The 54,055-nt window shown below is 72.1% G+C and carries 56 protein-coding genes and 5 pseudogenes; 28 read left to right on the plus strand and 33 right to left on the minus strand.

Annotated elements, in window-relative coordinates:
* Positions 1-10: 10 nt before the first annotated feature.
* On the minus strand, positions 11-958 hold the full coding sequence (locus tag AB0E83_RS13085; RefSeq protein WP_362109681.1) for an oxygenase MpaB family protein: 948 nt from the start codon (positions 956-958) through the stop codon (positions 11-13).
* Between the two features lie 137 nt (positions 959-1,095).
* Entirely contained in the window at positions 1,096-1,587 is a 492-nt protein-coding gene (locus AB0E83_RS13090) for a hypothetical protein (RefSeq protein WP_362109683.1), read from the minus strand.
* Between the two features lie 172 nt (positions 1,588-1,759).
* Between AB0E83_RS13090 and sph the strand changes: the two genes are divergently transcribed.
* Positions 1,760-2,740, plus strand: coding sequence for a sphingomyelin phosphodiesterase (gene sph, locus AB0E83_RS13095; protein WP_362109685.1), 981 nt, complete (start codon positions 1,760-1,762; stop codon positions 2,738-2,740).
* 10 nt (positions 2,741-2,750) lie between these two features.
* Here the strand turns inward: sph and AB0E83_RS13100 are convergent, their stop codons facing one another.
* A complete protein-coding gene (locus AB0E83_RS13100; RefSeq protein WP_362109687.1) occupies positions 2,751-3,245 on the minus strand; it encodes a hypothetical protein in 495 nt (164 codons plus the stop codon).
* Positions 3,246-3,338: 93 nt separating this feature from the next.
* Positions 3,339-3,821, minus strand: coding sequence for a macro domain-containing protein (locus tag AB0E83_RS13105; protein WP_362109689.1), 483 nt, complete (start codon positions 3,819-3,821; stop codon positions 3,339-3,341).
* 83 nt (positions 3,822-3,904) lie between these two features.
* Between AB0E83_RS13105 and AB0E83_RS13110 the strand changes: the two genes are divergently transcribed.
* Genes AB0E83_RS13110 through AB0E83_RS13120 form a run of 3 tightly spaced genes read left to right on the plus strand, consistent with a single transcriptional unit; the run spans position 3,905 to position 5,438 of the window.
* Positions 3,905-4,114: a helix-turn-helix domain-containing protein gene (locus AB0E83_RS13110; protein ID WP_043228359.1), complete on the plus strand. Its 210-nt coding sequence runs from the start codon at positions 3,905-3,907 to the stop codon at positions 4,112-4,114.
* Positions 4,114-4,650 carry a Clp protease N-terminal domain-containing protein gene (locus tag AB0E83_RS13115; protein WP_362109691.1) on the plus strand — a complete coding sequence of 179 codons (537 nt, stop codon included), beginning with the start codon at positions 4,114-4,116 and terminating at the stop codon, positions 4,648-4,650. Before AB0E83_RS13110 ends, AB0E83_RS13115 begins: the two co-directional genes overlap by 1 nt.
* Positions 4,651-4,700: 50 nt before the next feature.
* The gene (locus AB0E83_RS13120) at positions 4,701-5,438 is read left to right on the plus strand and encodes a MerR family transcriptional regulator (protein ID WP_362109693.1); all 738 of its coding nucleotides are present in this window, start codon (positions 4,701-4,703) and stop codon (positions 5,436-5,438) included.
* Here AB0E83_RS13120 and AB0E83_RS13125 read toward each other — a convergent pair.
* From AB0E83_RS13125 to AB0E83_RS13140, 4 genes are read right to left on the minus strand one after another with little or no spacing between them, the layout of a single operon-like run.
* Positions 5,425-7,599: a 3-hydroxyacyl-CoA dehydrogenase NAD-binding domain-containing protein gene (locus AB0E83_RS13125; protein WP_362109695.1), complete on the minus strand. Its 2,175-nt coding sequence runs from the start codon at positions 7,597-7,599 to the stop codon at positions 5,425-5,427. The genes AB0E83_RS13120 and AB0E83_RS13125 overlap by 14 nt on opposite strands.
* A gap of 42 nt (positions 7,600-7,641) precedes the next feature.
* On the minus strand, positions 7,642-8,856 hold the full coding sequence (locus tag AB0E83_RS13130) for an acetyl-CoA C-acetyltransferase (RefSeq protein ID WP_362109697.1): 1,215 nt from the start codon (positions 8,854-8,856) through the stop codon (positions 7,642-7,644).
* A gap of 49 nt (positions 8,857-8,905) precedes the next feature.
* Entirely contained in the window at positions 8,906-10,057 is a 1,152-nt protein-coding gene (locus tag AB0E83_RS13135) for an acyl-CoA dehydrogenase family protein (RefSeq protein WP_362109699.1), read from the minus strand.
* Entirely contained in the window at positions 10,054-11,220 is a 1,167-nt protein-coding gene (locus tag AB0E83_RS13140) for a CaiB/BaiF CoA-transferase family protein (RefSeq protein ID WP_362109701.1), read from the minus strand. The genes AB0E83_RS13135 and AB0E83_RS13140 overlap by 4 nt, the downstream gene beginning before the upstream one ends.
* Positions 11,221-11,421: 201 nt before the next feature.
* On the opposite strand from AB0E83_RS13140, the gene AB0E83_RS13145 reads away from it, so the two are divergent.
* The gene (locus AB0E83_RS13145) at positions 11,422-12,639 is read left to right on the plus strand and encodes a saccharopine dehydrogenase NADP-binding domain-containing protein (RefSeq protein ID WP_362109703.1); all 1,218 of its coding nucleotides are present in this window, start codon (positions 11,422-11,424) and stop codon (positions 12,637-12,639) included.
* A 34-nt stretch (positions 12,640-12,673) separates the two neighbouring features.
* On the opposite strand, the gene AB0E83_RS13150 is transcribed toward AB0E83_RS13145, so the two are convergent.
* The 4 genes from AB0E83_RS13150 to AB0E83_RS13165 all read right to left on the minus strand — a co-directional run bounded on the left by AB0E83_RS13150 (position 12,674) and on the right by AB0E83_RS13165 (position 14,561).
* A complete protein-coding gene (locus AB0E83_RS13150) occupies positions 12,674-13,105 on the minus strand; it encodes a RidA family protein (protein ID WP_362109705.1) in 432 nt (143 codons plus the stop codon).
* Between the two features lie 118 nt (positions 13,106-13,223).
* Positions 13,224-13,607 carry a VOC family protein gene (locus AB0E83_RS13155; protein WP_362109707.1) on the minus strand — a complete coding sequence of 128 codons (384 nt, stop codon included), beginning with the start codon at positions 13,605-13,607 and terminating at the stop codon, positions 13,224-13,226.
* The gene (locus AB0E83_RS13160) at positions 13,604-13,744 is read right to left on the minus strand and encodes a hypothetical protein (protein ID WP_362109709.1); all 141 of its coding nucleotides are present in this window, start codon (positions 13,742-13,744) and stop codon (positions 13,604-13,606) included. The genes AB0E83_RS13155 and AB0E83_RS13160 overlap by 4 nt, the downstream gene beginning before the upstream one ends.
* A 124-nt stretch (positions 13,745-13,868) precedes the next feature.
* Positions 13,869-14,561, minus strand: a complete 693-nt coding sequence (locus AB0E83_RS13165; RefSeq protein WP_362109711.1) for an endonuclease V — start codon at positions 14,559-14,561, stop codon at positions 13,869-13,871.
* 206 nt (positions 14,562-14,767) lie between these two features.
* Here AB0E83_RS13165 and AB0E83_RS13170 point away from each other — a divergent pair, with 206 nt between their 5' ends.
* Complete coding sequence (locus AB0E83_RS13170; protein ID WP_362109713.1) at positions 14,768-15,067, plus strand: YciI family protein; 300 nt, start codon at positions 14,768-14,770, stop codon at positions 15,065-15,067.
* Positions 15,068-15,077: 10 nt separating this feature from the next.
* Here the strand turns inward: AB0E83_RS13170 and AB0E83_RS13175 are convergent, their stop codons facing one another.
* Positions 15,078-16,139 (minus strand): oxidoreductase, encoded by a 1,062-nt coding sequence (locus tag AB0E83_RS13175; protein ID WP_362109821.1) that lies wholly within the window; start codon positions 16,137-16,139, stop codon positions 15,078-15,080.
* A 144-nt stretch (positions 16,140-16,283) separates the two neighbouring features.
* On the opposite strand from AB0E83_RS13175, the gene AB0E83_RS13180 reads away from it, so the two are divergent.
* The 3 genes from AB0E83_RS13180 to AB0E83_RS13190 all read left to right on the plus strand — a co-directional run bounded on the left by AB0E83_RS13180 (position 16,284) and on the right by AB0E83_RS13190 (position 19,234).
* Positions 16,284-16,763: a (4Fe-4S)-binding protein gene (locus AB0E83_RS13180; protein WP_362109715.1), complete on the plus strand. Its 480-nt coding sequence runs from the start codon at positions 16,284-16,286 to the stop codon at positions 16,761-16,763.
* Positions 16,764-16,899: 136 nt separating this feature from the next.
* On the plus strand, positions 16,900-17,316 hold the full coding sequence (locus tag AB0E83_RS13185; protein ID WP_362109717.1) for an SsgA family sporulation/cell division regulator: 417 nt from the start codon (positions 16,900-16,902) through the stop codon (positions 17,314-17,316).
* Between the two features lie 277 nt (positions 17,317-17,593).
* Positions 17,594-19,234 (plus strand): ATP-binding cassette domain-containing protein, encoded by a 1,641-nt coding sequence (locus tag AB0E83_RS13190; RefSeq protein ID WP_362109719.1) that lies wholly within the window; start codon positions 17,594-17,596, stop codon positions 19,232-19,234.
* On the opposite strand, the gene AB0E83_RS13195 is transcribed toward AB0E83_RS13190, so the two are convergent.
* A complete protein-coding gene (locus AB0E83_RS13195) occupies positions 19,220-19,696 on the minus strand; it encodes an ATP-binding protein (RefSeq protein WP_362109721.1) in 477 nt (158 codons plus the stop codon). The two genes, AB0E83_RS13190 and AB0E83_RS13195, sit on opposite strands and share 15 nt — an antisense overlap.
* A 194-nt stretch (positions 19,697-19,890) precedes the next feature.
* On the opposite strand from AB0E83_RS13195, the gene AB0E83_RS13200 reads away from it, so the two are divergent.
* From AB0E83_RS13200 to AB0E83_RS13210, 3 genes are all read left to right on the plus strand, one after another.
* Positions 19,891-20,736: a helix-turn-helix transcriptional regulator gene (locus AB0E83_RS13200; protein ID WP_362109723.1), complete on the plus strand. Its 846-nt coding sequence runs from the start codon at positions 19,891-19,893 to the stop codon at positions 20,734-20,736.
* Between the two features lie 14 nt (positions 20,737-20,750).
* The gene (locus tag AB0E83_RS13205; RefSeq protein ID WP_362109725.1) at positions 20,751-20,984 is read left to right on the plus strand and encodes a hypothetical protein; all 234 of its coding nucleotides are present in this window, start codon (positions 20,751-20,753) and stop codon (positions 20,982-20,984) included.
* A gap of 206 nt (positions 20,985-21,190) precedes the next feature.
* Positions 21,191-22,165: an acyl-ACP desaturase gene (locus AB0E83_RS13210; protein WP_362109727.1), complete on the plus strand. Its 975-nt coding sequence runs from the start codon at positions 21,191-21,193 to the stop codon at positions 22,163-22,165.
* A 28-nt stretch (positions 22,166-22,193) separates the two neighbouring features.
* Here the strand turns inward: AB0E83_RS13210 and AB0E83_RS13215 are convergent, their stop codons facing one another.
* Positions 22,194-22,469 carry a WhiB family transcriptional regulator gene (locus tag AB0E83_RS13215; protein ID WP_362109729.1) on the minus strand — a complete coding sequence of 92 codons (276 nt, stop codon included), beginning with the start codon at positions 22,467-22,469 and terminating at the stop codon, positions 22,194-22,196.
* A 512-nt stretch (positions 22,470-22,981) separates the two neighbouring features.
* Positions 22,982-24,175, minus strand: a pseudogene (gltX, locus tag AB0E83_RS13220) (glutamate--tRNA ligase); the annotation flags it as partial.
* A 267-nt stretch (positions 24,176-24,442) separates the two neighbouring features.
* Between gltX and AB0E83_RS13225 the strand changes: the two are divergent.
* Positions 24,443-25,081 carry a class I SAM-dependent methyltransferase gene (locus AB0E83_RS13225; RefSeq protein WP_362109731.1) on the plus strand — a complete coding sequence of 213 codons (639 nt, stop codon included), beginning with the start codon at positions 24,443-24,445 and terminating at the stop codon, positions 25,079-25,081.
* Between the two features lie 95 nt (positions 25,082-25,176).
* Here the strand turns inward: AB0E83_RS13225 and AB0E83_RS13230 are convergent.
* Positions 25,177-25,563, minus strand: a pseudogene (locus AB0E83_RS13230) (LacI family DNA-binding transcriptional regulator); the annotation flags it as partial.
* A 356-nt stretch (positions 25,564-25,919) separates the two neighbouring features.
* Between AB0E83_RS13230 and AB0E83_RS13235 the strand changes: the two are divergent.
* The 3 genes from AB0E83_RS13235 (at position 25,920) to AB0E83_RS13245 (ending at position 30,406) form a co-directional block, all read left to right on the plus strand.
* Positions 25,920-26,885, plus strand: a complete 966-nt coding sequence (locus tag AB0E83_RS13235; RefSeq protein WP_362109733.1) for a glycoside hydrolase family 6 protein — start codon at positions 25,920-25,922, stop codon at positions 26,883-26,885.
* A 451-nt stretch (positions 26,886-27,336) separates the two neighbouring features.
* On the plus strand, positions 27,337-29,490 hold the full coding sequence (locus tag AB0E83_RS13240; protein ID WP_362109735.1) for a glycoside hydrolase family 9 protein: 2,154 nt from the start codon (positions 27,337-27,339) through the stop codon (positions 29,488-29,490).
* Between the two features lie 349 nt (positions 29,491-29,839).
* Complete coding sequence (locus tag AB0E83_RS13245; RefSeq protein WP_362109737.1) at positions 29,840-30,406, plus strand: DUF4291 domain-containing protein; 567 nt, start codon at positions 29,840-29,842, stop codon at positions 30,404-30,406.
* Positions 30,407-30,660: 254 nt separating this feature from the next.
* Here the strand turns inward: AB0E83_RS13245 and AB0E83_RS13250 are convergent, their stop codons facing one another.
* Both AB0E83_RS13250 and AB0E83_RS13255 read right to left on the minus strand, forming a co-directional pair.
* On the minus strand, positions 30,661-31,392 hold the full coding sequence (locus AB0E83_RS13250; protein WP_362109739.1) for a hypothetical protein: 732 nt from the start codon (positions 31,390-31,392) through the stop codon (positions 30,661-30,663).
* A gap of 121 nt (positions 31,393-31,513) precedes the next feature.
* The gene (locus AB0E83_RS13255; protein WP_362109741.1) at positions 31,514-32,302 is read right to left on the minus strand and encodes a class I SAM-dependent methyltransferase; all 789 of its coding nucleotides are present in this window, start codon (positions 32,300-32,302) and stop codon (positions 31,514-31,516) included.
* Positions 32,303-32,474: 172 nt separating this feature from the next.
* On the opposite strand from AB0E83_RS13255, the gene AB0E83_RS13260 reads away from it, so the two are divergent.
* The 3 genes from AB0E83_RS13260 to AB0E83_RS13270 all read left to right on the plus strand — a co-directional run bounded on the left by AB0E83_RS13260 (position 32,475) and on the right by AB0E83_RS13270 (position 35,079).
* Positions 32,475-32,756: a hypothetical protein gene (locus AB0E83_RS13260; RefSeq protein ID WP_362109743.1), complete on the plus strand. Its 282-nt coding sequence runs from the start codon at positions 32,475-32,477 to the stop codon at positions 32,754-32,756.
* A 1,002-nt stretch (positions 32,757-33,758) separates the two neighbouring features.
* Entirely contained in the window at positions 33,759-34,340 is a 582-nt protein-coding gene (locus tag AB0E83_RS13265; RefSeq protein ID WP_362109745.1) for a hypothetical protein, read from the plus strand.
* A 337-nt stretch (positions 34,341-34,677) separates the two neighbouring features.
* Positions 34,678-35,079 carry an Imm10 family immunity protein gene (locus tag AB0E83_RS13270; RefSeq protein ID WP_362109823.1) on the plus strand — a complete coding sequence of 134 codons (402 nt, stop codon included), beginning with the start codon at positions 34,678-34,680 and terminating at the stop codon, positions 35,077-35,079.
* A 15-nt stretch (positions 35,080-35,094) separates the two neighbouring features.
* On the opposite strand, the gene AB0E83_RS13275 is transcribed toward AB0E83_RS13270, so the two are convergent.
* The 4 genes and pseudogenes from AB0E83_RS13275 to AB0E83_RS13290 all read right to left on the minus strand — a co-directional run bounded on the left by AB0E83_RS13275 (position 35,095) and on the right by AB0E83_RS13290 (position 36,517).
* Positions 35,095-35,349, minus strand: a complete 255-nt coding sequence (locus AB0E83_RS13275; protein ID WP_362109825.1) for a transposase — start codon at positions 35,347-35,349, stop codon at positions 35,095-35,097.
* Positions 35,255-35,602, minus strand: a pseudogene (locus AB0E83_RS13280) (transposase); the annotation flags it as partial. The gene AB0E83_RS13275 and the pseudogene AB0E83_RS13280, both read right to left, overlap by 95 nt.
* Entirely contained in the window at positions 35,503-35,892 is a 390-nt protein-coding gene (locus tag AB0E83_RS13285) for a transposase (protein ID WP_362109747.1), read from the minus strand. The gene AB0E83_RS13285 and the pseudogene AB0E83_RS13280, both read right to left, overlap by 100 nt.
* 52 nt (positions 35,893-35,944) lie before the next feature.
* Positions 35,945-36,517: a GNAT family protein gene (locus tag AB0E83_RS13290; RefSeq protein WP_362109749.1), complete on the minus strand. Its 573-nt coding sequence runs from the start codon at positions 36,515-36,517 to the stop codon at positions 35,945-35,947.
* 186 nt (positions 36,518-36,703) lie between these two features.
* Here AB0E83_RS13290 and AB0E83_RS13295 point away from each other — a divergent pair, with 186 nt between their 5' ends.
* Positions 36,704-37,045 carry a DUF5713 family protein gene (locus AB0E83_RS13295; RefSeq protein WP_362109751.1) on the plus strand — a complete coding sequence of 114 codons (342 nt, stop codon included), beginning with the start codon at positions 36,704-36,706 and terminating at the stop codon, positions 37,043-37,045.
* Between the two features lie 23 nt (positions 37,046-37,068).
* Here AB0E83_RS13295 and AB0E83_RS13300 read toward each other — a convergent pair.
* A protein-coding gene (locus tag AB0E83_RS13300) for an IS5 family transposase (protein ID WP_362109753.1) occupies positions 37,069-37,946 on the minus strand; the annotation gives its coding sequence in 2 pieces (ribosomal slippage) (positions 37,069-37,707 and positions 37,710-37,946; 876 coding nt in all).
* Between the two features lie 451 nt (positions 37,947-38,397).
* Between AB0E83_RS13300 and AB0E83_RS13305 the strand changes: the two genes are divergently transcribed.
* Positions 38,398-39,330, plus strand: a complete 933-nt coding sequence (locus tag AB0E83_RS13305) for a hypothetical protein (protein WP_362109755.1) — start codon at positions 38,398-38,400, stop codon at positions 39,328-39,330.
* Positions 39,331-39,475: 145 nt separating this feature from the next.
* On the opposite strand, the gene AB0E83_RS13310 is transcribed toward AB0E83_RS13305, so the two are convergent.
* The 5 genes from AB0E83_RS13310 to AB0E83_RS13330 form a co-directional block, all read right to left on the minus strand.
* Positions 39,476-39,769: a GNAT family N-acetyltransferase gene (locus tag AB0E83_RS13310; protein WP_362109757.1), complete on the minus strand. Its 294-nt coding sequence runs from the start codon at positions 39,767-39,769 to the stop codon at positions 39,476-39,478.
* Between the two features lie 114 nt (positions 39,770-39,883).
* Positions 39,884-40,942 (minus strand): phosphotransferase, encoded by a 1,059-nt coding sequence (locus tag AB0E83_RS13315; RefSeq protein WP_362109759.1) that lies wholly within the window; start codon positions 40,940-40,942, stop codon positions 39,884-39,886.
* A 161-nt stretch (positions 40,943-41,103) separates the two neighbouring features.
* A complete protein-coding gene (locus tag AB0E83_RS13320; RefSeq protein ID WP_362109761.1) occupies positions 41,104-41,844 on the minus strand; it encodes a GNAT family N-acetyltransferase in 741 nt (246 codons plus the stop codon).
* Positions 41,845-42,391: 547 nt separating this feature from the next.
* Positions 42,392-42,868: a DUF1772 domain-containing protein gene (locus tag AB0E83_RS13325; protein ID WP_362109763.1), complete on the minus strand. Its 477-nt coding sequence runs from the start codon at positions 42,866-42,868 to the stop codon at positions 42,392-42,394.
* Positions 42,869-42,979: 111 nt separating this feature from the next.
* Positions 42,980-43,630: a maleylpyruvate isomerase family mycothiol-dependent enzyme gene (locus AB0E83_RS13330; protein WP_362109765.1), complete on the minus strand. Its 651-nt coding sequence runs from the start codon at positions 43,628-43,630 to the stop codon at positions 42,980-42,982.
* A 71-nt stretch (positions 43,631-43,701) separates the two neighbouring features.
* On the opposite strand from AB0E83_RS13330, the gene AB0E83_RS13335 reads away from it, so the two are divergent.
* On the plus strand, positions 43,702-44,685 hold the full coding sequence (locus tag AB0E83_RS13335; protein WP_362109767.1) for a LysR family transcriptional regulator: 984 nt from the start codon (positions 43,702-43,704) through the stop codon (positions 44,683-44,685).
* A gap of 155 nt (positions 44,686-44,840) precedes the next feature.
* Here the strand turns inward: AB0E83_RS13335 and AB0E83_RS13340 are convergent, their stop codons facing one another.
* Positions 44,841-45,791, minus strand: a complete 951-nt coding sequence (locus tag AB0E83_RS13340; RefSeq protein ID WP_362109769.1) for an RNA-binding protein — start codon at positions 45,789-45,791, stop codon at positions 44,841-44,843.
* Between the two features lie 743 nt (positions 45,792-46,534).
* On the opposite strand from AB0E83_RS13340, the gene AB0E83_RS13345 reads away from it, so the two are divergent.
* The gene (locus AB0E83_RS13345) at positions 46,535-47,494 is read left to right on the plus strand and encodes a hypothetical protein (protein WP_362109771.1); all 960 of its coding nucleotides are present in this window, start codon (positions 46,535-46,537) and stop codon (positions 47,492-47,494) included.
* A gap of 273 nt (positions 47,495-47,767) precedes the next feature.
* Here AB0E83_RS13345 and AB0E83_RS13350 read toward each other — a convergent pair whose 3' ends face one another.
* Positions 47,768-48,202, minus strand: a complete 435-nt coding sequence (locus AB0E83_RS13350; RefSeq protein ID WP_362109773.1) for a hypothetical protein — start codon at positions 48,200-48,202, stop codon at positions 47,768-47,770.
* Positions 48,203-48,416: 214 nt separating this feature from the next.
* Here AB0E83_RS13350 and AB0E83_RS13355 point away from each other — a divergent pair, with 214 nt between their 5' ends.
* On the plus strand, positions 48,417-49,583 hold the full coding sequence (locus AB0E83_RS13355; protein ID WP_362109827.1) for an IS110 family transposase: 1,167 nt from the start codon (positions 48,417-48,419) through the stop codon (positions 49,581-49,583).
* A 6-nt stretch (positions 49,584-49,589) separates the two neighbouring features.
* Here AB0E83_RS13355 and AB0E83_RS13360 read toward each other — a convergent pair whose 3' ends face one another.
* Complete coding sequence (locus AB0E83_RS13360; protein ID WP_277744096.1) at positions 49,590-49,925, minus strand: hypothetical protein; 336 nt, start codon at positions 49,923-49,925, stop codon at positions 49,590-49,592.
* Positions 49,926-50,260: 335 nt separating this feature from the next.
* Here AB0E83_RS13360 and AB0E83_RS13365 point away from each other — a divergent pair, with 335 nt between their 5' ends.
* From AB0E83_RS13365 to AB0E83_RS13380, 4 genes and pseudogenes are all read left to right on the plus strand, one after another.
* Entirely contained in the window at positions 50,261-50,995 is a 735-nt protein-coding gene (locus AB0E83_RS13365) for a ParA family protein (RefSeq protein WP_362109775.1), read from the plus strand.
* Complete coding sequence (locus tag AB0E83_RS13370; protein ID WP_362109777.1) at positions 50,995-52,185, plus strand: ParB/RepB/Spo0J family partition protein; 1,191 nt, start codon at positions 50,995-50,997, stop codon at positions 52,183-52,185. The genes AB0E83_RS13365 and AB0E83_RS13370 overlap by 1 nt, the downstream gene beginning before the upstream one ends.
* Positions 52,186-52,371: 186 nt before the next feature.
* Positions 52,372-52,779 (plus strand): annotated as a pseudogene (locus AB0E83_RS13375) (IS5/IS1182 family transposase); the annotation flags it as partial.
* Positions 52,780-52,814: 35 nt separating this feature from the next.
* Positions 52,815-52,980: pseudogene (locus AB0E83_RS13380) on the plus strand (IS982 family transposase); the annotation flags it as partial.
* 20 nt (positions 52,981-53,000) lie between these two features.
* Here the strand turns inward: AB0E83_RS13380 and AB0E83_RS13385 are convergent.
* Positions 53,001-53,387 (minus strand): hypothetical protein, encoded by a 387-nt coding sequence (locus tag AB0E83_RS13385; protein WP_362109779.1) that lies wholly within the window; start codon positions 53,385-53,387, stop codon positions 53,001-53,003.
* Between the last annotated feature and the right edge of the window lie 668 nt (positions 53,388-54,055).

Genomic DNA, 54,055 nt, shown 5'->3' on the forward strand with positions numbered 1-54,055 from the left:
CCGGCGGGTCTCAGCGGCCGGCGGGGCGGGCGGCCCGCCGGGCGCGGCGGGCGAGCGGCAGGTAGCGGAGCCGCTCGGGGAGGACGGGGACGACGGCGCGCACGATCCGCGCGAGGCGGCGCAGCCGGCGGTCCTGCTCGGGCGTCCACTCCAGGCCGATGGCGGCGCGGGCGTCCGGCGGCATCAGGCCCACGGTGAGGAAGGCGCGCACCCGCTGGAAGGGGCGGCGGAGCAGCGGCCAGAGGGGGCGGAGGACGAGCCGGAGGAGCAGCGGGCCCCGGTCGGGCGCGGGGACGGGGGCCTCGGGGTCGAGGAGCTCGCGGACGACGGCGGTCGCCTCCAGCTCCTCGGCGAGGACCCGGCGGTAGTACGGCCAGAACTCCTCGACGGTCTGCGGCATGTCCCGGTCGTGGATGCCGAGGATCCGGCCGACCTGGAGCCATTCGGCGTACAGACGGCGGTCCTGGGCCTCGGTGAGGGGCCGGTGGAGCAGGGCGAGGCCGTGCCGGTAGACGGGGTAGCCGGTGGCGTGGACCCAGGAGTAGAGGGCCGGGGTGAGGGCGTGGTAGCGGCGTCCGTGCGCGTCGGTGCCCTGGATGTCGCGGTGGAGCGCGCGCAGCCGGCGCCCTTCGGCGGCGGCCTCCTCCCCGCCGTACACCCAGAGCTGGACGGAGCGGAGCGAGCGCTCGCCGCGGCCCCAGGGGTCGGTGCGGAAGACGGAGTGGTCGTCGACGCCGGCGCCGATGGCGGGGTGGGCGACCTGCATGGTGAGGGCCGCGGGCAGCATGAGCAGCGCGCGGACGTCTCCGGCGACGCTCCACAGGACGCCGCCGACGGGGGGCGGGACGGGCTCGGCGGCCTTCCGGACGGACCGCGCCGGCCCGGCGGGCCCGACCGGCCCGGGCGGCTCGGGCGCCGGCCCGGTCGGGCTCCCCGGGGCTTCGCTCCTGGTGCTCATACGGGGATCCCCTGCCTCTCGCCTCGGTCGTCGCCCCTCCAGGGTGCACCCCGGGGGCGGGCGGACGGCGTCGGGGCCGTCCCCGTGGGCTCTCGCCCCGGGAACGGCCCCGACGTGGTGGTGTGCGGGTCGCGCGGTCAGCCGCGGTCGGCGCCGACCGGCTCGCCGACGATGCGGTCGGCGAGGGCGCGGGCCCAGGCGTCGACGTCGGCGTTGAGCTCGCGCTCGGCGGCCTCGCGCTCGGCGGTGATCTTCGCGGTGCCGGCGGCGAGGATGGCGTCGCGCTCGGCCTGGCCCTCGGCGCGGGCGGCGGCGATGGCGGCGGAGCCCTCCTCGACGGCCTTGGAGCGGATGCGGGCGGCCTCGTGGCGGGCCTCGGCGAGCTCGGCCTCGTACTGGGCGCGGATGTCCGCGGCCTCGGCGCGCAGGTCGTCGGCGCGCTCGGTGCCGCCGTCGATGGCGTCCTCACGCTGCTCGATCGTGCGCTTGATCTTCGGCAGGATCACCTTGGCCATGAAGAAGAAGGTGACGAAGAACACGACGAAGCCGAGGATGAGCTCGGCCCAGACGGGGTTGAGCGGACCGAGGTCCATGTTGAAGATCTGCGAGTTGGAGGCGAGGGTCGTCATGGCGCGCATTCTACCTGGTCCCGGAAGCGGCGAATCGTACACCCGGTCGATCATTGGCGCGCCCGTACGACGCTGGCAAGATTCCCGGCACCCAGAGGCTACCCGAAGGTAACTACGACTGGTTGTATGGCCCGCGCCGAGTCCAACCCCCCACCCCTCGACGGGAGTTCACGTGTCCCTCAGCGCGTTCCGCCGCATCTCCGGCGCCGCCGTGTCCCTCGCGCTCGCCGCCGCCACCCTGGCCGCGACCGCGCCCGCCGCCTCCGCGGCCCCCTCGGAGGCGCCCCGCTTGAAGGTGCTCACCTACAACGCCTTCCTCTTCTCGAAGACCCTCTACCCGAACTGGGGCCAGGACCACCGGGCCCGGGCGATCCCCGCGGCCCCGTTCTTCCAGGGCCAGGACGTGGTGGTGATCCAGGAGGCGTTCGACAACTCCTCCTCGGACCTCCTCAAGGCGACCGCGGCCGGGGCCTACCCGTACCAGACGCCCGTCATGGGCCGCTCGAAGACCGGCTGGGACGCCACCGGCGGGGCGTACTCCGCGACCACCCCCGAGGACGGCGGGGTGACGATCCTCAGCAAGTGGCCGATCGTCCGCAAGGAGCAGTACGTCTACAAGGACGCCTGCGGCGCCGACTGGTACTCCAACAAGGGCTTCGTCTACACGGTCCTCGACGTGAACGGCAGCCGCGTGCACGTCGTCGGCACCCACGCCCAGTCGACCGACCCGGGCTGCTCGGCGGGCGAGGCGGCGCAGATGCGCAGCCGCCAGTTCAGGGCGATGGACGCCTTCCTCGACGCGAAGAACATCCCGGCGGGCGAGCAGGTGATCGTCGCCGGCGACATGAACGTCGACTCCCGGACCCCCGAGTACGCCACGATGCTCGCCGACGCGGGCCTGGCCGACGCCGACGCGCGCACCGGCCACCCGTACTCCTTCGACACCGAGCTGAACTCGATCGCCTCGGAGCGCTACCCGGACGACCCGCGCGAGGACCTCGATCACGTTCTGTACCGGGCGGGCAACGCGCGCCCGGCGAACTGGACGAACCACGTGGTGCTGGAGTCGAGCGCGCCGTGGACGGTCTCCAGCTGGGGCACCTCGTACACGTACACCAACCTCTCCGACCACTACCCGGTGACCGGCTTCTGATCCTCCGGGGTCAGAGGCCGGGGCCGCCGAAGAGGGTGTACGCCCAGGCGGCGACGGCCACGCCGACCAGCAGCAGCACCACCCAGGAGCCGGCACCCGTGTGCCGGCTCCCGGCCTTCTTCGCCCCCTTGGCCTTCTTCGCCTTCTTCGCCTTCTTCGCGGGGCGTCCGCCCTCCGCGGCGCGCCCGGCGCGCGAGGGCGCGGCCGGCCCGGCCGCCGCGGCGACCTCGGCGAGCATCCGCCGGCAGACGGTGGCCAGCTCGGCGACCGGCGCCGTCAGGTCCACCACCACCTCGGTGCGGGCCGGGGCAGTGGTCCCCCCGTCGAGGAGCCGCCCGGCCCGCAGCAGCGCCCGGTCCTTGCCGCCCGTCGGGGAGAGGCTGATCCAGCGGTCCACGTGCTCCCCCCGGATCACGACGCCGCCGCCCCGCTCCCGGTACACCGTGTGCTCCCGCCACAGGACTCCGGCCAATTCCGTTGCCGTCTCCCTGAGTTGCGCGTACATCCCACTCCCCTGTCCTGCCCGCCGACGCGGACCGGCCGCCGACTCTAACCCCCCGCCGCGCCCTCCCCCGGGCGCACCCCCGCTCCCCGCCCGTTACGCTCCGAAGTCGTACACGGTGACCGGTATCCCCCGCTCCGTCAGCCGCTCCCGCACCAGCGGCTCCACCCGCTCCCACCTCCCACCGGCGAGCCCGCAGCCGATCCGCGGCATGTGCACCGACGCCCTCAGTTCGACGGCCCTGTCCGCGAGTCGCCCCAGGGCCCGGTCGATCGCCTCGTACCGCACGGGGACGCCGGTGCTCCGCCCGGTGCGGATCCCCCGCTGGCCCACCAGGTTCGCCACCCACAGGTACGGCGCCACCTGGACGAACTGCGCCGCGCCGAGGCCGAAGTCGTTGGACGCCCGCTCCCGGTGCCAGCGGCGGTAGGCCGCCTCGGGCTCCGGCCAGCGGCGCGAGACGGCGGTCACGAAGCCCTTGCCCCAGCCGCCCAGGTCGTTGCAGACGTGGGCGATGATCCGGACGCCCTTGCCCCGGGGGGCGGTGGCGTCGCCCCGTACGTACTCGATCTCGGTCATGGGGGCACCGTAGGCGGCGGCACCGACACCGGCCCTTGTCAACCAGGGTTGACACCGTCCGACTGTCAACCTAGATTGACAGCATGACCGATGCGACCGATCTCGCCGCGCGGGCGGGTGACCGGGATCCCCGGGTGGGGCTGCGAGCCGTCTCCGCGCTGCGGCGGCTGTTGGAGCAGTTGGAGGCCGTCCAGGTGCGCAGTGCGCGCCACCAGGGCTGGTCGTGGCAGGAGATCGCCACCGAGCTGGGCGTCAGCCGGCAGGCCGTCCACAAGAAGTACGGGAGGCAGTGATGTTCGAGCGGTTCACGAAGGCGGCGCGGGGCGTGGTGAAGGGGGCGGCCGAGCACGCGGAGCGGTCCGGCGCCGCGAGCGTCACCCCCGAGCACCTGCTGCTGGCGCTGCTCGACCGGGAGGGCACGCGCGCGGCGGAGGCGCTCGGGCGGCTGTGCCCCGCGGAGCACCGGCCCTCGCTGCTCTCCGCGCTCTCCGACGCGCGGCGGCGGGCGGGCCTGTCCCGGGCGGACTCCGAGGCGCTGGCGGACCTGGGGATCGACGTCGGGGCGATCGTCGCCCGGGTCGAGGAGGTCCACGGGGCCGGGGCGCTCTCCGGCGACCGCAGGGACGCCGGGTGGTGGTCGGGCCGCCGCACCTTCTCCCGGGAGGCGAAGACCGTCCTGGAGAAGTCGCTCCGCGTGGCGCTGGCCCGCGAGGACCGGGAGATCGGCGACGAGCACCTGCTGCTGGCCCTCACCACGACCGGCGGCGTCGTCGCGGAGGCCCTGGCCGACCACGGCGTGACCTACGCGGCCGTCGACGCGGCCCTCTGAGCGGTCCGGGGGCTTTTACAGTCCTGGTGAGACAGCAATACTGTTGAACCATGGAGGACGCGAGCGACGAAGGACTGCCGCCCGGGTACACCGTCGACGAACTGGCCGCGCGGGCCGGGGTCACGGTGCGGACCGTGCGGTTCTACGGGACGCGGGGGCTGCTGCCGCCGCCGGTGATCGGCCCCCGGCGGGTCGGGCGGTACGGGAGCGAGCACCTGGCGCGGCTCGCGCTCATCGAGGAGCTCCAGCGGCAGGGCATGACGCTCGCCGCGATCGAACGGTACCTGGAGCAGCTGCCGCCCGACCTGAGCGCGCAGGACCTCGCCGTGCACCGGGCCCTGGTGGCCTCCTGGGCGCCGGAGTCCGCCGAGACGATCACCCGGCGGGAGCTGGAGCGGCGCGCCGGGCGGGAGCTGGCCGACCGGGACGTCGAACGGCTCGCCGCCATGGGCGTGCTGGAGGCCGGCGAGGACCCGGAGGTGTTCCGGCTCGACGGCTCGCTGCTGCGGCTCGGCGTCGAGATGCTCGACGTGCCCATCGAGCACGACACCATCCTGGCCTCGCGGACCGTGCTGCTGGACCACGCGCGGTCCGCCGCCCAGGAGTTGGCCCGCCTCTTCCAGGAGGAGGTGTGGAACCCGTACCGGGAGAGCGGGGAGGACCCGGACCACCTGACCGCCATGAAGTCGCTCTCCGCGCACATGCAGCCGATCGTGGTCCAGGCCCTCGTCACCGCGTTCCAGCGGTCGCTGAGCGAGGAGTTGCGCTCCGCGTTCAGGAGTCCGTGAACGTCTCGCCGCGCTCGGCCTTCGCCACCAGGAGGGCCGGCGGGGCGAAGCGCTCGCCGTAGGTCTCCGCCAGCTCGCGGGCGCGGGCGGTGAAGCCGGCGACGCCGCCCTCGTAGCCGTTGACGTACTGGAGGATGCCGCCGGTCCAGGCGGGGAAGCCGATGCCCATGATGGAGCCGATGTTGGCGTCGGCGACCGAGGTCAGGACGCCCTCCTCCAGGAGCCGGACGGTGTCCAGGGCCTCGGCGAAGAGCATCCGCTCCTGCATGTCGCGGAAGGGGATCTCGTACCCGGGCTTGGTGAAGTGCTCGCGCAGGCCCGGCCAGAGCTTTCCGCGCCTGCCGTCCTCGCCGTACTCGTAGAAGCCGGCGCCGCCGCTGCGGCCGGGGCGGCCGAACTCGTCGACCATGCGGTCGATGACGGCCTCGCCCGGGTGGGTGACCCAGGTGCCGCCCGCCTCCTCGATCGCCTTCTTCGTCTCGTTGCGGATCTTGCGCGGGAGGGTGAGGGTCAGCTCGTCCATCAGGGAGAGGATCTTGGCCGGGTAGCCGGCCTGGGCCGCGGCCTGCTCGATCGAGGCGGGCTCGATGCCCTCGCCGACCATCGCCACGCCCTCGTTGAGGAAGTGGCCGATGACGCGGGAGGTGAAGAAGCCGCGCGAGTCGTTGACGACGATCGGGGTCTTGTTGATCTGGCGGACCAGGTCGAAGGCGCGGGCCAGCGCCTCGTCGCCGGTGCGCTCGCCCTTGATGATCTCGACCAGCGGCATCTTGTCGACCGGCGAGAAGAAGTGCAGGCCGATGAAGTCGGACTGGCGCTCGACGCCCTCGGCGAGGACGGTGATCGGCAGGGTGGAGGTGTTGGAGCAGAGCAGCGCGTCGTCCGCGACGACGTGCTGGATCTCCTGGAAGACCTTGTGCTTGAGGGCGGTGTCCTCGAAGACGGCCTCGATGACCGCGTCGCAGCCGGCCAGCGCCTGCGGGTCGGCGGTCGGGGTGATGCGGGCGAGCAGGGCGTCGGCCTTCTCCTGGGTGGTGCGGCCCCGGGCGACGGCCTTGGCGCAGAGCTTCTCGGAGTAGCCCTTGCCCTTGGCGGCGGCCTCGTCGGTGACGTCCTTGAGGACGACCTCGATGCCGGCGCGGGCGCAGGAGTAGGCGATGCCGGCGCCCATCATGCCCGCGCCGAGCACGGCGACCTTGCGGACCTGGCGCTTCTCGACGCCCTTGGGGCGGCTGGCGCCGGAGTTGACGGCCTGGAGGTCGAAGAAGAACGCCTGGATCATGTTCTTCGCGGTCTGGCCGGTGACCAGCTCGGTGAAGTAGCGGGCCTCGATGACCTGCGCGGTCTCGAAGTCGACCTGGGAGCCCTCGACGGCGGCGGCCATGATGTTGCGCGGGGCCGGGTAGGGGGCGCCGTTCAGCTGCTTGCGCAGGTTGGCCGGGAAGGCCGGCAGGTTGGCGGCGAACTTCGGGTTCGACGGGGTGCCGCCGGGGATCCTGTACCCGGGGACGTCCCAGGGCTGGGCGGACTCCGGGTGGGCGTCGATGAAGGCGATGGCCTTGGCCATCATCTCCTCGGGCGTGGCCGCCAGTTCGTGGACCAGGCCGTTGTCGAGGGCGCGCTTCGGGTTGTACTGGGTGCCCTGGAGGAGGACCTTGAGCAGGGCGTCGGTGATGCCCATGAGCCGGACGGTGCGGGTGACGCCGCCGCCGCCGGGCAGCAGGCCGAGGGTGACCTCGGGCAGGCCGATCTTGGAGCCGGGCGCGTCGAGCGCGATCCGGTGGTGGGAGGCGAGCGCGATCTCGTAACCGCCGCCCAGGGCCGCGCCGTTGATCGCGGCGACGACGGGCTTGCCGAGGGTCTCGATGCGGCGCAGCGCGCGCTTCATGGCCATCGCGGCGTCGAAGATGTCCCGGGCGTGCTCGGGGCCCGCCTGGATCATGTCCTTGAGGTCGCCGCCGGCGAAGAAGGTCTTCTTCGCGGAGGTGTAGATGATGCCGCGGACGGAGTCCTTCTCGGCCTCCAGGCGGTCGGCGACGGCCGTGATCGACGCCCGGAACGCCTGGTTCATGGTGTTGGCCGACTGGTTCGGGTCGTCGAGGACGAGGGTGACGATCCCCGTGGCGTCCTGCTCCCAGCGGATGGTGGTGCTCTCGCTCATGCTGATGCTTCTCCGGTGGCCGGTGTGGGGGTGCGGACGGGGTCAGACGCGCTCGACGACGGTGGCGATGCCCATGCCGCCGCCGACGCAGAGGGTGGCGAGGCCGTAGCGCTTGTCCTGGCGCTCCAGCTCGTCGACGAGGGTGCCGAGGATGATCGCGCCGGTGGCGCCGAGCGGGTGGCCGAGCGCGATGGCGCCGCCGTTGACGTTGACCTTGTCCAGGGAGACGCCCATGTCCTTGACGAAGCGGAGGACGACCGCGGCGAAGGCCTCGTTGATCTCGATGAGGTCGATGTCGTCGATGGTGAGGCCGGCCTTGGCGAGCGCCTTGCGGGCGGCGGGGGCGGGGCCGGTGAGCATGATGGTGGGCTCGGAGCCGGAGACGGCGGCGGAGACGATCCGGGCGCGCGGCGTCAGCCCGTACCGCTCGCCAATCTCCCTGGAGCCGATGGCGACGAGGGAGGCGCCGTCGACGATGCCGGAGGAGTTGCCGGCGTGGTGGACGTGGTCGATCTCCTCGACCCAGTGGTACTTCTGGAGCGCGACCGCGTCGAAGCCGCCGAGCTCGCCGATGTCCTTGAAGGACGGCTTGAGCTTGGCGAGGGAGTCGGCGGTGGTGCCGGGGCGCATGAACTCGTCGTGGTCGAGGACGGTCAGCCCGGCCCGGTCGACGACGGGGACGACCGAGCGGGCGAAGCGGCCCTCCTTCCAGGCGGTCGCGGCGCGCTCCTGGGAGAGGGCGGCGTACTCGTCGACGTCGCGGCGGGAGAAGCCCTCGATGGTGGCGATGAGGTCGGCGCCGATACCCTGGGGGACGAAGTTGGTCTCCAGGTTGGTCATCGGGTCGGCGAACCAGGCGCCGCCGTCGGAGGCCATCGGCACCCGGGACATGGACTCGACGCCGCCGGCGAGGACCAGGTCCTCCCAGCCGGAGCGGATCTTCATCGCGGCCATGTTGACCGCTTCCAGGCCGGAGGCGCAGAAGCGGTTCTCCTGGACGCCGGCGACGGTCTCGGGGAGGCCGGCGGCGATGGCGGCGATGCGGGCGATGTCGGAGCCCTGATCGCCGACCGGGCCGACGACGCCGAGGACGATGTCGTCGATCGCGGCCGGGTCGAGGCCGGGGTTGCGGGTCTGGATCTCGCGGATCAGGCCGGTGACGAGGTCGATGGGCTTGGTGCCGTGCAGGGAGCCGGTGGCCTTGCCGCGTCCGCGCGGGGTGCGGATCGCGTCGTACACGTACGCTTCGGTGCTCACGGGAAGCCTTTCGCGGTGAGGGTTTTCGACAAGCCGGAGGGGTCGGGGGTCAGCCGAGGAGGGAGCGGCCGATGATCTCCTTCATGATCTCCGTCGTACCGCCGTAGATGGTCTGGATGCGGCCGTCGGTGAAGGCACGGGCGACCGGGAATTCGCTCATGTAGCCGTATCCGCCGTGCAGTTGCAGGCAGCGGTCGGCGACCCGCTTCTGGAGTTCGGTCGCCCACCACTTGGCCATGGAGGCGTTGACGGGATCGAGGCCGAGGCCGGTCGGATCGGCGTGCTCGGCGATGCACCGGTCGACGAACGTGCGGGTGACGGCGCACTCGGTGGCCATCTCGGCGATCTCGAAGCGGACGTGCTGGAGCTTGGCGAGCGGCCGGCCGAAGGCCTCGCGCTCCTTGACGTAGCGGGTGGTGAGCTCCAGGAGGTGCTCGGCGCCGGCGATGCCCGCGACGGCGATGGCCAGGCGCTCCTGGGCGAGGTTGGTCATCAGGTGGACGAAGGCGCCGTCGAGCTCGCCCAGGAGGTTCTCCTTGGGGACGCGGACGTCGGTGAAGAAGAGCTCGGCGGTGTCCTGGGCCTTCTGGCCGATCTTGTCGAGGTTCCGGCCGCGCTCGAAGCCCTCCATGCCGCGCTCCACCACGAGCAGGGAGAGGCCGTGGGCACCGCCCTCCGGGGTCGTCTTGGCGACGACGATCACCAGGTCGGCGAGGATGCCGTTGGAGATGAAGGTCTTGGAGCCGTTGAGGAGCCAGTGGTCGCCGCGGTCCTCGGCGGTGGTGCGGATGCCCTGGAGGTCGGAGCCGGCGCCGGGCTCGGTCATCGCGATGGCCGTGATGATCTCGCCCGAGCAGAAGCCGGGCAGCCAGCGGCGCTTCTGCTCGTCGGTGGCGAGCTTGGTGAGGTAGGGGCCGATGATGTCGTTGTGCAGGCCGATGGCGAGGCCGGGGGCGGCCGCCCGGGTGAACTCCTCGGCGAGGACGGAGGCGTACCGGAAGTCGGGGTTCCCGCCGCCGCCGTACTCCTCGTCGACGGCGATGCCGAGGAGGCCCTGCCGGCCGGCGGCGAGCCATGCCTCGCGGGAGACGATGCCGTCCTTCTCCCACTGCGCGTAGTGGGGCAGCACCTCCTTCTCCAGGAAGGTGCGGACGACCGTCCGGAAGGCCTCGTGGTCGTCGGTGTAGAGGGTGCGCTTCATGCGGTCTTCGACTCCTGGGTGGGCGGGACGTCCTGGGTGTGCAGGGCGGGGACGGCCCAGTCGCGGGCGACCTCGGCGGTGTCGGCGCCGGGCAGGGCGGGGCCGGTACGGAGGGTGCCGGGGGTGGCGGAGAAGCGGGGCGCGGGCGCGGGCTGGACCAGTCCGCCGTGCTCGGCGAAGGTGCCGCGGGCCGCGAGGTGCGGGTGGGCGGGGGCCTCGCGGAGCGTCAGGACGGGGGCGACGCAGGCGTCGGTGCCCTCGAAGACCTCGGTCCACTCGGCCCGGGTACGGCTCCGGAAGCGCGCGGCGACGGCCTCGCGCAGCTCGGGCCAGCGGGCGAGGTCGCGGCGGAGGGCCCGGGCCTCCGGCAGGTCGAGCAGGCGGGCGAACTCGTCGTAGAAGCGTTCCTCCAGGGCACCGACGGCCATGTGGCCGCCGTCGGAGGTCGCGTAGACGCCGTAGAAGGGGCAGCCGCCGTCCAGGAGGTTGACCCCGCGCCGGTCCTGCCAGCCGCCGGCCGTGAGCATGGCGTGGATCATGGTGGTGAGGTGGGCGGTGCCGTCGACGATGGCCGCGTCGACGACCTGGCCCTCGCCGTGGGCGCGGGCGTGCTGGAGGGCGGCGAGGACGCCGATGACGAGGTAGAGCGAGCCGCCCGCGTAGTCGCCGACCAGGTTGGCGGGGATGACCGGCGGGCCGTCCGGGTCGGGGCCGATCATGCCGAGGGCGCCGGTGACGGCGATGTAGCCGATGTCGTGGCCGGCGGTGGGGGCGAGCGGGCCGTCCTGGCCCCAGCCGGTCATCCGGCCGTAGACGAGCCGGGGGTTGCGGGCGAGGCAGGCGTCGGGGCCGACGCCGAGGCGCTCGGCGACGCCGGGGCGGTACCCCTCGATCAGGACGTCGGCGCGGGCGACCAGGTCGAGGACGGCGGCCGGGCCGTCCGGGGCCTTGAGGTCGACGAGGACCGAGCGCTTGTTGCGGTTGGTGAGGTCCCGGGCCGGGTCGACGCCGATGCCGGGGCCGCCGGGCCGGTCGACGCGGACCACGTCGGCGCCGAGGTCGGCGAGGAGCATGGCGGCGAAGGGGCCGGGGCCGATGCCGGCGAGCTCCACCACCCGGACCCCGGCGAGCGGGCCCGTCCGCTCGGTCGGTCTCGTCTCCATCGCGCCCCCAGAGTGTGTGACACCAATGATGTAACACCGAAGATGCTAGGAACGTGTTCCACTCGGCACAAGCCCCCGGGCCGAGCAAGCGCTTGGAAATTCGACGGGCCGGGCGGGTCCGCTATCCTCCGCCGACGGCGTCGAGACCTCGACGGCCTCGGCGGCTTCGGCGGCTTCGACGACGGACGGGAGCGGTGCGCGATGGAGACAGCGGCGGTCACGGGGCGGGGATCCGGCCGGGACACGGGGGCGCGGCCGTACGACGTGGTCCTCTACGGGGCGACCGGGTTCGTGGGCGGGCTCACCGCGGAATACCTGGCCGAGCACGCCCCCGCCGGGTTCCGCTGGGCCCTCGCCGGCCGCTCGCACGCGAAGCTGGAGGCGCTGCGGGACCGGCTCGCCGCGGACCGGCCGCACTGCGCCGGCGTGCCGCTGCTGCTCGCCGACTCCGGCGATCCGGCCTCGCTGCGGACGCTCGCCGAATCGGCCCGGGTGGTGGCGACCACCGTCGGCCCCTACGTCTGGTACGGCGACGGCCTGGTCGCGGCCTGCGCCGAGGCCGGCACCGACTACCTGGACCTCACCGGCGAGGCCGAGTTCGTGGACCGGACCTACGTCCGCCACGACGCCCGCGCCCGCGAGACCGGCGCCCGGATCGTCCACGCCTGCGGCTTCGACTCCGTCCCGCACGACCTCGGCGTGCTGTTCACGGTGGAGCAGCTGCCGGAGGGCGTGCCGCTGCGGATAGACGGCTTCGTGCGCGCCGGAGCCGTCTTCTCCGGCGGCACCTTCGCCTCCGCGCTGACCGCCTTCGGGCGCGGCCGGCAGATCCTGCGGGCGGCCCGCGAACGGCGCCTGCACGCGCCCCGGCTGGTCGGCCGGCGGGCCCACGCGCCGCTCGGCGCGCCCCGGTTCAGCACCGAGACGGGCACCTGGGCGCTGCCGCTGCCCACCCTGGACCCGCAGGTGGTGGCCCGGTCGGCCGCCGCCCTCGAACGGTACGGCCCCGACTTCCGCTACCGCCACTACGCCTCGGTGAAGACCCTCCCCATGGCGCTCGGCGGCACGGCGGCGCTCGGCGCGGCCGTCACCGCCGCCCAGGTCCCCGCCGTCCGGCGGTGGATGATGGACCGTTACGAGGCGGGCTCCGGCCCGTCCGCCGAGCGCCGGGCCCGCAGCTGGTTCACGGTCCGCTTCGTCGGCGAGGGCGGCGGCCGCCGGGTCCTCACCGAGGTGGCGGGCGGCGACCCCGGCTACGACGAGACGGCGAAGATGCTCGCCGAGTCGGCGCTCTGCCTCGCCCTGGACCCGCTGCCGGCGACGGCGGGCCAGGTCACGACGGCGGCGGCGATGGGCGACGCGCTCATCGCCCGGCTGCGGGCGGCGGGACTGCGCTTCCGGGTGGCCCACGCGGAATGAGGGCCGCCCGCGCCCGCCCGGGCGGGCGCGGGGGTCACCAGCCGATCATGTCGGGCGCGGTGTGGTCGGTGACGACCGCGTCGATCTCGATCTCGACCAGCCACGCGGGGTCGATGAACCGGGACACCTCGACGAAGGTGCAGGCGGGGCGGACCGCGGCGAACCGCTCGCCGTGGGCGCGGGCCGCCTCGCGCCAGGTGGTGGCGTCGGTGAGCATCACGCGGGTGCGGACGACGTCCTCCAGGCGGGCGCCCGCCTCGCGCAGGGCGGCCTCGGCGATGTCGAGGCAGCGCACGGTCTGGGCGTAGACGTTGCCGGGCGCGGTGGTGGTGCCGTCGGGCGCGATCGGGGCGGTGCCCGCGACGGAGACGTACGGGCCGTGCCGTACCGCGCGGGAGAAGCCGATCTCCGGTTCCAGCGGGGAGCCGGAGGAGACGAGCCGTCGGTGGGTCGCGTACAGGTCCATCCCCCCTTCCTTCCCGCCCCGCGGGGCGGTCGAATCCTGGGACGAGGACGAGGGCGGGGATGGGGGCGAGGACGGGAACGGGGACGGGGCAGGGGCGGGGCGGGCGTGCGGGGTGGGCTCAGGGCCCCATGAGCCGGAAGGGGTGTCCGGCCGGGTCCGCGTAGACCCGCCACAGCGGCTCCCCGTCCGCGCCGCACGGGACGGCTCCGAGGGGTACGGCTCCGAGGGCGAGCACCTCCGCGTGGGCGGCCTCCGGGTCCGGGACCCTGACGTCCAGGAGGAACTGCTGCTCCGGGGCGCCCCAGACGGGCGGCCGGTGGTCGGCGACGTCCTGGAAGGCGAGGACCGGCCCGTGCGCGTCGCGCAGCACGGCGGACCCCTCGCCGACGGCGAGCCCCGGATCGGGCGCCTCGACCTCGCCGCCCAGCAACTCCCGGTAGAACCCGGCGAGTCGGCGGGAGTCGGGGCAGTCGAGCACGACGCAGCGCAGCCGCCCGGTCATCCGGTGGTCCAGTCGGCGAGGACGTACAGGATGGCGCAGGTCCAGGCGAGCGCCGAGAGCGCGGCGACGGCGAGGACGACGGGGAGCGCGCGGTCGGCGGCGGAGCGCCGGGCGGGCGTGGTGACGGGGGTTGTCATGGAGGCCACTGTGCCGTGGGGGTCTGACAACGGGCATCCGTACGGGTACTCAGGCCCGGTACTCAGAGCCGGCGCCCGGCCCCGGTGCCCGACGGTGCTCAGGACGCCCGCCCGGAACGGGCGTTCAGCCGCCGAGCGCCTCCTTGAGCGCGCGGCGGCAGAGTCCGTCGGCGTGCCGGGTGGTCTCGGGGATCCGGTAGCGCGGGGAGAGGGCGAGGACGTGCGCGCAGGCGTTGGCGAGGGAGATCCGGTGCCCGACGGAGACGAAGACCGGCTTGACCCCGTCCTGGGTGCGCAGCGCGCGGCCGACCTCCTCGCCGTCGGCGAGCAGCGGGGCGAAGTCGCCCCGGCGCGGCCCGGGTCGCCCGTACGAGAAGGTGAACGGGTTCTTGGCGACGCCGATCGACACCCGCCCGGTGAGCACGCCGAGGTGGGCGGCGAGCCCGAAGCGGCGCGGGTGGGCGAGCCCGTACCCGTCGCAGACCAGCACCCCGGGGTCGGCGGTGAGCGCGTCCAGGGCGGCGAGCACGGTCGGGACCTCCCGGAAGGCGAGCAGCCCCGGCACGTACGGGAAGGAGACCCGGCCGACGGCCGTCGCCTCCTCCACGACCTCCAGGGTCCCGGCGTCCAGCACCACGGCCGCCGCGGCGACCAGGTCCCGGTCGTCGTCGTAGGCCACGTCGAGCCCGGTGACGTGCCCCTCCCCCGGCGGCGGCCCCTCCTCCCCGAGCACGAGCCGCCCGCGCAGCGCGCGCTGGACGTCCAGCGCCGTCTCCTCGTCGGCGGGCCACCCCGCCGGAACCCCGGTGATCCCCATGGGGCCACCCTAAGGCGGCGGCCGGTGGCCTCCCGCGGGTGACCGCGGGCGACGACCCCGTCCGCCTCTGCCCGCCGCCCGTCGAGCCGCCGCCCGCCGTGGACCGGGCGGCGGCCGAACGCGCCCTCCGCGCACCGCTTCGAGCCCGCCGGCCGGATCCCCGGGGACTGATCACCGCCCCGTCCGCCGCCGGTAGCCTTGCGCGCATGTTCGTACTGGAATTGACCTACACCGCGCCCGTCGAGCGGGCGGACGCCCTGATGGAGCCGCACCTCGCCTGGCTCGACGAGCAGTACGCCAAGGGCGTGTTCCTCGCGTCCGGGCGGAAGAACCCGCGGGACGGCGGGGTGATCCTGGCGGCCGGGGTCGACCGGGCCGAGATCGAGCGGATCGCGGCGGCCGACCCCTTCAGCGCCGAGGGCGTGTGCGCGTACCGGATCACCGAGTTCCACGCGACGAAGACCGCCGAGGGCCTGGCCGGCTACCGCGAGCAGCCGCCGGCCTGACCCGGGCGGGTCACGGACGGGCGAGCCGCGCGATCCTGCCCTTCTCGCCGGAGGCCCAGCAGCCGCCGTCCGGGGCGCAGTCCACGGAGTCGTACGAGCCGGTGTCGATGGTCCGCCAGGTGCGGCCGCCGTCCAGGGTGAGGTCGGTGCCGGTGGGGCCGACGGCCAGGGCGGCGGCCCGGGTGTGCGGGAGCCAGGCGACGCCGGAGCGGTAGGCGGGCGGGGGCGTGCCGGCCGGGGTCCAGGTGCGGCCGCCGTCGGCGGTGACGGCGGCGGCGCTCGGCGAGGGCCGGCCGGTCCGGTAGTCGCCGCCGACGGCGAGGCCGTGGTCGCGGTCGCGGAAGGCGAGGGCGAAGACGCCGCGGGCCGGGTCGCCGGCCGGCACCGGGGTGTCGGCGACGGTCCAGGTGCGGCCCCGGTCGGCGGAGCGGAACACCCGGGCGGTGGCGCCCCCGCCGGTCGCGAAGCGGACCTCCCGGGGTCCGGCGGCGACCAGGCACTGGCCGCTCGCGGCGAAGCCGGCCTCGCCGGGCAGGGCCGCGGGCATCCCGGAGTCCGGCAGGACCTCCCAGGAGCGGCCGGCGTCGCGGGTGGCGAGGATCCGGAACCTGCCGTCGACGGGATCGCTCAGGGCGAGGCCGTGGCGGTGGTCGAGGAAGGTCACGCAGTCGTAGAAGGCGCGCGGGTCGGTGTTGCGGAAGGTCTCGGTCCAGGTGGCGCCGCCGTCCTCGGTGCGCAGCAGCCGGGACGCCTCGCCCTCGCCGATGGCGAGGACCACGGCCCGGCGGGCGTCGAAGGCCTCGACGTCGCGGAGCTCCAGGTCCTCCGCGCCGGGCGGGGAGACGTCGCGCCAGGTGCGGCCCGCGTCGGTGGTGCGCAGGACGGTGCCCCGGGAGCCGGCCGCCCAGGCGGTGCGGCGGTCCACCGCGGCCAGGCCCCTGACGCGGACGTCGGTCCCGGTCGGGGTGAGCTGCCAGCCGGCGGCGGGCGCGGGGGCCGCGGGGGTCTCCCCGGCGCGCGCGGGGGCCGCGAGGGCCAGCGCCAGCGCCGCTCCCACCAGCCCCGCCGTCATCGTGCGTCGCGTCTTCCGCGTCTTTCGCACAGGTGTCATGGCGCCGGAAACTAGCGGCGGCGGCCCGACCCGTCCAGAGGGCCTCCGGGAGGCACCAGGGAGCTCCGGGGTGCGGGGCGGGCGGGCCGTTCCTGGGCTGGGCGCTTGACCGAGGGAGCGGCGGGGACGGGGGGCGGGCCCCCGGTCCCCGAGGAGCCGCGGATCAAGGAGTACGAGGGCGAGGGGATCACCGTCACCTTCGAGCCGCGCCGCTGTCTGCACGCGGCCGAGTGCGTCCACGGCCTGCCGGAGGTCTTCGACCCGTCCCGCCGTCCGTGGGTGCTGCCGGACGCCGCCCCGGTGGAGCGGGTCGCCGAGGTGATCCGGCGCTGCCCGTCGGGCGCGCTCCGGTACCACCCGTCGCGGGGCGGCGCGGAGGAGCCGCCGGACGTCCCCGCCACCGTGCGCCGCTCCCCCTCGGGACAGCTGGTGGTACGCGGGAACCTGCTGGTCACCGGCGAGCGGGGGGTCCGGCACGAGACGCGGGCGGTGCTCTGCGGCTGCGGGGCCTCGGAGAACCAGCCGTACTGCGACCGCTCGGGGCCCTGCGCGGAGCCGGACGACGGCGGGGCCGGGGAACGCTGAGGATCTCTCCGGGCGGTGACGCACCTCACGTGGGGGGCGAGTGCACGTTCCGGGGCTCCCGCTCGTCTTCCCTGGTGTCAGGTGCCCTGGTGTCGGGGAGACGCTCAGGATCCGCAACCACGCGAGAGGAGCCGCCGTGTCCGCCGTGATCGAGCACCCCGTCCAGGCCCGTCTGGTCGCTTCCGCTCCCCGGATGGAGACCGTCCCCGCCACCCTGCGCTACGACCGCGAGGATCCGTACGCCGTCTGCATGGCCTTCCCTCCGCCCGCGACCCTGGAGGGCGTCGAGGTCTCCTGGGCCTTCGCCCGCGACCTGCTCGCGCAGGGGGTGGACCGGCCCGCCGGCGACGGGGACGTGCGGCTGCGTCCGTACGGCTACGACCGGACGGTGGTCGAGTTCCACGCCCCGGAGGGGGTGGCGATGGTCCACGTGCGCACCTCCGAGCTGCGCCGGTTCCTGGAGCGGTCGCAGCACCTGGTGCCGGCCGGGCGCGAGCACCAGTACCTGGACTGGGACCGGGACCTGGCCGCGCTGCTGGGCGACCTCCCCTAGGGTTCCCGTTCCGCGGCGGCCTCCGGGCCGCCGTGAAAAACGTTTGCCTCCCCCGTCGGCGGATCGTACGGTCGTCGGGTCCAGATCGCCTCCCGATCGGAGAAGGAACGTTGTTCATCTGAGGTCCCGAGACACCGCGCCGCGCGTGCCCCCGTGCCGTGCGTGCCGTTCTCGACCTCGGTGGACGAGCCGTTTCCCACGCTGCCCGCGCCCCGGTGTCTCACGCGTCGCACCACGCCCACGCTCATGCCCGTGTTCGCGGCTCCGGGAGGCCCTCGTGTCACATCAGCCCGTCTTTCTCTCCACTTCCGCCCTCTCCTTCGCCTGGCCGGACGGCACCGGGGTCCTCGACGACCTCACGGTGTCGGTCGGCCCCGGCCGTACCGGTCTCGTCGGCCCGAACGGGTCGGGGAAGTCCACCCTGTTGAGGCTCCTCGCCGGGGAGCTCACGCCCACCGGCGGCGCCGTGCGGACGGCCGGCGAGGTCGGGTACCTCCCGCAGGACCTGGTCCTGGACACCGGCCGGCGGGTCGACGAGATCCTCGGGATCGACCGGAAGCGGGCGGCGCTGCACGCCATCGAGGCCGGCGATCCGGCCGAGGAGCACTTCGCCGCGGTCGGCGACGACTGGGACGTGGAGGAGCGGGCCCGGGCCGTCCTGGACCAGCTCGGGCTCGGCTCGATCGGCCTGGACCGCACGGTCGGCGAGGTGTCCGGCGGCGAGTCGGTGCTGCTGCGGCTCGCGGCGCTGCTGCTGGCCCGGCCCGACGTGCTGCTGCTCGACGAGCCCACCAACAACCTCGACCTGTACGCCCGTTCGCGACTGTACGAGACGGTGGAGGGCTGGCCCGGGGTGCTGGTGGTGGTCAGCCACGACCGGGAGCTCCTGGAACGGGTCGACCGGATCGCCGACCTCCACGAGGGCGGGGTGAGCTGGTACGGCGGCCCCTGGTCGGCGTACCGGGAGGCGCTGGCCGCGGAGCAGGAGGCGGCGGAGCGGACGGTGCGGGCCGCCGAGGCGGACGTCCGGCGGCAGCGGCGCGAACTGTCCGACGCGCGCGTGAGGTTGGCGCGCCGGCGGCGGTACGCGCAGAAGAGCTTCGAGAACAAGGTGGTGCCGAAGGTCGTGGCGAACACCCGGCGGAGCTCGGCGCAGGTGTCGGCGGGCAAGCACCGCGGGCTGCACGAGGAGCGGCTGGCGGAGGCCCGGGAGCGGCTGGAGGTGGCGGTGGAGGCGGTGCGGGACGAGGACGAGATCCGCGTCGAGCTGCCGTCCACCTCGGTGCCGCCGGGGCGCGGGGTGCTGCTGCTCAGGGATGTGGAGCTGCGGCACGGGGCCCGCGTCGGCGGGTTCGAGGTCCGGGGCCCGGAGCGGATCGCGCTGGTGGGCCGGAACGGGGCGGGCAAGACGACGCTGCTCAGGACGGTCGCCGGGGAGCTGGAGCCCGCGCGGGGCGAGATGGAGGCGCAGGTGCCGCTCCGCTTCCTGCCGCAGCGGCTGGACCTCCTCGACGACGCGCTGAGCGTCGTCGAGAACGTGGCCCGGTTCGCGCCCGCGGCGACGGGGAACGCGGTCAGGGCCCGGCTCGCGCGGTTCCTCTTCCGGGGCGCGCGGGCGGACCGGCCGGTGGGCGCCCTGTCGGGCGGGGAGCGGTTCCGGGCGACGCTGGCGGCGCTGCTGCTCGCGGAGCCGGCTCCGCGGCTGTTGTTGCTGGACGAGCCGACGAACAGCCTCGACATGGCGTCGGTGCGGAAGCTGACGGCCGCCCTCGACGCGTACGAGGGGGCGCTGGTGGTGGCCAGTCACGACCTGGGGTTCCTGGAGTCGCTGGGGATCACGCGGTGGCTGCTGCTCGACGACGGGCTGCGGCCGACGACGCCGGAGGAACTCCGGGAGGTGCTGTCAACGGTGGAGTAAGGCCCAGGACTTGGCCCCTCCGTTCGCCGTGAGGGCGGGGGTCAGTCCCCAGTCGCCGCCCCGCTCCTCGACCGCCGCGGCCAGCAGCCACATGCTGCGGCTGCGGCGGTCGCGGCAGGCTTCGGCGGCCTCCGGCCGGGGGTGGGCCGGATGCTGGTCGTAGAGGACGATCCGCAGGGCGTCGTACTGCCAGCGGATCCGCAGCGCCATCTCGCGGCCGGGGGTGAACCGGCAGGCGGACGCGACGAGTTCGGAGGCGGCGAGGACGGCGGTCTCGCGGAGTTCGGCGAGGCCGTGGCGGGTGAGGAGGTCGTGGACGGCCCGGCGGGCGTGGCCCGCGCAGAAGGCGCCGCCGGGCAGCAGCATCGAGTAGCTGAGGTTCTCCGCGGCGGGGGGTATGGGCCCGGCGGCCGGGACGGCGGCCGGAAGGCAACGCAGGGCGCCCTTCATCGGATTGCTCACATTTCCTGTGCAGGGGGTGCTCCGCACACGGCTGCGGTCGCGCCGTGTGAGACTTGCACTACCGACCGTAGCGCAGAAGCGGAGCACGGTGCTACTACTTGCGGGTAGTGGCGCCGTTTCCGGCCAGACCGCGACGGCCGGCGCCACGGACGGGGACGGCAGGGGGCCGCCCCGGCAGGACGAGGGAGTGCGACGTGCCACCCAGGAGCAGCCCGACCGCCCGCCAGCAACGGCTCGGCGCCGAACTGCGCAAGCTGCGCGAACAGTCGGGGATGTCGGCCCAGCAGGCCGCCGCCCTCCTGGGCGTCGACCGCACCCGCATCCCCAACGTCGAGTCAGGCCGCTTCGGCATCAGCCCCGAGCGGGTGCGCACCCTGGCCTTCAACTACGGCTGCCCCGACACGGCCCTGGTGGACCTGCTCGCCGCCATGGCCCAGGAGCGGGACCGCGGCTGGTGGGAGGAGCACCGCGGGCTCCTGCCGCCCGCCCTCCTCGACATCGCCGAACTGGAGCACCACGCCGCCGAGCTGGCGACCGCCGTCACCACCCACGTCCCCGGCCTCCTCCAGACCGAGGACCAGGCGCGGGCGGTCTTCGACACCGCCGTGCCGCCGCTGCCCGGCCCCGACCTGGAGGCCCGGCTCGCCCTGCGGCTGCGCCGCCAGGAGACCCTGGACCGGCCGGTGCCGTACGAGGCGGTGATCCACGAGGCGGCGCTGCGGATGCAGTTCGGCGGCCCGAAGGTGGCCCGCGCCCAGCTGGAGCACATCCTGGAGCAGTCCGAGCGGGCGACCGTCACCGTACGGGTCATCCCGTTCGCCGCCGGGGGTTTCCCCGGGGCCGGACAGTCGTTCACCTATGTGTCCGCGCCCGTGCCGCAGCTCGACACCGTGCAGCTCGACTCCTCGCACGGCTCGATCCTCCTCGACGCCGACATGACGCTGCGCCGGTACCGGGGCCTGCTGGAGCGGCTGCGCGGGCTCGCCCTGTCCACCGCCGACTCCCGCGCGTTCATCCGCTCGATAGCCCAGGACCTGTGAAGGACCCCCACACCATGGACACCACGACCCCCGCCCCCTCCCCCGCCGCCGCGCCCGCCGTCGACATCGCCTGGGGCGAGGCGTTCTGCAGCGAGGGGGCCAACTGCTTCCGCTTCGGCCTCGACGACGCCGGCCGCGCCTACATCGGCTCCACCCTCGCCCCGGGCGAGTACGTCACCGACTCGGTGGAGGCGCTGCGCGCGCTGATCTCCGCGGTGAAGTCCGGAGCGGCGGATCATCTGCTCTGAGTAACCGCTCAGTTGTTCCTGGGTGACGGCGCCCGAGGTGACCTGCGTCTCTTTTGCCGGATCCGAGCTGCGCACATAACGGAACGTAACCGGACATCGTTCAAGAGGGGCTTGGTCGCTCTCTTACGGGGGCTTAACCTACGGTCTCGTAACCTACGAGTCCGTAGGTAGTTCCGTTTTCCCTCTCTCCGTCCCCAGGAGTCCCCGTGACGCTCACCTCTCCCCCCCTCGGCAGCTCGGCAGGGTGGACCGACGCGCGCTTGCTGTACGCGTTGGAAGAGGTGGTGGAGAAGGAGCTCAACCGGCACCTCAAGGTCGTCAAGGACTGGATGCCGCACGAGTACGTGCCGTGGTCGGACGCCCGGAACTTCCCCGGCTTCTTCGAGGACGGCGAGGCCTGGGACCCGGCCCAGTCCCCGGTCACGGACATAGGGAAGACCGCGCTCGTGGTCAACCTCCTGACCGAGGACAACCTGCCGAGCTACCACCACGAGATCGCCACCCTCTTCGGCCGCGACGGCGCCTGGGGCACCTGGGTGCACCGCTGGACCGCCGAGGAGGGCCGGCACGGCATCGTCATGCGCGACTACCTGCTCGCCTCCCGCGCCGTCGACCCGGACAAGCTGGAGCAGTTCCGGATGGCGCACATGAGCGAGGGCTTCGAGTCGGACAACCGCCACTCGATGCTGCACTCCGTCGCGTACGTGGCCTTCCAGGAGCTCGCCACCCGCATCTCGCACCGCAACACCGGCCACCAGTCCGGCGACCCCGTCTGCGACCGGATGCTCGCCCGCATCGCGCTGGACGAGAACCTCCACATGATCTTCTACCGCAACCTCCTGAAGGCCGCGCTGGAGATCGCCCCCGACCTCGCCATGCAGGCCGTGCGGGACGTGGTGGTCGACTTCCGGATGCCCGGACACGGCATCCCCGGCTTCGAGCGGGCCGCCGCGCAGATGGCGATCGGCGAGATCTACAACATGCGCATCCACCACGACGACGTCCTGGAGCCGGTGCTCCGCCACCTGAAGGTGCTGGACATCGACGGCCTCGGCCCCAACGGGCTGCGCGCCCAGGAGGAGCTGGGCCTCTACATGAACGGGCTCGACGCGGAGGCCGCGAAGTTCGACGAGAAGCTCGCCGCCCGCAAGGCCCGGATGGCCGCGCGCGCCGCCGGCTGAGCCGTACGGCCGCGGCCGGCCGGGAGCCTCAGCCCCGGCCGCCGCTCCGCCGCAGCCGCAGCCGCTCCTTCTCCGAGAGCCCGCCCCACACGCCGAACCGCTCGTCGTGCGTGAGCGCGTACTCCAGGCACGCGAGGCGGCCCTCGCAGGCGCCGCAGAGCTGCTTGGCCTCGCGGGTCGAGGAGCCCGGGGCGGGGAAGAAGAACTCCGGTCCGGCCTGGGCGCACAGCGCGTCCTCGCGCCAGGCGAGGTCGGCGGCGGGTCGGGGGGCCGGGAAGGTCAGGACGTCGGTCTCGGTCTGCATGGCTCCACCCTGACGCGGAGCGCTAAACACACCGTCAACGTCCGATCAATGCGGCGCGTCGGACGCCCCGGATCCGCCGCCGGGAACCCCCTCGCCCGGCCCGGCCGCACCCGCTCCGGCCCGCCGGGCGTCCGGGGACGGTCCGGCGGGCCGGTCAGGTCCCGGGGCCGCGACCCGAGCGGGGCCGCGAGGCGGGCCCCGGCCCCGTGGAGGCGACCGCTTCCGGCAGGCCGGACGGTGCGAGCGCCGGTGCCCGGACCGCGCCCCCGCGTCCCGCGGACGCGCGCGGTTCGACGCGCTCGCCCCGTACGACCCGCCGGACGTGATGAGCCGACGATCCTCCCGGTCCCGGCGTCTTCACGCCACGTGATTTCCTTCACACCGGAAGCGCCGTCCCGGGGCTTGCGCACCCGCCGGGCGGATCCGCCGCCGGCCGTCCGCGCCGCCGGCCCGCGGGGGCCCCGCGGGCCTTCCCCTTTTGTGGGGCCGGGCGCCGCCCCCCGCCCCCCCCCCACGGCCTTCAGGCCGTCCGCCTTCCAGTCGGGGACGGTGGCCAGCTCGGCACGGGCGTCGGCCAGGATGTCGCCTGCCCCGGCCTTCATCGCCCTGTCCCACGACGCCTCGTCCTCGACCGGCTCGTCGAGGAAGAGGAAGTCCACGTAGCTGGTGATCTCCGACAGCAGCGCCAGTCGCGTCCGGGCCAGCGGGGCCGCCGCCTCGAAGAGGTCCTTGTCGAACGCCTCCGGGGCCCACGGCGCGTACGGGGCGACGAGCCACGGAGCGCAGGCGTTGGCGAACTGCTCCGGCGAGAGCGCGCGGATGTAGTCGCCGTTGAACGCCGTCAGCTTCTTCACGTCGAAGAAGGCCGGCGCGGTGTTGACGTCCTCGATCCGGAAGAGCCGCTCCAGCTCCTCGTACGGCATGATCTCCCGGTCCTCGCCGGGTCCCCAGCCCAGGAGCATGAGGTAGTTCACCATCGCCTCGGGCAGGAAGCCCTCGGCGAGGTAGTCCTCAAGCGCGACCTTGTCGCGGCGCTTGGACAGCTTCTGCCGCTTCTCGTTCACGATCACCGGAAGGTGCGCCCACACCGGCGGCTTCGCGCCGAGCGCCTCCCACAGCAGCTGCTGCTTCGGCGTGTCCGACAGGTGCTCCTCGCCACGGATGACCTGCGTGATCCCCTCGTCCAGGTCGTCGACGACGTTGGCGAGCAGGAAGACCGGGGACCCGTCGCCCCGGGCGATCACGAAGTCCTCGATCGCGCTGTTCGGGAACGCCGGCGCCCCGCGGACCAGGTCGACCACGACGGTCTCCCCCTCGTCCGGCGTCCGGAACCGCAGCGCCCGCCCCTCCGCGGGGCCCAGCCCCCGCTCCCGGCAGAACCCGTCGTACCCGAGGTGGTCCGACCCGGTGCGCTCCTTCAGCTGCTCCCGGGTGCAGTCGCAGTAGTACGCCCGCCCGGCCGCGAACAGCTGCCGGGCCGCGTCCTGGTGCCGGCCGGCGTTGTGCGACTGGAAGTACGGCCCCTCGAAGGCCGGGTCCGCGTCGTGGATGCCGATCGCCGCGAGCGCGTTGACGATCCCGTCGATCCACTCCGGCTTGTTCCGCGCCGCGTCGGTGTCCTCGATCCGCAGGACGAACGTGCCCCCGGACTGCCGCGCCACCGCCCAGTTGTAGAGGGCGGACCGCGCACCGCCGACATGGAACATGCCGGTCGGGGACGGGGCGAAACGCACACGGACCGGAGCAGCGGACATGCCCTCCAGCCTACCGACGCCACCGCCCCGGCGCTCGGACCCCGCTTCCGGACCGGCGAGGACGGCCCGCGCGCCGGCGCGGCCCCCGGCGCACCCGCGCGGCGGCACCTGCCCGGGACCGGCCGTCCGGACGTCCGGCCGGCCGGACGCTCGGGCCCGGTCGAGCCGCACGATCCGGACGGAACGGCCGCGAGCGGCCCGGGTGTTAGGTTCCTCCCCGTGCTGAAACACCAGGAGCGGACCAGGGCGGCCTACGACGGGGTCGTCGAGCTGTACGCGTCGATGTTCGCCGACCGGCTGGAGACGCGGCCGCTCACGCGGAACATGATCGCCACCTTCGCCGAGCTGGTACGCGACACGGGCAACCCCCGGACGGCCGACGTCGGCTGCGGCCCCGGGCACCTGACGGCCCTGCTGCGCGACCTGGGCCTGGACGCCTTCGGCCTCGACCTCTCCCCCGCCATGGTCGCCCACGCCCGGCGGGCCCACCCGGAACTGCGGTTCGACGAAGCGCGCATGGAGGCCCTGCCGGTCGGGGACGGCGCCCTCGGCGGAGTACTGGCCCACTACTCGACGATCCACACCCCGCCGGCGGAACTGCCCGCCCTCCTCGCCGAACAGGCACGCGTCCTGGCCCCGGGCGGCCTGCTCCTGGTCTCGTTCTTCGGCACCGAGGACCCGGAACCGATCCGCTTCGACCACAAGGTGACACCCGCCTACAGCTGGCCGGTGACCCGGTTCACCGACCTGCTGGCCGAAGCCGGCCTCACCACGACCGCCCGCCTCCTCCACGACCCGGCCTCCCCCCGGGGCTTCCTCGACGCCCACGTCCTGGCCCGCCGCCCCCCGGTGACCTGAGCCGGAGATCCTCGGGCGGTTCGCTCGTCGCGCTTGGCGTACCCGTCGGCCCACTCGAAGTTGTCGAGCAGGGGCCAGAGGAAACAGCCGCGGACGTCCGCCCCCTTGGACCGGAGCAGCCGCTCCACCCGCCCGCGCCCCCGGTCGGAGGCTGCCGGACACAGCATCAGGTGCAGGTCGGCGTCCTCCAGGGCCGCCGAGGCCCCCACGATCACCTGGGCGAAGAACGGATCCGCGAAGATCGACGGGTCCTCCCCCGGGACGACCAGGGCGGCCGCGCCGGTCTGCCGGGTCGCCGGCGCCCGGGCGGTCGGGTTCGGTACGTATCCGAGCCGGTGGACGGCCCGTTCGACCGCCTCGCTTTCGGCGGGGCTGACGTGCGGGGCGTCGTTGAGCACGCGCGAGGCCACCGGCCGCGAGACGCCGGCCGGTTCGGCCACCTCGTCGGGGGTCGGCTGCCGGCGCGGCACGTCCGCGGCCATGATCCGCCTTCCTGTCGCGGCCTGAACGCCTGGAGGGCTGGAAGCGCTTCCCGTGCCAGGACCGTAAAGGGGGATCGCCGTCATGTGAAGTGCCGGTGACACACGGCCACTTGACAGTGACGATCAGCGGAACACACGATACGGCCACGCCCCGGACCCACCGACCGCGGACCGGAACCGCTTCCGATGGGAGCGCTCCCAGGATTCTCGTACGTCCGGGGCGTGCCGGTGTCCCCGAGAGCGGAGCCACGGCCTCACACCGGGGACCTCGTACCACCGCACTTCCTCAGTGCGCCGCACCCGCTCGGGACGAGAGCGGTGCGGCGCGTCCGCCGCCAGGAAACCGAGGTACAGCCATGCGCCGCCGAATCCGCGCCCTCGTCGCAGCCCTCTCCGCGCTGCCGTTGGCGCTCGCCACCGCCCCGTCCGCCCACGCGGCGGACCCCACCACCATGACCAGCGGGTTCTACGTGGACCCGGACTCCAGCGCGAAGAAGTGGGCCGCCGCCAACCCCGGCGACGGCCGGGCCCCCGCGATCAGCGCCTCCCTCGCCGGCACGCCGACGGCCCGCTGGTTCGGCTCCTGGAGCGGCACCATCGGCACCGCGACCGGCGCGTACGTCGGCGCGGCGGACCAGCAGGACAAGCTGCCCGTCCTGGTCGCGTACAACATCCACCTCCGCGACTCGTGCGGCGGGCACTCCGGCGGCGGAGCCTCGTCGCCCTCCGCCTACGCGACCTGGATCGCCCAGTTCGCGGGCGGGGTCGCCGACCGGCCGGCCGTCGTCCTGCTCGAACCCGACTCCCTCGCGGACTACGGCTGCCTGAACCCGACCCAGATCCGCGAACGCCAGGGCATGATCAGCGGCGCCGTCGCCGAGTTCAACCGCCAGGCCCCCCACACCTGGGTCTACCTCGACGCCGGCAACCCCGGCTGGATCGGCGCGGCGGCGATGGCCCAGCGCCTCCACGACGCCGGGCTCCGGCAGGCGCACGGCTTCTCCCTCAACATCTCGAACCACTACACCACCGCCCAGAACACCGCCTACGGCAACGCCGTCAACGGCGAACTGGCCGCCCGCTACGGCTACACCAAGCCGTTCGTCGTCGACACCAGCCGCAACGGCAACGGCTCCAACGGCGAGTGGTGCAACGCGGCCGGCCGCCGCATCGGCACGCCCACCCGGCTGGGCGGCGGCGCCGAGATGCTGCTGTGGATCAAGGCCCCCGGCGAGTCCGACGGCAACTGCGGCATCGGGACCGGCTCCACGGCCGGACAGTTCCTCCCCGAGGTCGCCTACAAGATGATCTACGGCTACTGAGATCCGCCCCCTGTGGCCCGGACCCCGCCGCCGAGCAGGCGCTCACCGACCTCACGAACGGCGACCTCACGAACGCCGTGAACACGGCCCGCCCCGCGAGCCGGCCGCGGGCCGAGTGGTTCACCGAGGGCACGCCCGACGAGGCCCGGGCCAAGGCGAGGGGCCTCGTCCGCGAGGCCCGCACGGCGAACCGCACCCCCGTCCCGGTCGCGTACGACGTCCCGGGCCGCGACCGCTCCCGGTACTCCAGCACCGCCGCCGTCACGACCGTTGACGCTGGACGGCGGGCGTCACTAATCTCCGCTCCAGATCCCCGACCTCACGGCCGCGGTGGCGCACGGCACTCCTTGGGAGCGCTCCCACCACGCCGTCGGGGAGCTCGGTCCCCACCGGCTCGCGCGCCACCCGCTCGGTCCCGCTGACGCCCCACGACACCCCGCAGGAGCCGCACATGCCCCCCACCACGTCCTCGTTATCCGCCGCGCTGCTCACGGGCGCGCTCCTCCTCGGCGGCCTCGCGACCGCACCGGCGGCGGCGGACTCCCCCGCCGTGACGGCGGCGGCGACCACGGCCGTACGCGTCAACCAGGTCGGCTACCTGCCCGACGGACCGAAGCGCGCCACCGTCGTCACCACGGCGACGCAGGCGCTCGGCTGGCAGCTGCGGAACGCGTCCGGGACGGTGGTCGCCTCCGGCTCGACGGTCCCGCGCGGCGCGGACGCCCCCTCCGGGCAGTCCGTCCAGGTGGCCGACTTCTCCGCGCACCGGGCGACGGGCACCGGATACGTCCTGACCGTGGACGGCAGCGGCAGCGCGCCCTTCGACATCCGCGCGGACCTCTACGACGCCCTGCGCTCCGACGCGATGGCCTTCTTCCACCACCAGCGCAGCGGCATCGCGATCGACGCCGCCCTGGTGGGCTCCGCCTACGCGCGCCCGGCCGGGCACCTGGGCGTCGCGCCCAACAAGGGCGACGTCTCCGTCCCCTGCCAGGCCGGCGTGTGCGACTACACGCAGGACGTCAGGGGCGGCTGGTACGACGCCGGCGACCACGGCAAGTACGTCGTGAACGGCGGCCTCTCGACCTGGCTGGTGGTCAACTCCTTCGAACGGGCCGAGCGGGCCGGGAAGGGCGCGGCGCTCGGCGACTCCACGCTGCGGGTCCCCGAGCGCGGCAACGGCGTGCCGGACGTCCTCGACGAGGCCCGCTGGGAGCTGGACTTCCTCATGCGGATGCAGGTGCCCGAGGGCAGGCCGTACGCCGGCATGGCGTTCCACAAGGTCCACGACGCGGCCTGGACCGGCATGCCGCTGCGCCCCGACCAGGACGCCCAGCCGCGCGAGCTCCACCGCCCGTCGACGGCCGCGACCCTCAACCTCGCGGCCGCCGCCGCGCAGTGCGCCCGGGTCTACCGGCCGTACGACGCGGCCTACGCCGACCGCTGTCTGTCGGCCGCCCGCCGGGCCTGGACCGCCGCCCGGGCCAACCCCGCGATGTACGCGCCGGGTTCGGACAGCACGGGAGGCGGGGCCTACGAGGACGCGCGGGTCACCGACGAGTTCTACTGGGCCGCCGCCGAACTGTACGCGGCGACCGGCGAGAGCGCCTACCGGGACGCGGTCACCTCCTCGTCCTGGCACACCTCCGCCGACGCCTTCAGCCCGTACGGCTTCGGCTGGGCGGACACCGCCGCGCTCGGCCGGCTCGTCCTGGCCACCGTCCCCACCGGGCTGCCCGCCTCCGACGTGGCCCGCGTCCGCGCCTCGGTGACCGCCGCCGCCGACGGCTACCTGAACCGGATGGCCGCCCAGGGCTACGCCGTACCCGTCCCCGCGGACGGCTACTTCTGGGGCTCGAACGGCGAGGTCGCCAACGACGCCGTCGTCATGGCCGTCGCCGGGGAGCTGACGGGCGACGCGCGCTACCGCGCCGGCGCGCTGGAGACCATGGACTACCTGCTGGGCCGCAACGCCCTCGGCGTCTCGTACGTGACGGGCCACGGCGAGACGACCGCGCAGAACCAGCACCACCGCTTCTGGGCCCACCAGCTGGACGCCTCCCTGCCGCACCCGCCCGCGGGATCCCTGGCGGGCGGGCCGAACAGCGGGCTCCAGGACCCGGTGGCCCAGGAACGACTGCGCGGCTGCGCCCCGGCCGCCTGCTACATCGACCACATCGACTCGTACTCGACCAACGAAGTCGCCGTGAACTGGAACGCCCCGCTGGCCTGGCTCGCCGCCTACGCCGCCGAGCGGACCTCCGACGGCGGCGGCGGCGAACCGCCCGCCGCCACCTGCGCGGTGACGTACACCGTGACCAACTCCTGGAACACCGGCTTCACCGCGAACGTCACCGTCAGGAACACCGGCACGGCGGCCGTGGACGGATGGCAGCTGGCCTGGGCCTACGCGGCCGGCCAGACCGTCACGAGCGCGTGGAACGCCACCGTCACCCAGAGCGGCCCGTCCGTCAGCGCCCGCGGCACGGACTGGAACCGGACGATCGCCCCCGGCGCGAGCGTGAGCTTCGGAGTCCAGGGGACCCACACCGGATCGACCCCCTCCCCCACGGCCTTCACCCTCAACGCGAGCGCCTGCGCCTGACCCCGAACGACCCGGCCGGGCCGGAGACCCGTCTCCGGCCCGGCCGTTCACACAAGGGTCTGACCACCACGCTGCACGTGGCCGTCGAACAGGACCGGAAGAGCCCATGCCCATCATGATCACGGCCGGACGGCGGGGCGATCCTCCGCGGTCCGAGCTTGTCCTGAACAAGGTCCGTGTTCCGCGTCCTGGGCCGGGCAGACCGCGCACCGGACCAGACCGGACGCGGGCCGACAAGGCGTACGCCCCCCGTCACAACCGCGCCCACCTGCGGCGTCGTGGCAGTGGGAGGGGGCGGTGAGGCGAAATCGGCTCGCCGCGCCGGCGGACCGGATGGCAGGGTCGACGCATGACGCCCCAGTATCAGATTCGTGCCGACTACGACGCTCGCACGATCGTGGTCTATCAGGCGTATGCACCTGCCATCGCCGACGCGGCACTGCGGGCGGGCCGCTTCGTCGCGCCGTTCTCGTTCCACCGAATGACGTGGATCAAGCCGTCGTTCATGTGGTTGATGCACCGCAGCAACTGGGCCCGCAAGCCCGGCCAGGAACGCGTTCTCGCGGTGCGGATCACCCGGGAGGGCTGGGAGGAGGCCCTGTCCCAGGCCGTGCTGACGACCGCCGACCCGGCGGCGGTGGCCCGGGCGCCCGTACACGTCCAGTGGGACCCGGAGCGCTCGCCGCGCGGAGCGGCACTGAACCACTACAGCATCCAGGTCGGTATCGGCCGCCACCTGATCCGCACGTTCACCGACGACTGGATCGTCGGTCTCACCGACCTCACCCCCCAGATCCGCAAGGCCTCGACACTGATACAGACCGGGCATTCCGCCAAGGCACAGCGGCTGTTCCCCGCGGAGCGCGTCTACCCGATGCCCCGGACGCTGGAAGCCGTCGTTTCCCCACGTAGCTGACGGCGGACCGGTGAGGGCCCGCCCACGGCAACCGCGCCACGAGCACTTCCGACCCACGCCCTGGCTCTGGACCGGCCGAGCGCCAGGTCGCGGAGCCCCCCTTTCCGGCCCCGGCCGCCACGGCCGGTAGGCCCGGGCCTCACTGGCCGGTAGACCCGGGCCTCACCGACGCACCGGCTCCCCCACCGACGGCCTGAGTCCGAGCCTCGCACCAGAGGCCCGTACGGAGCGGGCCGAGACGGCGAGGAGCCGGATCATTCCCCTGCTCGCTGCTCGTCCCCGGGACCGGCGTCCTGGGCCAGGCGCTTCAGAGCGCGCATCACCGTCTCCGCCTCGTCGTCGGGCAGCCCTTGGCCCGACCCCCCGAGAGCGGCGTTCCGGGCGGCGATGTCGCGCAGGACGCGCAGCGCCGTGTCCGCCTCCTCGAGCTGCGCTCGCCGGCCCGGGCCCGCCGCCGACGGATCGCTTCCCATGGCGGCGGAGATCGCTTCCCTCTCGGGGAGGAACGCGTGCGGGGCCTCGTACGCGGCCAGGTCGTCCACGCGGATCAGGCGCAGCTCGCGGGGGTCGATCCCCGTACCGGACAGGACCACTTCGGTGCTCTCGACCCGTCCCCGGGCGACCCAGCGGGGGTCGCCGCCGGCGCGCCAGAGTTCGAACGTCACGGGCTTCCCGTCCGCGGTGAGGGTGACGGGTTCGGAGGCCGGCAGGCCGGACGAAGGGCCGCCCTCCCCGGCGTGGCGGTGGTCCTCCAGAGCGTCTTCCAGGGCCTCACCGGCCATGGCGTTGCCGGCGGAGGCGCTGAGGACCGTGACGTGCTCGGCGTGGGGGTCGGGGTGCGGAGAGCCGAACCGCAGGTAGACATGGATGTCGCCGCTGATGCGGTCGTAGCCGCCCCCCACGTACCGCCGCGGGCCCGGCCCATCGGCATCGACGGCGACGACCCTGAAGCCCTCTGCGGAAGCGGGGGCGTTCTGATCGTTCATGGGACCTCCGGGTGCTCGTCCTGGACCAGGCATCTTGCCATGTACGCGATCATCCGACGACGCGAGGGCAGAGCGCGGCAACCGCCCGTGAGGGGGCGGTCGGAGCGGGCGTCGGAACCGGCTACTCGCCGGCGCGGGCCACGAGCAGCGGCTGGAAGAAGCCCGTCTCCTGCGGCGTCCGCCACTCGGGGTCGACGAACCCGGCCTCGGCCGCGAGACCGGCCAGCCGGTCTCGCCCGAGGGCCCAGTAGGTGGCCCGGCGGACCCGGACGCGCCATTCTCCGCCTGCCGGAAGGAGCTGGAAGTGCTCCAGGTCGTAGTGCTCGCCGTCGTCGTGCCAGTGCCAGAGCTGGAAGGTGACGGTCCGCTCTCCGCCGCCGGCCCGGTCGGCGCCCCGGTCGGCGACCCGATGGACTTGCGGGGGCGTCGAAGCGGGCCGGTCGCGCAGCAGCTCGTCGTAAGGGCGCGTACTGACCAGCAGCAGGCCGCCGGGACGCACCACGCGGCGCATCTCGGCCAGAGCGGCGTGCACGTCCTCTTCCGTCAGCAGGTGGGGCAGCGAGTTGTCGGCACAGACGACGGTGTCGAACCGGCCGTCGGTGAACGGGAGGCGCCGCATGTCGGCGGCGGCCGTGGGCAGGCTCAGACCCCGGAGGGCGGCCTCGCGGGCGGCGCGAGCGGCGGCGCGGGGGCTGAGGTCGGTCCCGATGACGCGGTGCCCCCGCAGCGCCAGGCCGATGGCCTGCGTACCGATGCCACAGGAACAGTCGAGCACCGCCGCGCGATCCTGGCCGACCAGGGCGTCCAGAGCGTCCCCCTGCCGACGGACGCTCGCGTCCCAGTCCGAGTAGATCAGGTGGTAGTCGTCGGCCAGTTCGTCGTAGAAGCGCGCCACCGTTGTCCCGGACATGACCCGAGATTATCGCGCCCGATTCCCCAGAGTCACCGGTCCCCCACGATCGGCCCGAACACACGCGAGAACGACAGTGCCGTCCTTCCCCGGGTTCCGGCTCGCTTTCCGTGAAACGCGCACGCTGAGTGGCGGCTGACGCTCGGATCGAGCTTCGGGAGCATGCCTCAGAATGACCAGTGCCGATCTCGGTGTGGCCAACAGTGCGGCGTCGTGGCGATTGCGTTCGACGCTTGCCGCGGCCGGTCTCGCCCTCGCCGGTCGGGCCGGCGCCCGGATGGCACGGGCTTTCGGGGTGTCCATCAGCCGCAGCGCGGTGTTGCGGCTGCTCGATGCATTGCCCGAACCCGAAGTACCGACCCCGCGGGTGGTCGGCGTCGACGAGTACGCCATGCGCAAGGGCCGCGTCTACGGCACGGTGCTCGTCGACGTCGAGACCCGTCGGCCGGTTTGATCCGTTGTCCGACCGGGAGACCTCCACGCTGGCCAAGTGGCCGGCGAAGCGCCCCGGAACCGAGGTCGTCGGCCGGAACCGCGCGCCGTTCTTCGCGAAGGGCGCGCGGCCGGGGCCCCAGGCGACGCGGGTTTCCGACCGCCGGCACTTGTGGCACAACCTCGGGGAAGCCGCTGAGCGGACTGCCGCCCGCCACCGCCAGGGCCTTCGCGTCCTGCTCCCCGATCGCGACGCGAAGGCCGACGAACCGGTGCTGTCCGAGGAGAAGGCGGACTCGCCATGGCAGGGCGAGCGGTTCGCCAACCGCGTCCGATCCCGACACGCCACGTTCCACGCGCTGCTGAAAGGCGGTCACAGCCGCCGCTTCATCGGGCGCCAGCTTCCAGATGACCCACCGCACCGTCAAACGCCTCGCCGACGCTGCGAAGCCGGAAGACCTCTTCCGCGGCCAACGGCAGCACGGCAGGGCCCCGGTCCCCGACGAGGACAAGCCCTACCTGGACGAACGCTGGGACGAGAGCTGCACCGACGCCTGGAAGCCCTGGGAGGAGATCGTCCCCTTGGGCTACCAAGGAAGCTACGGACGAGTCAGCGCATACCCGCGAGAAAAGCGCACCTCGCCACGGCCGGTCACCGAGCAACCGCCGGCACCGCGCGTGGTGACGAGATGGATCCTCAGCCGACCCGAGACACCGACCGAGATCGAACAGCTCCGGCTCAAGGCCGTCCTGGCCAACTGCCCCGAACTCGATGCCCTGACTGGTCACGTCCGGCCCTTTGCCCCCATGCTCACCGACCGCCAGGTTGAACAGCTCCCGCAGTGGCTCGACGCCGTCCTCGTCGGCCTGGCCCTGCCCTGGAACTCCGGATCGTCGAAGGCCACGTCAACCGGAACAAGACGCTCAAGCGCCAGATGTTCGGCCAGACCGGCTTCGCACTGCTCCGCAAGCGAGTCCTGTCGGCTCACTGATCGATGTCAGATGCGCGCGATAGCTTCCCGACATGGGTGTGTATCTGGTGAGCGTCGGCGTGAAGGAGTGGTTCGGTAACGAGGAGGATGGATGGGGTGGAGTTGCTTCGGCGCTCAATGCTGAACTCAGGCGGCGGGGCCTACCGCCCTACAAGGACGTCCCCGCAGAGACGGACTTCGCACCTGGCTCAGGGCAAGCTTTCGAGGAAAAGCTGACCCCCGACATGACCGGGTTCCTCACCTTGTGCCAGACGCATCTGTCACGAGAGGAATCGGAGATCCTCTGCGGCTGGACCGTGCTCGTGCCGGTCTCCCTCGATGAGGAGATCTGGCTGCCCATCGAATCCGACGACCACGAGTCCATGGTGGCCGGCGCTCCCCAGGTACTACCACTCGCCGAGAAGCTGGCGGCAGCCATCGAACTGCCAGCCGAAGCCCCGGCAACATGCGACAACCTCGACCTGAGTACGTGGTTCAGACACGAAGCAAAGGAACTGGCCGCTTCACGCACGGAACTTTGGACCAAGGACCTGGACACAACCTTCTACGTCGCGCTGTTCCTGCGCGCTGCACAGCACTCGATCCGACGCGGCTGCCCCATCGTCTACACCTGAGTCCCACCTCCGGTCCCCCTGCTCTCCCAGCGAACACCACCCACCGTGCGCACGTCGCGGAAAGCGAGCCGGAACCCGAGAAGCGACAGCACCCGCGCCACGCAGCGGTCCCCGGTGACTTCGCTGGGGTGGCGGACGGAAAGGCGGGCGGGGTTCGGTCCTAGGAGCTGTCTCTTGAATCGGTCATGAGGCCGTCATGCTCTTGGCTGAAGAGTTCGCTGCCGCTGGGTCGCCACCGAACCGGTTGGGACCTCTGTAATCGGCGGATCAGCGATGACGAGAGGAATGAGAGTTGGCCGACCGAAACGTGCCGTACTGAACTATTCGCCATGTAGAGATCAAGGAGGCGGTTCCCGGGCAAACATTCACGGTGTTCATGCTCGAAAACGACAGCGAGGGCGCCCGCTACTTTGACCTGCAGCGCATGCTTGAGGAGCCCGGCCCGCAGGAGATAGATCTCGATCTCGACAGTTACTGCATCGTCTCCGAGAGCGAGGGCGTCGACTATGGCGGCCTTGCAGAGGTGACCATGCTACCGGGCCGACTTGTACTCCAGTTCCGGCCCGAAGCAGTGGAGGAACTGGAACTGCCCTCTGAAGAGATCGTCTTGGGCATCGATCCAGACATCAACGTCCATGAGCTCTGGGCAGGCATGCAGAAGGTTCTCACGTACGGAAATCACCTGAAGGTCCCTAGTATGCGCTTTATGGGATCCTCAGAGAGCCGAGCCGCCTTTTGACAGTGACGGTCGGGTCTATCGGCGGGTCCACATAAGAATCGCGGCGAGGTGGAATGCGGCCTGGTAGGCGATGGCGAGCTTGTCGGTCCGCATGGCCAGACCGCGCCGCTGCTTGAACCGGTTGATGCATCGTTCGACGGCGTTGCGCTGCTTGTACGCCTCGGCGTCGAAGACCGGCGGTCGACTGGGGGATGACGGCGCGGATTCCGCGTCGGCGGAGGTGACTTCGGATCGCGCGGGATGAATACGCGCGGTCCGCCAGGACGGTATCGGGGCGGTTCCTTGGTCGTCTGGAGCCGCTTCGGGGAACACGAATAGCGGCCATGACGGTCTCGAAGGCCGGGGCGTCGCCCGCCTGGCCTGCGGTGACGTGAAGGGCCAGAGGCCGTGCCCGGCTGTCACTGACGAGATGGACCTTCGTGCTCAGGCCGCCACGGGAGCACCCGAGGGCATGGTCGTCAGGTTCGGCCCGCTCTGGAGCCCCCTTTTCCTGGCGCCGGCGGCGTGCTGGTGGGCTCGGCAGATGGTCGAGTCCACCGAGACGGTCCAGCCGATGTCGGCATCAGCGTCGGCTGCTGCCAGAACTGCGGCGAGGATGCGTTCCCAGGTGCCGTCCATGGCCCACCTGATCAGGCGTTTGTGGGCGGTCTGGAACGATCCGAGCTCGTCGGGCAGGTCCCGCCAGGGCGAGCAGGTGCGGTATTTCCACGCGATGGCCTCCAGGGTTCGGCGGTGATCGGCCCACCGCCGACCGCGGACCGGATCGGCCGGCCTCAGCGGCTCGATCCGGTCCCACATCGCATCAGTGATCACTAACCGGACCGGCATGTCCGATCAACTGACCAACCGATCAAAGAGACACGCTCTAGCGGCCGGCCGTCGGAGGGGCCCTCGGGTGCCACTCGCGGCGGAGGAGGCCGAAGACCCAGGAGTCGGAGACGTCGCCGTTGACGACGCAGTCCTCGCGGAGGGTGCCTTCGCGGACGAAGCCGAGCTTCTCCAGGACCCGGGCGGACGCCACGTTGCGGGTGTCGGTCTCGGCCTGGACGCGGTTCAGGTCCAGGGTCTCGAACGCCCACCGCAGGACGGCGTGCGCGGTCTCCGTGGCGTAGCCGTGGCCCCACGCGGCAGCGTCGAAGACGTAGCCCAGGGACGCGCTGCGGAAGTCCGGGTTCCAGCTGGTCAGGCCGCACCAGCCGATGAACGCGCCGTCGGAGGCGCGTTCGACGGCCACCCGCGCTCCCGTGCCTTCCTCCTCGATCGTCCGGCAGATCGCGATGAAGCGCTGGACGCGAGCCGGTTCGGTCCACGGCGGGGAGTCCCAGTAACGCAGCACGTGAGCGCTGCTGTGCAGCGCGTAGAGCGGTGCCGCGTCAGCGTCGGTGAAGGGCCGCAGCCGCAGGCGTGCGGTGCGCAGCTCGGGGGTGGGCAGTGTCATGCGGAGCATCCTGCCGCGCCGCGCCCGCCCCGGGCCATCCGTTTGCCCGGCGGGCCGGGGGCTCGGGCTCGTAGGGCCTGTTGTGAAAGTCCTGGTCGCGTGAGGTTCGGCGTCCATGGGGGCGTCGTTGTCAGTGGTGCTGTGCATGATCGGCGCGTCGGCTTTTCGCGGAGGTAGGGAAGTGCCATGCCGATCACAAACCAGCAGGTGGCGGGACACGCGTTCCTGCGGCAGATGTACGACGACGCGTACTTCCCTGATCACGTGGTCGACCGGGGGAAGGCGATCCTGCTGCGGCTGTGCGAGCGCATCGAGGCCGAGCGACCATCGGACCTGGAGAGCTTGTATGCACTCACTCAGGCTGCGACGGAGGAGTTCAACCTGCTGGGCAGCGAGTTCGTGGCGGCCGGAAGCGAGATCGAGACGGTGGCGCGGGAGTGGATCTGTGACGAGTTCTGCTTCGTCGCATCGACATACGAGTTCACGGACGCGGATGCGGAGGAACTGACCGCCAACCGGGACTGGTGAACCAGGACAAAAGCTACCTCCGTTCAAAGCCACTCGTCGATGGCCGCAACGAGCACAGTCGCCTCGTAGCGGACGGCGAGCTTGTCGTACCGGGTGGCGACGGCGCGGTGTCTCTTGAGCCGGTTGATCCCGCACTCGACCGCGTGACGCTCGCGGTAGTCGACCAGGTCGAAATGCGGCGGCCGACCGTCGCGTGAGCCGCGCTTCTGGCGGTTGCGTGCCTGGTCGGCCTTGTCCGGGATGGTGCAGCGAATTCCCCGGCGCCGTAGGTAGGCGCGGTTCCTGCGGGAGGCGTACGCCTTGTCGGCCCGCACCCGATCGGGGCGGACCCGCGGCCGGCCCGGCCCGATGCGGGGCACCCGGACCTTCTCCAGCACCGGCTCGAACTGCGGCGAGTCGCCGCGCTGCCCGGCGGTCACCACGATCGCCATGGGCTTCTGGCCTTGCTCGACAGCCAGGTGGAGCTTGGTGGTGAACCCGCCGCGCGAGCGACCCAGTCCGTGATCATCGGGCTCGGTGAACACACCGCCCGGCGGTTCCTTCTGCAGGTCTCCCTGCTTGCGGGCCCCGGCCGCATGCTGATGAGCGCGGCACACCGTGGAGTCAACGCTCAGATCCCACGTGATCGCCCCCTTCGCGTCGGCCAGGGACTGCAGCCGGGTGTCAGGATCCGGTGCCAGGTGCCGTTGCGCTGCCAGCGGCGGAACAGGTCGTAGACCCGGTTCCACGGGCCGTACTCGACGGGGATGTCCCGCCATGGAACGCCGGTCCGGACCCGGAACCGTATGCCGTCGATCAGTTGCCGCCGGGGCCAGACGGGCGGCCGCCCCGTCCTGGCGCCCCTCGGCAACAGCGACTCCAGTATCGCCCACTGCTCGTCCGTGAGATCTCTCCGACCCATGAACCGTGATCATTCACAGCCAAAGATCCACTTTCGATACACGGCCTACGTCCCGCTGTCGCCGGACGCAGCGCAGGGGCACGTCCTCTGTACGCACCCGATCAACACGCGCCCGATCACCCGGACCGGTGGCATGGCGGACCGGCACGGCCACCGCCGCGGGTCCGCTTCCACCTGCCGGAAGCCAACCCACCGATGAGGTCGGAGCACTGGACCCCGACGGCATCGGCCATCACCCCCCAGCGGCACCCGTCCGAACCAGTGCTGCCCGTGGCCCTCACGGAACCGCGGTCACAGCCCTTGAATCGGCCAGGGCCGCTCGTCGCCTCACTCGGTCCGGCGTTCAACGGACTGGGGAGTTTCGACGGACACCACCCCTGCCTCCGACCGGAGCCACCCACCGCCGAAGACCGACACCGGCCTCCCTGTGACAACCGTCTACGCTCTCGGCATGCGGTGCAGCGACATCAGGTGGGACGACGGCTCATGGACGGGCCTGTCCCTGGACGTACAGGCCCGCCCCCAGCCGGGACTGTGCGTGTTCAGCGCCGGGCCGCGACTGCTGATGTCCCAGCAGTCGCGGCCTGTGCTTCTCGCCGTCGTCGACGAGCACCTCCAGGGCGTGGACTTCTGGCGCACCGAAGAGCACCGCTCCTGCGTTCCTCCGCTGCGTGCCGATGTGGCGCGCGCTCTGGCGGGCAGCCCCGAGCGGTGGGCGCACCGCTTCGCCCGGTACCTCATCGACTCACCGGCCAGCCCGTTGCACGAGGGCCGGTGGCTGCTCTCGTGCGAGAGTCCGCTCCTCGACTGGCGCCCCGCCGACACCTCGCATGCCGAGCACTGGGGCTCGATGCTCGTCGACGGTCATCCGGACGGATACATCGACTGGTACGTCCATTCGGGTTCGTGGGAGGTCCTTCCCCTGCGACCGATGCCCGATGCCGGCGACAGCCGGGTCAAGGCGTATCGCAAGCAGGCCCGCGAGGGGACGCTCCCGCCCGTTCTGTTGTGGTGGGTCAGCGGCCTGGACTGCCATGTGGTCCTGGACGGTCACGCGCGGCTCGCCGCGGCGATCGCCGAGTCCATTGAGCCTCCGCTGCTGCAGTTGCACCGCACGGTGCCGCGCCAGGACCTGGCCGCGCGCGTAGATGAAGCCGTGGACTTCTACGAGTCCGAGCTGAGGCGCTTCGCCGAACTCCGCGCCGTCCATGGCCCTACCGTTCCGGACGGTGCCGCCACCGCCGGCCCACGGCTCGTCCGCCTCCTGCACGACCTGAACACCGCGCGACAGCCCACCTGGGCCTGGCCCCTGCCCGGCGGGGAGGCGCAGTGGCGCCGCATCGCGCGCGAGGTGACCGCCGGGCAGGACTGGCCACGTATCTGAAGCAGGTCACGGACCCGGTCCCATAAGCTCATGAGGTTCCGGAACGCCACGCCACGGAGCCCCGGCCCGCGTCCGCCCACCGTATGCCGTCCCTCGGCCATCGGCCATCGACCATCGGCGCACCACGGCCATCACAGGCGGCTGTTCACCGCGCTTCGGGTCGCAGCGCCAGCGCCAGCGTCAACTCATCGCGCAGCGGGATGCCGTACTCGCCCACCAGCGGAATGGACGGCTTCAAGGCGCGGGCCGCGTCGACCGCGCCCGGTGAGACAGCCACGATCCGCATGCCGCGCCGCTGAGAGAACCGCAGCGCGTCGAGATGGTCGTCGGTGGTGACCAGCCATACGCGCCGACTGCAGGCTTGTCGGGCCACCTGGGCGGCTGCGTCCAGCAGTACGCCGCCCACCCCGGCGCGCCGCACCATCGCGTCCAGGGACACCACACGAAGATCTGCCGTGGCGAAGCACGCTACCCACCAGAGGGAGCCTCCGTCCCGGCCACGTCATCTCGTACCGGCGACGCCTCACTTCTGCCGCACGGCCTGACGCGCTCGTCAGTACCACGGGCGGGTGTCATGCGTCGGCAACGGACGCAGTCGTGGCCAGCGTTCGAGCAGGCGATCGGCCAAGGCGGAGCTGAGGCGGCCGACGGCGTGCAGGTGATCGTGGTCGCGGGTCATGTCGGCGACCACGCCCAGGCGGTGGACGAGCCGTTCACGGGCGGAGACGTCACCCCACGTGAAGTCCTCGGAGGGCAGCCGGGCGAGCTGGTCGGCCGTCCCCCGGTGGGCCCGCTCGACGAGCGCGTCGCCCTGAATCAGCCAGCCGGCGCACGCGTCGGCCAGGTCGCCCGGCACGTCCTTCCCGGTGAGGTCGCGCCAGGTGGTCCGGTAGACGTCCTCGACCTCCGCGAGCGGGGCCGCGGTGACCGACATGGCACACCAGCAGGTGGGGAAGCCGATGCGGAAGTAGGCGAGTTCGACCAGGCCATTGCCGAGCGAGGCCCGCTCGAAGTCGACGAAGCGGACGCCCTCGGCGGTACGCAGATCGTTGCCGGGGCAGGGGTCGCCGTGCAGCAGCGCATGGTACGGGGTGGGGTCCAACCGCTCCAGGAGACCGGCGAGTTCACGGGGAACCGTGGACGGCACGGGCACGTCGAGCGCCCTGGCCAGGGCGAGGAAGGACTCCGCGTCGGCGGCCGTGGGCCCCGTCCAGACCGGTAGCGCGCCTGCGTCGGCGGGCCCGGTCAGGGCGTGCAACCGGGCGAGCGACTCGGCGTACGCGGGCATCCAGTCGTCCGTTCTGCCGAGGTCGTCCACGTACTCAAGAACCATCACCCGCGAGGACGGCTCCGCGGCGAGTACCGCCAGAGCCACGGCGGGTCCGGAAGCCCGCCCCGCCAGACGCAGCCCGGCGACCTCCCGCGCGAAGCGGGTGTCCGCGTCGGCGCCCACGTCCCCGCCGTCGGCGATCTGCTTGACGATCACCAGCCGCCGGTCGGCCAAACGCACCCGCCAGACCCGTGATCGCGGACTGCTGTCCAGGAGTCTGCTCTGCACGGGAGTACCCACGGCGGAGAGCAGCACCTCATCGAACGGAACACGCTTCGGCATGCCGACGAGCGTAGCCACGACGCCGCGCACGGGAGGGGCGGAGGAGAGAAGGAGTGGGCGAGGGGGTCTTGAAGGACAAGGGAGTGGACAGACGGATGACTGACGGCTTACGGCTCACGGCTCACGGCTCACGGCTCACGGCTGACTGGCAGGGTGATTCCTCAGGCACGCCCTGGACCGAGTTCGATACTCAACTGAAAGCCCAGCTCCTCGAAACCCAAAGAGGCCGCAACACGCCGGGAGGCAGCGGCAGAAGCCCGCGCACGCCATTGCGGCAGCAGCCCGGCGGCGAGGGCATGCGCAACCGCCGCTGAACCCGTCACCCGCGCCAACCCCCGCCCCCGTGCATCCGGCGCGGTCAATACGCCGAGGTGAGCGGTCCGGCTCGGCCAGCCCTGATACCCAGCAGCGGCGACCACTCGCCCATGCTCGCGGACCACGAAGACGGGCGACGTGATCTCGTCCAGCGCCGCCTCCCCCGCGTCCTGGTCACCGGCCGACTCCTCCAGCCGCCGCAACTCCGGGTGGCCAGCCGGAAGTCGCTCCACCCGCAACGATCCGGTCTCCACCGGGAGGAACTTCTCTGGTGACACGTACGACAGCACCGCCGGCCCGAGCACCCTCGCCACGGGCAGCACCTCGTTCACCGAACTGCCGTCCATGAGGGCTCCCACCGGAAGTCGCTCCAGCGCGTGACGAACGGCCAGAGCCCTCTTCTCAACCGGCACGGTCACCAACGCCGACTCCCCCAGCGTCACCATCCCGACCCATCCGACAGGACACAGCCCCGACTCCGGCGAGACCACCACGCTCACGCCCCCTCCCGGCGCGAACGACACCGACCCCCGGGCCAGCCCCTCCCACAACCCACGGGCTCTGAGCAACAGCGGATCCATCGGCATGCCCCGATCCTGGCAGGCGAAGCCGACCGCCGGTCTCGTATGTCGCACGCTGCCTGGCCTTCGGAGGGGACTCAGAAAGGACGCGATCGGAACAGCCGAACCCCGGCCACCTCGTCAGCCCGAAGAAGAGCCGACACCTCGGCTTCTCAAGGCACCCCACAAAGATAGTTGCAAAATAAACAACTTCTCCAGGAACGATCCTAAGCGCGAACGCCATTCGCGGCCGACCGCCCCAGATCCCCTGACTGCCGCCTCTCGCACGCCTCTCACACGCCTTTCCACCCCTCCCCCGAGCCTCCGCCATCGCCATCGCCTCTGTCCCACACAGCCCGCTCCTACCCGGAGACGTACGTGTATGAAGTCACCCTCCGACCGGGCGGAGGTCGGCGATGCGACTACGGATCCCCGGTTCTTCCGTACCCGCACCCATCTACTCGACGGACTGCCCGGACCGCTCGGAGCCAACCGAAGTGGCGAAGTCGGCGCCGCGAGAGCCCGGCGTCGACGAGTTCGCCTTCCGCCGGGGCCGTAGACCATGCGGACCGGATCAGAGCGAGTTTCGGGAGGGAGCGGTTTCCCGCAGCGCCAGGAAGACGAGAAGGGCGAACGCCACCACCGCGGTGAGGGTACGAGCGTCGTTGAACAGTTCCCAGCGCCGCAGGATGTCCGCGTGGTCGGCCGGCGGTGCGGTGGCGGCCCACTGCTTGATGCGGCCGTTGATCGGGACGTTGCCGAACCGGGTGATCAAGAAGGACGCTACGGTCAGGGCGCCGGCCGTGGCCGCGAGGACTCGTGTCCGGCCGCGCGTGAGGGCGGAGAGGGCGAGGGAGGTGAGGGCTGAGACCACCATGGCTCCCTGCACGGTGATCCCGTTCATCTTCATCAGCTCGGCGTGGAAGTCCAGTCTCATGTCGAGCGGGACGGCGTTGAAGGTGGGGACGAGGTTCACGGCGCCGTAGCTGAAGGCACCGGCGAGCAGCCCGGTGGAGAGCAGGGACAGCCCCTGGAGAAAACGGGTGCGCACGTGGGCCTCCTGGTGAACGTGATCGGTACTCGATGATCAGGGATTGCTGACCAGCAACTGGTGACTGGTAGTCGCTGGTTGGTAGTTGGTGATCGGTGTTTGGTGATCGGGTCAGGCAGTGGTGAAGCGGCTGCTCGGTTCCCCCCGGAGCCGACCGCGCGGCAGCTTACGGCCGAAGGCGAGCAGCAGGAGATCCTGGGCGGCTCCGTACACGGGAGCACCGGACCCGTACGACCAGTCCAAGTCCTCGGCGCTCAGCCGCACACCGGAGACGTCGACGCCGAAGAACCTCAGACCACTGGGCCGGACCCCGTCGAGCAGCACGCGCAGCCGCTCCTCGGGAACACGCCGGTCGAGGCCGAGCGCGACGGTGATGTCCAGGCCGTGCACCACGTCGTGGCCGAGCGCCGCCACGTACCCGCCGACCGGTGGCGTCCAGGGGTGGTACGCGCCCTCCCGCAGGAACGCGGCGAGTTCGGCGGTGGAATGCGCGGCCGCGTCCCGGCGCGCGACGCGGTCGGTCATCCGGTGGAGGTTCCCCCGTGCCCGCACCAGCTCCCCCATCATCGCCGGCAGGGAGAGCCGGAACCCCATCGACATGTGGGCGGCCACCTCACGGACCCGCCACCCCGAGCAGAGGCTCGGCCCGTCCCACTGATCGTCCCGCAGGCCGTCGAGCAGGTCGGCCAGCTCATGGCGTTCCGCCGCGATCAACTCCCTGACCTCGGCGTTCCTGCGCTCGCGCGATGTCGCTTTCCCCATGTGATCAAGCCTGCGGCCAACCGATCCATACTTCCAATAGATTGATGTGCTGCGATCTAGAATCATCGCTTATGGAACTTCGCCAGCTGCGCTACTTCGTCACCGTCGTCGAGGAAGGCGGCTTCACCCGCGCCGCCGCCCGGCTGCATCTGGCCCAGCCCGGCCTCAGCGCCCAGATCCGCCAGCTGGAAAAAGAACTCGGCCAGCCCCTGCTCGACCGCTCCCACCGGTCGGTGACCCCCACCGAAGTGGGCCGGTCCGTCCTGCCGTACGCGCGCGCCGCGCTGGCCGCCGTGGAAGCGGTACGCCAGACCGTGGACGAACACACCGGACTGCTGCGCGGCCGGGTCACCCTCGGACTGGTCTCCGGTGCCACGAGCCGCGCCTTCGACATCGCCTCGTTCCTCGCGGACTTCCACAGCGCCCACCCCGCGCTGGAGGTCGCGCTCACCGAGGACACCTCGGAGCGGATGCAGACCGCCCTGCTCTCCGGAGAGATCGACATCGCTCTCCTCGGACCCACCTGGGAAACGCCCCCGCCCGGCATCTCCTACCGCACGGTCATCGACACGCCGCTCGCCGCCGCCGTCGCCCCTGACGACCCCCTCCTCGCTTCCCCGAACCACCCCGGCGACCCCCTCCCCGCTCCCCCAAACCACCCCGGCGACCCCCTCCCCGCTCCCCCAAACCGCACCGCCGTCCCCCTGGCAGGCCTGCGGGACCGCCCGCTGATCTGCCTGCCGCGCGGGACCGGGGTCCGTGCGGTCCTCGAACGCGCCTGCGCGCAGGCTGGCTTCCGTCCCCGAGTCGCCTTCGAGGCAGCGTCCCCCCACGTCCTCGCTCAGCTCGCCGCCCGAGGCTTGGGCGTCGCCGTCCTGCCCCTGGGCGAGGAGGAACCGGACCTCGGCGGACCACTGCGCACCCTGGAGATCACCGGCCCCCGGATGCGCGCCCGTATCGTCCTCGCCTGGCCTGCCGCCGACCCCCCGAGCCCCGCGGCCCGAGTCCTCCTCGACCGTCTGCGCGAGGCCCTGCCGAAGGCCGCCACGCCGTAGCGCGAGAGCCCAGACCGCCGACGTGCTGCCGGCGCATGAGACTGCGCCGACCACCCTGTGGTCCACAGCTGCCGAACGCCGACCGAGCAATCGGCACAGAGTGATCGGCGCCGGGGGATCCGACCAGGCGTTGACCGCCCGGCGTTCGCCGGAGATCACCATCGGGCGCGCAGCACACCATCACTGTCGGGCAGGGCGGCGCAATGCAGCGGGTGGCATTCGTCGAGGTACATGGGCAGGGCACAGGCCGCCCGCGCACCGGACACCAAGGCGGCGAGCTCCTGATACTCGGTGTCGTCGACGACCGCGTGCCGGATCGTCCCGTCCTGCGCCTCCCAGACGAACTCCACCGACCCCTCCTCCGGCAGCGCGGCGAGGACCGCGCCGACATCGGAATCCAGGTCGGGCCATACGGTCAGAAGGGCGCGGGGGCCGAGGCCGGCGCGCACCGTGTCGAGGTTCTTCGTCGTGAGGCGGTGCCAGCGTGTGGCGTTGCGGACGTAGGACTCCTCCAGGAGCGCGGTCCGTCGCGAGTTCAGCGTGGTGCGCACGCGCTCCCAGAAGTCCTCGTCGGCGGCCTCTGTCACTCCCGGTTCGTCGCACTGCGCCGCGTAGGGGGATGCCGTCATGGCTTCCGGGAAGAGGCCGAGTTCGCGTGTACGGGCCACGGCGTCCGCGCAGGGCCGGTCGCTGCCCACGTACACGTACTGGTCCCACCCGACGTGCACGGTGAACACGTCGCCCGCCTCCAGGCGGCACCAGGCGCCGTGGTCGCGGAGCATGGCCCGGACAAGCTCAAGAGCGACGGGTAGGGAGACCTCGGCCCCGTCGTGGTATCCGGTGAGGTCGGACGGGAAGATCCCGCCGAGGCCATACCCCTCGACCGGCGGCTCCAGTCCGAAGTGGACGAAGCCGGCGACCTCGGGATCGCGGATCTCCACCCGCTCGACACCCGAGGCCTCCGCGAAGGCTGCGATCGCTGCCAGATACGCCGCTTCAACCGGCCCGTGGTCACTGACCGTGTCCTCGGTGCCGATGTAGTGACCGTGTTCATCGCGGTCGGCGGGGTCGTACTTGGTGATCCGGTGGACAAAGGACGGCGGCACGCTGCTCCCTGTGCGGTCAGAAGGACCGCCAGCGTAGTTTCCCCGTTCTCGTCCGGGAACACAGGACCGCGCCGTAATGCGCCCCTGTGACCCTGCGGCTCAGGGGGCAGGGCAGCTCTGATCACCGGCTCGTCCGGTTCTGTCGGAAGGGAAGCCCGTCCCCGCACACACTCACGCGGCACGCTTCAAAACCGGGTTTTGAACGTCCAACCTCACCGAACCCCACCACCTCCCCGCTCCTTACCGCCCCACCGCCCCACCCACTGACCCGCCCGCCGGCCCACCAGCCCGCCCCGCCCCTCCCCAGGAGAAGGAGCAACGCATCCAGCCCAAGCACCTGCGCACAAGACACCGGCGGTCCCCGATCGAGCCCTCCTCCGTTCAAAACCCGGTTTTGAAGCGCCCGGACAAGACCACCAGGAAGAGGGGAGAAGCGAAGGGACATGGCGACGCGCCCCTCCCCCACCCCACCCCACCACGGAGCATCCGCCCTCCCCCGATGGCCCACGCCAAAGGTTCAAAACCGGGTTTTGAAATCCGCCCGTGAAGCACGGCAGATCAGGCGGCCGATGCCCGATGCGACGCCACTGCCGCCGCCGAAGCCTGAGCACCCTCTGGCGAAAACTGATGACAGAGGCCCATGAACAGCAGAAGCCCGTAAAGATCGGAACCGACCCAGCGCCCGCCCACAGGACCGCAGCCCAGCCGAAGCCCCCGGGCCCCGCCCATGAGTACGCGTACTCATGTCGGCCGGAGCACCGGCTGACAGGCTGCACGCCATGACGAGTAGCCGAGGAGCACTGACGGCCCTGCACCTCTTCCTGGTCTGGGCAGCGATGACGGCCGCCGTTCCGGCACTCGCTTTCGGACTGGTGGCAAGCGGGTGGGGCGGCGGTGTCGGCGCCATGGTGCCGGTCGCCGCGTTAGGCGTGCCGTTGGCGGTCGGACTGTTGGCAACGGCGGCCATACCGGTGCGGACCGTGGTGCCACTGTGCGGCACCACGGCGCAAAGGCTGGGCTGGGCGGTGCTCGTCTTCGTCCTCGGCACGCTCGGCGTACTGGCCGGCCTGGCCGCCTACCTGAAGGGCGTCGACCTGGGGAGCGACGGCACGCGGCTCGTCCTGACGGGAGTGCCGTACGCCGTGGCCGCGGCGTTCTTCGTACCGCACCGGTGGGCGCGGCTGGGGGCATCGGCCGTCCTGGCTGCCGGGGTGGTCTACGGAGCTCTCGTCGGCCCGGCGCAGGCACAGCAACGCCAGAACGAGGCGGAGGTCGCACGGTACCGGCAGAACCCGGAGGTGCTGTACCTGGGCGACGCACCGCCGGGAATGGAGGTCTCCCGTGCCAGGGTCGGCCCGGCCGGCTTCGGCGTCGACTACCGCTCCCTCAGAGCGGGGTACGACTTGGGGTACGTGGGCCTCACGGTCCGCCCGGCGCTCACGCCGACGCCTCGCTGCCCGGAACCCGGGGAAGAGACCGTGACCTGCACCGTGGACGCGCACGGCGAGATGACCCAGATCCGTGCCTTCCCCGGCGGCCGCGGCGTCACCCTCACCCGCCGCCACCGAAACGCGGAGGTCTCGGTCACCAGCGAGACCCTGCCCGAACCCGGGCTACGCCGCCTCCTGGACACTCTCCACCCGCTGTCCGACACAGAGCTGGAGCAGCTGATGCGGGACAAAAAGATCGATCATGGAACGTGACCCCACCCCAGCCCTCCTGCCCTCCCCCCTGCTACCTACCCCTCAGGCGCCGAAGCCGCGCGCCCAGTACGCCGGGGACGGTGGTCTTCAAAACCCGGTTTTGAAGACCACCGTCCCACCCTCTCCCACCCGTCTCCCCCTGAGCACGGACAGCCGCTGCCCGCCCCCCCCTGCCCCTGCCCCTGACCGCCGCTCACCACGACAAACGCGGCTATGTCTTCCCCGGCACCGCCACCACGGCAACCGTCACCACCTGGCTCCGAACACGAACTCCTACGCGACCCAGCAGTAGACGCCCTGCCCATGGCGCCGGGCGCTGCTGACGAGGCCGGCCAGATCCCCCAGGATCGCCTCGGCGATCTCCGTGTCGACGACCTCGCCGTCCTCCGCGCGCAGCTGAGCCCACGCGACGGCGACGTCCCGCAACCTGGAGGGCCCCGCGTCCGCGAGGGCAGTGGACAGCCGAGGCGAGAGCGCGAAGACGAGGCACCCGTCGTTGTCCTGGCCGGCGACGATACGAGGCTCACCGGCCTCGACGAGCTCCTCGAAGCGGTCACCGGCCAGAAGGCACTCCCACTCGATCACCGCTTCCTCGGGATCGAAGTTGCCGTAGGGGAGCGACTCGCATGCCCGGCCCGGCCCGGTCCGAAGCGCCAGACCCGCTGACGTGTCGTCCGGCGCCACGAAGAACTTCACGACGATGCTCACGCGGGCATCATGCCCGACAGCCCAGCACCATGATCGATCGGACAAGTCCCAGCCGGCACGCCCCGGCCGACAGCCCCACGACCGCCCCCCTCGGAGCAGCCCCACCCTTCTCCCAGCACCGCAGACGCAGAGCCGTAGGTTCAAAACCGGGTTTTGAACCGGCCCGCGAAAGCGGAGCACGCACCCACCCCACCCTCCACCCTCAGTCCTCGGCCTGGACGTCGGCAAGGGCGAACACCACGCCACCGCCGTCACACCGGCCGGCAAGAAGGCGTTCGACAAGCACCTGCCCCACACCGAGCCCAAGCTTCGCGAGTTGTTCGCGAAACTGAAGGCCAAGCACGGGACGGTGCTGGTCGTGGTCAACCAGCCGGCCTCGATCGGTGCCCTGCCGCTGGCCGTCGCGAAGGACATGGGCTGCCCGGTCGCCTACCTGCCGGGCCTGTCGATGCGGCGGATCGCCGACCTCTACCCGGGCGAGGCCAAGACGGACGCGAAGGACGCATTCCTCATCGCCGACGCCGCCCGGGCGATGCCGCACACGTTGCGGGCGATCGACGGCGAGGACGAGGCGATCGCCGAGCTGGAGATGATCGTCGGCTTCGACGACGACCTCGCCGAGGAAGCGACCAGGATCGCCAACCGGCTGCACGGCCTGCTGACCCAGATCCATCCGTCGCTGGCACGGGTGCCGGGGCCGCGGTTGCAGCACCCGGCCGTCCTCACGCTGCTGGAACGGTTCGGCTCCCCGGCCCAGATCCGCAAGGCCGGCAGGCGGCGGCTGATCACCCTGCTGCGGCCGAAGGCCCCGAGGATGGCCGAGCGTCTGGTCGAGGACATCCTCGCCGCGCTGGACGAGCAGACCGTCACGGTCCCTGGCACCGAGGCGGCCGCGTTGATCGTCCCGAGCCTCGCCGCCTCACTGACGGCCGCGCTCGACCAGCGGAAACTGCTGGCCGGGCGGATCGAGGAACTCCTGGAGGCCCACCCTCTTTCGAAAGTCCTGACCTCGGTGCCGGGCGTCGGCGTCAGGACCGGAGCCCGGATCCTGATCGAGGTCGGCGACGGCACCACCTTCCCGACCGCCGGCCACCTCACCGCCTACGCCGGACTCGCCCCCGCGACTTGGAGCTCGGGCTCCTCGATCCGCGGCGAACAGCCCTCCCGGCGAGGCAACAAGCAGCTCAAACGGGCCTTCTTCCTCTCCGCCTTCGCCGCCCTTGGCGACCCGGCATCCCGGGCCCACTACGACAGAAAGATCGCCCAGGGCAAGCACCACACCCAGGCCCTGCTCTGCCTCGCCCGACGACAGGCCGACGTCCTGCTCGCGATGCTCCGTGACGGAACCTTCTACGAGTCCCGGCCTACCGCAGTGGCATGAGATCGCTCACGAGTCGCGCTGCATGGACGTCGAGAGGGGCGACTCGCAGTCGAAATCGAAGGTCTCTACGGCGGCGTCAGCGGGGAAGTCCGGGTGGTCGTGCCAGATTCCGGCCAAGGCGACCAGCAGGTTCCACGAGGCGGTTGCATGCAGCTCCGTCTCCCCTGAGTGCTCAGCTGGAGAGTTTCGGTGGAAGATCACCGCCGCGATCTGTTTGTTCGCGGCCAGGCGCAGGGCTGCGGCCGTGCGGCGGGCTTCGCCTTGAAGCGGAGCGGTTTCGGGGATGCGTGCCGACACGAAGCTGGCCAGCCGTGCGACCTGGTCCTCAGTGATCCGTTCCACTCATACCCCCTGCAGCTAGCAACCCTATTCACCTGCGACGGCGCCAACTATCGCACCGGGCTGACACCGCCATGGGCGACGAGAGGCCCAGCCAGCTTGACCAAAGAGATAGGGGCACCCCCCGCCCGCCCCCAGTCCCGCCCCCCTCAAAACCGGGTTTTGAAACTGCCCCATCGGCGACAGAACACCACCCCGACCCCCACCACCTCAAAACCCGGTTTTGAAACCACCGCGTGGATGTACCTACCAACAGGGGGTTACGTGACATCCTGTCCGGGTCCGCTAGTACCGGCCGACCCGGCCGGGAAGCATACGGAGCATCAGGAGTACCACCCATGGCACGGATTACCGCGCTCATCAACCGCAAGGGTGGAGTCGGCAAGTCGACTCTCACCGTGAACACCGCGGCCATCACCGCCCACGTCCTGGGCGCAGCCCCCGAAGGCGACCCCCACTACGTCGCCGCCGTCTCCGCCGACCCCCAGGGTTCGACCACCTGGTGGTCGGAGCGGGTCGGGCACGAGCTGCCCTTCTCCTTCGAGCAGATCAACTCCAAGGACGACCTGGAGCTCTTCTCCGCTCTGAAGAAGTCCCGCAAGATCAAGCACGCCTTCATCGACACCCCGGGCTGGATGGACCTCCCGGAGGACGAGAAGGAGGAGGCCGGCGACCCGTTCGGCAAGAGCACGGCCGCCGACGCCATGCGCGCGGTGCTGGCCAACGCCGACGACATCATCGTCCCGATCGAGCCCGAGCCGCTCGGCTTCATGCCGACCCGCGACACCATCGAGGAAGTGGTGAAGCCGCTCGGCATCCCGTACCTCGTGGTCGTCAACAACTGGGACCCCCGTGACGGCGAGGCCGACCTCGACCAGACGAAGGACTTCATCCGGGCCCAGGGCTGGAACCTGGCCAACACGGTCGTCCGCCACTACAAGGTCCACACCCGGGCCGCCCTCGAAGGCACGGTCGTCACGCAGTACAAGAAGAACCGCGTCGCCATGGAAGCCCGCGAGGACTTCTACCAGCTCGCCCTCGAGCTCGGCGCCGGCAAGAAGGGCGCGCGCTGATGGCGGCGAAGAAGCCCTGGGCGGATCTGCTCGACGGTCCGGGCAAGCCCGGCAGCAAGCGCGCCTCGGCCGCCGCCGAGCCCGCCAAGCCGGACCTCCCGCCGACGACCGTGTACATGCACACCCTCATCGGGAACCCGGACAACCCCCGCACGGAGACCGACTACACCGACGAGGACTCCGACTTCCGGGAGCTCAAGGAGTCGATGCGGTCCGTCGGCCAGCTGCAGCCGGCCGTCGCCCTCTCCCGTGAGGCGTACCTCCGTCTCAAGCCCGAGTACGGCAAGCGCATCGGCGACGCCGAGTGGATCGTCATCCTCGGCAACCGGCGCTTCCACGCGGCGAAGCAGCTCGGCTGGACGAAGTTCGAGATCCGGGTGCGCGACCGCCTCGGCAACGAGGACGACGACAGGGTCGACGAGGCCGTCGTCATCGAGAACATCCACCGCAAGAACATCCCGCCCTCCAAGGAGGCCGAGTTCCTGCAGCGGATGGTCGAGCGCCACGGCTCCCAGGAGAAGGTCGCGGAGCGCATCGGCAAGTCGCAGATGTACGTCTCCAACCGCCTGGCCCTGCTCAACCTCGCGCCCGAGCTCCGGGACGTCGTCGACACCAAGCAGATCAAGGTGAAGACGGCGGAGAAGATCGCCAAGATCCAGGACCCCGAGGAGCAGCGGACCGCGGCCGCCGAGGAACTCCGCAAGGCCCAGGAGCCGAAGCCCCCGCGCAAGCGCCCGACCCCTCCGGCCCCGATCCCCACCCCGACTCCGGCCCCGGTTCAAAACCCGGTTTTGAACTCGGCCGTGAACTCGGGCGCGAATCCGCCCGCCGAACCGGCACCGACCGGTGGGGGAGTGGCCACCACCCAGGCCCCCGAAACACCCGGCCCGACCCCCGTCGTCCCGGAACCCCGTTTCACGGCCCCCGCCACATCCGCCACACCCTCCGCACCCGCCACGCCCGAAACGACCCCCGAGGTCCCCTGGCACGACGGTGCGGCCGTGATGACCCTCGCCTTCGACAAGCTGGACGCCGTCCAGCGGAGCGCGTTCATCCTGAGCTACTTCCGCCGCAGCCGCGGAGTCGAAGCCGTCATCACCGACATGCGAGGCGACCTCGCCCCGCAGGACCGCGCCTCCCTGGCGTCCATCCTCCAGGAAGTCGCCACCGGCCTCCTCCGGGACGCCTAGCACCACCCACCACGGTGCCCCTGTTCTCCGCTCCGGAGAACAGGGGCACCGCCCTTTCCCCACACCCCGCCTCCCCTCGAAAACCGAACGACACCCCACACCCCCACGACCCGACCGGGGGAGAGGCCGCACCCCACCACACCAGCCGCAGCCCCGTGAACCACTCCCCGCGGACCCAGTGCCCCCCTGGACAGCCCGCTCACCGGGCCGAGCCCGCGGTAGTCCGGCAAACCCATCACCGCACTGCGACGCAAGGACACGGACCCGGTGCGTATGGGTCGGTCGTAGAGCCTGCCGTTGAAGGCCCTGCTGTTGCTGCTCGCTGCGCACCGGCGCGCGACCCTCACCCCGCACCAGTAAGCGCCGTCGTCCAGAGGGTCGAGGTCCGCGCCCGACTGGATCGTTGATCACCTCGGGCCGTCGCTCGCGCTCCAGACCCGCAAGCGGTTCCACAAGGACACCGTGCTGATCGTGGGACGGGACTCTGGTCCCACCGACGACCACACCGTCACCGAGCAGTCGAAGAACCACCCGTACTCCACCAGCCACCAAGTCGTCATCGACGCCGACACCCGACTCGTCGTCGCCGTCGGCTGGCTGGCTGGCTGGCTGGCTGGCTGGCTGGCAACGACACCCTCAAAAGTCAGCTCGGCCTGGAGGACCACGACGGCCAAACCTTCGAGAGCGTCACCCTCCGGATGGCCCGGCGAATCCTGGCCCTGGCGGCGGGGATGCGGCACAACGACAAGATCGGCGCACCGGACACCTGGTCACCTGGTCGCCTACGACCATTGAGCGCGGCAACCAACGGCCACTCAGCGGGCCGGCATGCCTCCGTGTGGGCTGTTGACCACCAGAGGAAGAGATCCTTCGGCAAGGTAGAAGTGCCCGGGAAAGTAGTCGACGTGGAGGTGACCGCCGTCCTCGGCGGAAGCCATGCCGCGCAGATTGTCCGCGAACACCGCCCTGCTGGCGGAGTCACCGCTGATCACAAGGATCTGCCGCTCGGGGTCAAGCCGGATGAGGACCCCCTGGCCGGAAGTTCCCGCGACCTCGATCCCCGTCAGGGCGTTACCGCCCGGCGAAGCCGTGGAGTTGAACCACCCCTCACCGGCAGCGACCGCGCCTGCCAAGCGGCTCAGCTCCTCTGCCGACGCCGTGAGATCCACTTCGCCATACACGGGGTCGCGGACGAGTCTCACGCGGTCAGCACTCCTTCAAGAACGGACCCCCATGATGCCGGCCAGTTGCCGGATGCGATCTGGTACTCGGGATCTACTCGTCCAGGACCTGTCCGGGCGATCATGGCACGATTCCCCTCACCGCACGGGGTCCGGCAGGTCGACCTGCTCGTGGTCGAGGCGGACGGCATCGCCGGACCAGCACTGTCGCTGTCCGTCGAAGCCACTCCGGACGACTACTGGGCGAAGGTCGCGTTCGACTCGGCTTCGACTCGGCGGGTCAGGAAGCCTTGGAGTCGATCACCATTGGGGCGCGGACCGTCACGCTGACCGGCCCTTCCGGCCGGTGAGGCTGCTGGGGCCAACGAGACCCGGAGGTCACCGTCGTCCGAGGCTTCCTGGACGAGGCCGCGCGGCACGAGCGGCATGTCCGGTACGGGCCGTGCCGCGACGCGACCAGCGCGCTGACGTCCTAGCTGCCGCAGGTTTTCGCAACCGCGCATCCCCGGCACCTACGCCGCCGAGCTGGCCACCGACCCCGGCCGAGCTGCTGCGAGGCCTCGGCCCCTCGGGGAGCTGCCTGATGGGCGCAGTACTCGAGTGTCTCGACGGCTGGGGACTCGCCTTCGACCCTGCGGACATGAACGCCGCACAACAGCACCTCAACGGGAACCACTGGAACGGCCGGC

Source organism: Streptomyces sp. NPDC035033 (assembly GCF_040636735.1).
In the GTDB taxonomy this organism is placed as follows: Bacteria; Actinomycetota; Actinomycetes; order Streptomycetales; family Streptomycetaceae; genus Streptomyces.

What these genes read in the sequence shown, in the direction of transcription:
- AB0E83_RS13085 (WP_362109681.1), bottom strand. Translation starts at nt 958, where the DNA reads ATGAGCACCAGGAGCGAAGCCCCGGGGAGCCCGACCGGGCCGGCGCCC.
- AB0E83_RS13090 (WP_362109683.1), bottom strand. Translation starts at nt 1,587, where the DNA reads ATGACGACCCTCGCCTCCAACTCGCAGATCTTCAACATGGACCTCGGT.
- AB0E83_RS13100 (WP_362109687.1), bottom strand. Translation starts at nt 3,245, where the DNA reads ATGTACGCGCAACTCAGGGAGACGGCAACGGAATTGGCCGGAGTCCTG.
- AB0E83_RS13105 (WP_362109689.1), bottom strand. Translation starts at nt 3,821, where the DNA reads ATGACCGAGATCGAGTACGTACGGGGCGACGCCACCGCCCCCCGGGGC.
- AB0E83_RS13110 (WP_043228359.1), top strand. Translation starts at nt 3,905, where the DNA reads ATGACCGATGCGACCGATCTCGCCGCGCGGGCGGGTGACCGGGATCCC.
- AB0E83_RS13115 (WP_362109691.1), top strand. Translation starts at nt 4,114, where the DNA reads ATGTTCGAGCGGTTCACGAAGGCGGCGCGGGGCGTGGTGAAGGGGGCG.
- AB0E83_RS13120 (WP_362109693.1), top strand. Translation starts at nt 4,701, where the DNA reads ATGGAGGACGCGAGCGACGAAGGACTGCCGCCCGGGTACACCGTCGAC.
- AB0E83_RS13125 (WP_362109695.1), bottom strand. Translation starts at nt 7,599, where the DNA reads ATGAGCGAGAGCACCACCATCCGCTGGGAGCAGGACGCCACGGGGATC.
- AB0E83_RS13135 (WP_362109699.1), bottom strand. Translation starts at nt 10,057, where the DNA reads ATGAAGCGCACCCTCTACACCGACGACCACGAGGCCTTCCGGACGGTC.
- AB0E83_RS13140 (WP_362109701.1), bottom strand. Translation starts at nt 11,220, where the DNA reads ATGGAGACGAGACCGACCGAGCGGACGGGCCCGCTCGCCGGGGTCCGG.
- AB0E83_RS13145 (WP_362109703.1), top strand. Translation starts at nt 11,422, where the DNA reads ATGGAGACAGCGGCGGTCACGGGGCGGGGATCCGGCCGGGACACGGGG.
- AB0E83_RS13150 (WP_362109705.1), bottom strand. Translation starts at nt 13,105, where the DNA reads ATGGACCTGTACGCGACCCACCGACGGCTCGTCTCCTCCGGCTCCCCG.
- AB0E83_RS13155 (WP_362109707.1), bottom strand. Translation starts at nt 13,607, where the DNA reads ATGACCGGGCGGCTGCGCTGCGTCGTGCTCGACTGCCCCGACTCCCGC.
- AB0E83_RS13160 (WP_362109709.1), bottom strand. Translation starts at nt 13,744, where the DNA reads ATGACAACCCCCGTCACCACGCCCGCCCGGCGCTCCGCCGCCGACCGC.
- AB0E83_RS13165 (WP_362109711.1), bottom strand. Translation starts at nt 14,561, where the DNA reads ATGGGGATCACCGGGGTTCCGGCGGGGTGGCCCGCCGACGAGGAGACG.
- AB0E83_RS13170 (WP_362109713.1), top strand. Translation starts at nt 14,768, where the DNA reads ATGTTCGTACTGGAATTGACCTACACCGCGCCCGTCGAGCGGGCGGAC.
- AB0E83_RS13175 (WP_362109821.1), bottom strand. Translation starts at nt 16,139, where the DNA reads ATGACGGCGGGGCTGGTGGGAGCGGCGCTGGCGCTGGCCCTCGCGGCC.
- AB0E83_RS13205 (WP_362109725.1), top strand. Translation starts at nt 20,751, where the DNA reads ATGGACACCACGACCCCCGCCCCCTCCCCCGCCGCCGCGCCCGCCGTC.
- AB0E83_RS13215 (WP_362109729.1), bottom strand. Translation starts at nt 22,469, where the DNA reads ATGCAGACCGAGACCGACGTCCTGACCTTCCCGGCCCCCCGACCCGCC.
- AB0E83_RS13235 (WP_362109733.1), top strand. Translation starts at nt 25,920, where the DNA reads ATGCGCCGCCGAATCCGCGCCCTCGTCGCAGCCCTCTCCGCGCTGCCG.
- AB0E83_RS13240 (WP_362109735.1), top strand. Translation starts at nt 27,337, where the DNA reads ATGCCCCCCACCACGTCCTCGTTATCCGCCGCGCTGCTCACGGGCGCG.
- AB0E83_RS13245 (WP_362109737.1), top strand. Translation starts at nt 29,840, where the DNA reads ATGACGCCCCAGTATCAGATTCGTGCCGACTACGACGCTCGCACGATC.
- AB0E83_RS13250 (WP_362109739.1), bottom strand. Translation starts at nt 31,392, where the DNA reads ATGAACGATCAGAACGCCCCCGCTTCCGCAGAGGGCTTCAGGGTCGTC.
- AB0E83_RS13255 (WP_362109741.1), bottom strand. Translation starts at nt 32,302, where the DNA reads ATGTCCGGGACAACGGTGGCGCGCTTCTACGACGAACTGGCCGACGAC.
- AB0E83_RS13260 (WP_362109743.1), top strand. Translation starts at nt 32,475, where the DNA reads ATGACCAGTGCCGATCTCGGTGTGGCCAACAGTGCGGCGTCGTGGCGA.
- AB0E83_RS13265 (WP_362109745.1), top strand. Translation starts at nt 33,759, where the DNA reads ATGGGTGTGTATCTGGTGAGCGTCGGCGTGAAGGAGTGGTTCGGTAAC.
- AB0E83_RS13290 (WP_362109749.1), bottom strand. Translation starts at nt 36,517, where the DNA reads ATGACACTGCCCACCCCCGAGCTGCGCACCGCACGCCTGCGGCTGCGG.
- AB0E83_RS13295 (WP_362109751.1), top strand. Translation starts at nt 36,704, where the DNA reads ATGCCGATCACAAACCAGCAGGTGGCGGGACACGCGTTCCTGCGGCAG.
- AB0E83_RS13305 (WP_362109755.1), top strand. Translation starts at nt 38,398, where the DNA reads ATGCGGTGCAGCGACATCAGGTGGGACGACGGCTCATGGACGGGCCTG.
- AB0E83_RS13315 (WP_362109759.1), bottom strand. Translation starts at nt 40,942, where the DNA reads ATGCCGAAGCGTGTTCCGTTCGATGAGGTGCTGCTCTCCGCCGTGGGT.
- AB0E83_RS13320 (WP_362109761.1), bottom strand. Translation starts at nt 41,844, where the DNA reads ATGCCGATGGATCCGCTGTTGCTCAGAGCCCGTGGGTTGTGGGAGGGG.
- AB0E83_RS13330 (WP_362109765.1), bottom strand. Translation starts at nt 43,630, where the DNA reads ATGGGGAAAGCGACATCGCGCGAGCGCAGGAACGCCGAGGTCAGGGAG.
- AB0E83_RS13335 (WP_362109767.1), top strand. Translation starts at nt 43,702, where the DNA reads ATGGAACTTCGCCAGCTGCGCTACTTCGTCACCGTCGTCGAGGAAGGC.
- AB0E83_RS13345 (WP_362109771.1), top strand. Translation starts at nt 46,535, where the DNA reads ATGTCGGCCGGAGCACCGGCTGACAGGCTGCACGCCATGACGAGTAGC.
- AB0E83_RS13365 (WP_362109775.1), top strand. Translation starts at nt 50,261, where the DNA reads ATGGCACGGATTACCGCGCTCATCAACCGCAAGGGTGGAGTCGGCAAG.
- AB0E83_RS13370 (WP_362109777.1), top strand. Translation starts at nt 50,995, where the DNA reads ATGGCGGCGAAGAAGCCCTGGGCGGATCTGCTCGACGGTCCGGGCAAG.